We start from the raw sequence: 43,965 nt of genomic DNA, 5'->3' as shown, positions 1-43,965 counted from the left end.
ATTTTTTTTTAATTAACTATTTTTATCGATTTTATCATGATCTTGCCTCTGTCTCACATTTATTTGAAATGACTATATGCCATACTCTACCAGCCTCACAGACGAAGAGTGGAGCATCCTCAAATCCTTGTTTTTTCGGGTTGTGACAAGGTAGGGGAAGAGAAGGGGCAAATGCTTGGATAGAGACGTGCAAAATCCTCGTCAGTAATTTTGAGAGAACTCTGGTTGATGCGAGTGCCAAGGTTAATCTTTGTTTTATTACAAGACTGCGGACACTTTTTGATAACTAACCGTAGAATATGGCTTTCAAGGCGATTCGGCAATCGAACTACCAAGGAAAAATCAAGGGTTTCAGACTAGGAACTAAAAACTCTCATGACTATTGTTATTAGGCTGATGCTGATCAGGCTTGCAGCCGCTTAGCTCTCAAATGGGTTCTAGAAACGTTCGACCGTTGAGTTACAAGGGCTCTTTTTAACGTGCTTAGCTTAAACTCCACTCATGTTTTTTGAGGAGAAAGTTTTATTATAATTTAAGCGTACTCAGCAAAACTTTTATTGTAGGGAGAAGTCTAATGATTATAACAATCATAAATCAAAGATATCAACAGCAACTGTTGACTTGTACTTTGGTTGTATCTTTAGGTTTTTTACTGTTCTCACCTGCTGCTACAGGCCAGCAAATTACTGCGTCTCCCGATGGCACCGGAACTGCTGTTAATGCCTCCGGCAATCAATTTAATATCAACGGGGGACAGCTCTCAAAAGACGGCACTAATCTCTTTCATAGCTTTCAGCAGTTTGGACTCACAGACGGTCAAATTGTTAACTTTATTTCTGAGCCAAATATCCGCAATATTTTAGGGCGAGTTGTGGGTGGCGATGCTTCTTATATTAACGGTTTAATTCAAGTAATAGGCGGTAATTCTAACTTATTTTTGATGAATCCGGCGGGGATGGTTTTTGGTTCCAACGCTCAACTGAACGTGCCTGGTTCATTCTTGGCAACGACAGCAACCGGAATCGGATTCGGCAACAATTGGTTTCAGGCAGTTGGCGTTAATGAATACGCTATGCTGATAGGAACGCCAAGCATTTTAAATTTTGGTACAGCTCAGCCAGGGGCGATCGCAAATTTCGGTCAACTGCGCGTACCGTCCGGGCAAACGCTAGCTTTAATAGGCGGAACAGTTTTCAGCCCCGGTACTTTGTCAGCACCGTCTGGGCAAATTGCGATCGCATCGGTGCCCGGAGAAAACTTAGTCCGCATTTCTCAGGCAGGGCATCTCCTGAGTTTAGAAATTTCCCCCTCTTCTAATCTCAACTCTGCTTCTGTGCCGTTGAGTCCCCTCACCCTGTCCCAACTGCTGACAGGAGGTAGCAGCAACGCTACAGGCGTTACAGTTAACAGCGACGGCAGCGTACAGCTAACGAATTCAGACTTGCGGGTAGAAGCTGGCGATGTGGCAATTGCCGACACTCAGGCAACAGGTGCAAACCAAAATTTAGCAGTGTCTGCTCAAACGGCTACTGTGTCAGCCGCGCGTAACCTAACCCTAGTAAACAGGCAATTACAGACAGCCGGTGACTTGAAATTGCAAGCGGGGGAAGCTGTCCGCATTCGCGACAGCGCGGCTAACTCTTTTGTTACTGATGTGGGTGGAAACCTAACCGTGCAGGGCGATCGCCAAATAGACATCCAGGCTCGCAATCACTCCCAAAGCTTACTGAGCGCTGGCGGCCGCATCACCCTTACCAGTAACGGTACTGTATCCAGCGATGCCTTCTTCAGAGCTGGCAGCGATTTCTCAATTGCCACACTTCAAGGTAGCCCCGGCAACTTCGCAAGTTCAGGCGGTTCTACGATCGTCTCAGGCGGAAACGTCACTTTTGGTAATTACGCAGGCGCTTCTCTGGAAGTGCAAGCCAAAGGGACGATCGCATCCGGTGATATCGCTATCACTTCCGCATCTAGCGATCGACCGCAGTTGGTTTTAACGGCTGGCAACGTACCCACTTCCCTTACTGGAAACAGCACTTTAGCACCCGCCAGTTCTTCACCTGCCAGCATTCAAGTTGGCAATATCGCGATCGCAGGTTCAGTTGTTTTAGGCGCTGCAAACAGCATTCAAGCAGCATCCATTACTTCAAATGGCGGAGATATCGCCCTGGTAGCGTCCGGGGACATCGCAGCGGAAAACCTGGATACTTCAAATTTAACGAGCAATGCTGGCAATATTACCCTCTACAGCACGGGGGGAAGCATCAATACGAGCGCCAGCACCTTGAACGCTTCCTCGATAATCGGTAACGGTGGGTCAATTTTCCTATATGGGACAAACGCGATCGTCACCGGTGGAATTACAACCTCTAGCTTCATTGGAAACGGAGGCAGCGTCACCCTTTATTCAGAAGGCAAAATCAGTACGGGCAACATCAACACTAGCGGAATCAAGGCAGGTGAGATCAGCTTCCTTAGCAATCCACCAAATCCTCCGGTAGAGGTGGCTCCCGCGCTGCCACCAGAACCACCAGCGCTCATACCTTCCCCGGTGCCAGCACCATCACCTGTCCCGCAGCCACCAGAACCACCACCGCTCATACCTCCGCCGGTGCCAGCAACACAACCATCGCTGCCACCAGAACCACCACCGCTCATACCTTCCCCGATGCCACCAGAACCACGAGTGTTCATACCTTCCCCGATGCCACCAGAACCACGAGTGTTCATACCTTCCCCGGTGCCACCAGAATCACCAGCACTACCTCGCTTTCAGTTCCCTGAACTCGCACCTCTAAACAATGGCTTAGTAAGCCTGACACCGAGTGCCCTTCAGTGCTTAACTGAGGAACAATTATTGGAGCAGCAGGCAGGAGTGCCCCTCCAAACTGCGCCGAAAGACTACAGCAAAGCGATCGCCTGCTACCAGCAGAATTTAGAGCTGGCGAGACTCTCCCGCGATGACGCTAGGGAAGGCTATGCGCTCAACAATCTAGGCGCAACTTACTACGCAATCGGAGATTATGAAAAAGCAATTTCTTACCAGCAGCAGCGCTTAGCACAAGCTGAATCCAGGGCCGATTTATTGGGAAAGGGACAAGCTTTTATTGGTTTGGGAGCTGCTTACGGCGCGATTGGCAATTATAAAAAAGCAATTGAATACTACGAGCAAAGTTTGGAAGTAGCGCACTCCCTAAAATCCCTTGATTTAGAAGCGAGTATCCTAAGAAATTTGGGATTAGTTTATTACGCCAAAAAAGAGTATACAAGGGCAGTAGAATATCAAGAGCAAAGTTTAGCGATCGCCTTAGAACTTCGCGATCGCCGAGGCGAAGCCCTTGCTTTGAGTAATTTAGGATTAGTACACTATTCCCTGACTAATTATGCCCAAGCAATTGATGAGCAGAAACAAAGTTTAGCGATCACCAAAGAACTGCGCGATCGTTTCGTTCAAGGTCGTGCTCTAGAAAATTTAGGAATTGCTTACTATGCTGTCAAAAATTATCCTCAAGCGATTGAGTCTTACCAACAGAGTTTAGCCATTGCCATAGAACTGAGCGATCGCCACGCCCAAGGCCGCGTACTCAGCAATTTAGGTGACGCTTTATACAAAGCAAAGCAACCAGCAGAAGCTATCAAAGCTTTATTTTCAACCATTGAAATTTGGGAATCTCTGCGGTCAAATTTAAAAAATAACGACCTCAATTTAATTTCAATTTTTGAAACCCAAGAAACAAGTTATAGTATGTTACAAGAAGTGCTTGCCAATCAAAACCAGCATAACGAAGCGCTAGAAATAGCAGAGCGTGGACGGGCGCAAGCTTTTGTTAGATTATTGACCAGCCGTTTTTCTTCCCAGTCAGCACAGGCTACCCTAAAGTCATCGGAAAATCAAATAAAACCGCTCGATATCCAGGAAATCAAACAAATTGCTAAAGAACACAATTCGACTTTAGTTTCTTACTCGCTTATCAAAGAAGATGTAGAAGCTGAGGGTCAAAGAAAGCTGCAAGATTCAGAACTTTATATCTGGGTGATACAGCCGACCGGGAAAATTGACTTTCGTCGCATCAATTTGAAAGGTTTGGTTGAGGAAAAAACTTCATTAAAAGCCTTGATTACTGAAGGTCGTTGCTTCATTCCCAGTTGCCTGCGAAACAAGCAGCGATCGCAACCAGCTACAAATCCCACCCCAACCCGGCCTATTGTCGAGCAACGATTTTTAAACCCATCATTGCAAGAGCTTTATCAACTACTGATCGCACCAATTGCTGACCTTCTACCTCAAGATCCAGCGTCGCGAATTACCTTTATTCCTCATGAATCTTTGTTCTTAGTTCCCTTTGCCGCGTTGCAAGATACTTCGGGAAACTACTTGATAGAAAAACATACTATTTTAACAGCGCCTTCAATTCAAGTGCTGTCTTTAACCAAGAAACAGCAACAGCTTGCTTCAGGAAAAGGTGCGCTAGTCGTTGGGAATCCTACCATGCCAAGTGTTGCCTTTACGACGAACCAACCTCCTCAACAACTGTCATCACTCCCACACTCTGAAGCCGAAGCGATCGCGATTGCTCAGCTTTTGAATGCTGAACCGCTCACAGGCGACAAAGCGACAAAAGTAGCAGTTTTACAGCAAATAGAGCGATCGCGCATAGTGCATTTAGCAACTCACGGCATCCTGGATGACGTAGAGGAATTGGGGGTACCTGGAGTCATCGCGCTTGCGCCAAGCAAGGGTGACAGTGGTTTACTCACTGCTAGCGAAATTTTCAATTTGAGGTTGAATGCCGAACTCGTCGTTTTGAGTGCTTGCAATACGGGCCGCGGTCGTATTACTGGTGATGGCATCATTGGTTTATCACGCTCGTTTATTGCAGCAGGCGTTCCGAGTGTTGTAGTTTCTCTGTGGTCAGTATCTGACGAATCAACAGCCGAGTTGATGGCGGAATTTTATCGACAGATGCAGCTAACCCCTGATATTGCCCAAGCGCTGCGGAAGGCCATGCTGGTAACACTGGTCAAACATCCTAATCCTGTAGATTGGGCCGCTTTTACTCTCATTGGCGAAGCTGAGAAACGTTAACCGGGAAAAGCTGATTTCTTCCCGTCAAGAGACCTAATACCTTCTCTTCCGTACTTAATGTGCCAAATTATCATTTTTCTCTTGTCCTACACCCCACGTCGGGCCCTTTGATATCAATTCCCGTTAGATCGGAATGTTTAAACCACAGAGAACGCAGAGGATACAGAGGAAGGGAAGAGAGATGGATAATTCCGATGAAGGGCAGATTTGATATAACTCACACACTCAAAGGGCGGAAGGTGGGTTGTAGTTGTTCCACCGCTGCATTGGTTTCAATGTTGTGACTTCGATCACTGGTAACACGGACTTGGTTCACCCAATATTCTCAGTATTATCACGGGAAACAACCAGCACCATCACTTGCTCTTAGGAGAAATCACGAGATGATTAAGGTGTCGAGTTCAAAATAATCCCATGTTTCAAGTTAATCTTCTCCCCGGCGCTATCAACGAATTAATTGCCACTGTCACCGATACTCACCGCGTTACCAAAGCTGACCGCTACGGCATGATGGCCGCTATCCTTGATGAGTCCATCAGTGAAGAAGAACGTGGCTCACTCGATCGTCTGATTCGCTCCCTGGTCAAAGGTCGGATTCAAGTCAGTGATGAACTCTCCATCGTCTCGTAAGCAGAAAGCTCGTTGAGAACTCGACACTCTACAACAGCTTTCGATTGGGAAAGTTTTGACCAGTCACTGATATTGCGATCGCCCTCTACAAGGATAGCTTTTTGTATAATGCACTTTTGACATAGACGATTAGCCTTCGCAACTTTATAAACATTATGACGGATACCATCCAGCATCTCATTGAGCCACACATTCAAGATTTGGGTGGATTCCAAGCCCGCCGCTTGCTTCCCTCAGACGTTTTAGCACTGGTAGGCCCGTTCATCTTTTTTGACCATCTGGGCCCTGCGGTGTTTCCACCCGGCCGGGGCGTGGATGTCAGGCCCCATCCGCACATCAACTTAGCAACCGTCACCTACCTGTTTGAAGGTGTTTTGCTGCATCGTGATAGTGTGGGCAGCGTTCAAGAGATCCGTCCTGGTGCGGTGAACTGGATGACGGCAGGGCGAGGCATTGTCCACTCTGAACGCACCCCTGACGACGATCGCAGCAAAGAAGCCATCCTGCATGGCATTCAAACCTGGATAGCACTTCCCGATGAATACGAAGAAACCGACCCCTGGTTTCGGCATCATCCGGCTTCTGAGTTGCCTGTTTGGGAGGATGCAGGAGTTTCGTTCACCCTAATTGCGGGTGAGGCCTATGGTCGCACTTCCCCAGTTCAAATATTTTCACCCATGATTTATTTGGACGTGGAACTGACTGCTGGAAGAGAATTTACCTTACCGGGCGATTACAGCGAACAGGCGGTTTACAGCGTAACAGAGGGGCTTGTGATCGATGGAGTGCCTCTGGAACAACATCGGTTGGCAGTTCTCACTTCCGGCACTGAAGTAAACATTTCTGCTTCAGGCAAGGCTCGTTGTATTGTGATTGGCGGTGAACCTGTTGGTGAGCGGCATAAGTGGTGGAATTTTGTTTCGAGTCGGCACTCACGCATTGAGCAAGCCAAACTCGATTGGAGAGAGGGACGGTTTGCTCAAGTTCCTCAAGAGACAGAGTTTATTCCGCTGCCAGAAGAGCCACCTTCTCAAGCAGAGCAACCGTTGTGAGAATATTGTAGGGATGATTGATTAATTGGCCCTAGAATTTTAGGATGGTAATTATATCAACTCTGAGCGAGCGATCGCCCTACTGCAGCGTATGGAGGGTTGACGAATATTTGCATGGGGAATCCAAGTTCCGGGTGAACCCGTCCCTAAAGGATTGGAATGCTTTCGTAACTATCGGCCTATATTCCGCTTCATTTGATCGAGTTCTTCGTCTGCTTCCCAGCGTTGAAACTTTTCTTCTAAAGGATCTGCCGCATTAAAACTATTATAATTTGAACTCTGATTCCAACCCTTTGTATCCCAATTTGGCTCTGTTTTAGTGGTAGTTCGAGTTGCAGCTTCTGCCGCTTTTGCTCGAACTTCTTTTCGCCGTACTTGAATTTGGCGGTACAGTTCTTTTGCTTTTTCAATCCGTTCTTTGCAGCCTTGCATTTGACCCCAGCGCTGATTTCCCTGACGCAGCAAAGCGGCTTGCCGCTCTTGGGCGGCTTGAGCTAAATCGAGCCTTTGAGCAGCTTTAGCTTTGTTGATGCGATCGTTCCAGCGCTGAATTTCTTGGGCGGCAGAGAGAATTTCGGCTTGCAGTTTTTTCTCTTGTTTTTGGATATCGAGAATCAGCCGCAGAGTGTCTTCTTCTTGTTCCTTCAGTTGTTCTTCTATTGCCTGCAATTCCAGATGGGGATTGCTACGCAAAAATTCTTCTAATCTGGTTTCTAGAAAGCGGCTGAAATCATCAAATAAGCCCATTTTTTATAATTCCTCAGTCATTAGTCATTAGTCATTAGTCATTAGTCATTAGTCATTAGTCATTAGTCATTAGTCATTAGTCATTAGTCATTAGTTATTAGTCATTGGTTCTTAGTCACTGGAGATCGATTATCTATCCTGAGTTGTTAGTTATAGCAGAAGAAAGTTCGGTAACGAATTGGGAAGCGATTTAACGGATAGAAGGAATAAGCAATAAGAGCAATGGTTTCAGCAATTAAGAACGTCTTGGCGGTTCCTATATTCTAACTGTTGTCACTGCTCGTGAGGTACAGCCCGATCGCTGCCCATTACCAATTACCGATGACCTAAGTCATAACTAATGACTGATGACTAATGACTCATAACTGATGACTAATTAGAACTTTTGGCCGACAAAAACCGATCGCACATCTCCTCCCTTGCGAATCACTGCTTCTTGATTTTTGATTTCTGCCAGCGTCCAACCGCTAGCGCCGATGCTTTCGCCGACATAAATTCTGCGGGCTACGCCGTCTACTTCAAACAAAGCAGCCGATCGATCGCCCAACTCCAAAATCCCTACCAACGTGTGCGCGGAAGTTGGGGCGCTGCTGACGGCTGGTGCCGATTGCTCCGGCGCGGGCGCAGATTGCTGGGCTGGGGGGGCTGGTGCCGGTTCGGTTTCGCGAGCCAAAATCTTTGGCTGGGGAGACTCCGAGGAAGGGGAAGCAGCGAGGGGATCTCGATTGCCCGCAGCGGCGATCGCACGACCGGAGGCTGGAGCCGCCGGCGAGGGCGAAACTGCGCTGGTTTGAGGAGCAGCCGGAGCAGCAGCTACCGGAGCAGCCGGAGCCACAGTCACCTGAGCGGGGGGAGGGATGACTACCACTTGGGGTGCTGGTGCTCCCGGCTGAGCGGCAGCTTGTTCGAGGGCATTAGCAATGCGGTTGACTGCTGTGGAAAGACCTGCCGTTGCCGGGGGCGCGCCGGAAATTGGAATGCTCGGCAGCGTCCCTGGGGTGGGGGCTCCGGGAACTCCTGCAAGTTGGGGGTTAGCTGGGGGTGCTTTTTTTTGTTCGATCGCTTCTAGCGAGCGCTGCACGTATTCCACAAACGGGGTATCTGGTGCTGTTTTGCCACTTGCTGCGGGTGTCTCTGGTGCGGGGGCGGCGGGCAAGCGCACGAGTCCCGATCTGCTTGCGAGCCATAACCCCATGACTAGCAGCAGCGACCCAAATGCTGCTCCCAGCAGCATTCTGTCGAATGATTGTTTGGACTGCTGTTTTTTGGCTGTTTCTAGGGCGACTTGGCGGGCGATCGCTTCTACGTCTTTTTCGTCCCGCTGCGGCTGGGGGGGTGCCAACTGCGACAAAACTATTTGAGGTACTGAGATCGACTTGAGCGCCACGAATTCTGGCTGCACGGGCTCGGATGGCAGTCCGCCGCTACCGTCGAATGCTCGATCGACTCCTTCAAACAGTTCGTCCATCAACTGATCGGCGTAGGACTCTACTGCCACTGCTTCGGCTGGCAGTGTTTCCACCGTCGCCCTCACGGCGATCGGCTCTGACGCTGATTCCAAAGACATCTGTTTGGCGATTACTTTTTGAGGCATAGTTTTCTGTTTGCTCCCGCTCCTCGACAACCCTGAGATTCTCAACTTCAGACTTCTACAGGATACTTGTGATGTTGACCAATTCTTGGCTCAGAACAGGTCAATTGTATCTCACTCATCACCATATTTTTAGTCCTCGGCAAACTTACTTTGCCCGATCGACTTTTGTTTTACCTGTTTTGGGCTTTTTCGCCCCTGTTTTCTGCTGTCAGTCTTATTTGCTTACCCTGACTTTTAGTGCATATTCTACTGCTTTTGTCAACCCCACCCTCCGGGGCTTCGCAGTTTTTTACACACAACTTTACTTCAGGCGATCGCAAAAAAAGCGGGTTTTTTGTCGCTGTTTCCGATCGCATTGCTGTTTTGACAACGATTTCAGACTTTTATCCGTCTTAAGTTTTTGGTCAGTTTGCTTGACAGTAATAACAAGCTGCATATTTTATAACTTTAATAGTACCATAGCTTCATCACAATTAGGTAATCAATTGTCAAAGGTTGCAAAATCGTCGGCTAAATAAGAATTTTTTTAATAAATTTTTTACATTTTTTTACAACATTATTTGTAGTATGAAAATAAGAAAAATTCTTAAGCTTAAACATAACTTTAACTTATGATTGGGAGCTCGCGATCAATTTTTTGCAGAAAATAGCAAACTCTAAATTTGCCTGATTCAGGGCAGCAAGAAAATTGTCATTGCTGGAGCTTGACAAAGGATAAAAGCTGAGGGGAATATCCAGCGAAACTTGTGCAGCATCCCAACGGCGAGTTCCGGCTTTCGCATTAAAAATACAGGTTGGACGATCGCTCCGAATTGAGCGATAATAAAGGTACATACATTAGGTGAGGCAACATCTCATGGTTAACGTTATCCGAGGCGATGTAGATAAACCAGAGTCATCTAGAAGGCTAGCTGAGTTCTTTGAGAAGAGAAGCGATATCGATGGCAGCTTATATCTAGGATACCCAATAATCGGAACCTCTCAGGGGGGCTATCAGATTGATGCTCTTTTGGTATCCAGAGAGCAGGGTGTTGTTATTTTTCACATTGTGGAAGGAACTGATATCAGCCAAAACATAGAAGAAGAACAAGATGAGAGCATAAATAAAATTCAATCTAAACTACTTCAACATAAATCTCTCACGAATAAAAGAAAATTAATGGTAGAACTTGGTGTGGTAACATATGCACCAGCTTGGAGTCATAAACCAGAGCGTTTAGACGATAATTATCGGGTCATAATTAGTGATTCAGAACTTACAAAATACTTGAAACAACAAGAGTGGCGATCGAGTGAATATTTTGAAGAACTTAACTCAGTCATACAAGCTATGACTTCCATAAGAAAAAGAAAGCAGCGCAGCTATGTTCAGCAAGAAAACTCCAGGGGAGCAAAGATCCGTAAACTAGAAGAATCCATCGCCAACTTAGACAGACATCAAAGTGAAGCAGTAATTGAAAGAGTCGAAGGTGTACAGAGAATAAGAGGTCTGGCTGGTTCGGGTAAAACCATAGTTCTCGCCCTTAAAACTGCATATCTACACGCAAAACATCCCGATTGGGATATTGCCGTAACTTTTAATACCCGTTCGTTGAAAGGTCAGTTTAAGCAGCTTATTAATACTTTTACTATTGAGCAGATAAGTGCAGAGCCTGACTGGGACAAAGTTAAAATAATTCATGCTTGGGGAAGTCCTTCAATAGAAGGAATTTATTATGAATTTTGCAAAAGACATAATATTGAATATCGAGATTTAAATGCAGCAAAAAAACTGACTAAATACGGTCAAGAGTTTGATAAAGTTTGTGAAGAGGCTCTCGCTAAAGTTAAAACTTTTGAGCGGTATTATGATGCTATACTTATTGATGAAGCCCAGGATTTTTCTAAACATTTCTTGCGACTTTGCTATGAAATTTTGAAAGCTCCAAAAAGAATGGTTTATGCTTATGATGAGCTTCAAAATCTAAATAAAAAGACAATGGAATCACCGGAAGTCATCTTTGGCAAAGATGCTCATGGTAAACCACTTGTTCAACTTCAGAACAAACGAGGGGAACCGAAACAAGACATTATTTTAGAAAAATGCTACAGAAATTCTCGTCCTATCCTAACTTCTGCACACGCTTTAGGTTTTGGTATATATAGAAATGAAGGATTAATCCAGATGTTTGAAAATGCTGGATTATGGACAGACATTGGTTATGAAGTAGAGGCTGGAAGTCTTGAAGATGGAAAATTTGTCAAGCTTTCTAGGACTAACAATACCAGCCCCAAGTTCCTCGAATCTCATTCATCTATTGAAGACTTAATTATGTTAAAATCTTTTGATAGTAACCAAACACAAATTGAATGGTTAACAAATGAAATTGAGAAGAATCTGAAGGAAGATGAGTTGAAATGTGACGATATAATGGTTATCCACTCTAATCCACTGACAACTAGACAGGCTGTTGGAGATGCTAGAGCTTTACTATTTGAAAAGGGAATTAACTCTAACCTCGCTGGAGTAACAACTTCACCTGATGATTTTTTTCGGGAAGAAACTATTATTTTTACGAGTATCAATAGAGCCAAAGGAAATGAAGCTGCAATGATCTATGTAATCAATGCTCAAGAATGCTTCTCAGGCGTAGAGCTTGCTAGGAAAAGGAATATCTTATTTACTGCGATGACAAGAAGCAAAGCTTGGATAAGAGTATTAGGTTATGGTGAAAATATGATAGGTTTAGTAGAAGAATTTGAGAAGATTAAGGGGAGAAACTTTGTTCTTGAATTTACTTATCCTACAGAAGAAGAACGCAAAAAAATGAACCTTATTAATAGAGAGATCAACCCAAAGGGACGCGGTCTTATAGCTAAGTCACGTAGTAGCATAAAAGAGTTAATTGAAGCTCTTGAGAAAGGTGACATCCAGAAAGAAGACTTACCCCCAGAGTTAGTAAATCAACTCAAAGAAAAGCTGTAAGAATCTTGAACATACCCAGCAACTAATCTAAAACTCTTAACCTGCATAAAGTAAAATCTGATTTATGAATAAGTTTAATGACTAGCCATCAAGAGATTTTCAAAGAAATTAAGGAAATCACTCAAAAATTAATATTAATTGGTTTATCGGATAAACAAAATTTTCCTTCATCTACACAGACTGGTAAAGGTAGTTATCAAATCGCATATTCTGGAATGCAGGATCTCTCAATAGTATTAAAAAATGTTGATTACAAAGAGATGTATGAGGAATTAGATAGAAATGACAACTATAATATCAAAATGATTGATGGTGCGTTAATCCAGTTGATGTATACTTATGAAAATTCTAGTTTAATTTCACATAGATTAGCCTTCTTTCCATCACCATTTTTGGAAAACTTTCAGAACGATCCGGAGATTTATGAAAATGACGAAATATATGCAGACATAATAGCAAAAAATATATTGCCAGTACCAATTAGATTTGATTACGATCCAGACAACCATCAGGAATTAGATCACCCAAAATCCCATCTAACTTTGGGACAATTCAAAAATTGTAGAATACCTGTTTGTTCTCCCATAACACCCAGTACATTCATATCTTTTATTCTTCGTAGTTTTTACAACACCGCATTTAAAAAATTCACAGCTCAACTTACATTTTCCAGTAAGCTTTTTCAGAAAACTATAACTTCCGGAGAAAAAAAGATATTGCACATAGCTATTGAATGACCAAATAAATTAGCATACTTAACTGTAAGTAAGTGGGTACAAATAAACATCACGTGGGGAGGGCGAGTTTTACCACAGTAAACTCGATTCTAGTTTAGAAGCTAGCCTAAACCAGGCCCTACAAGACCCTACAATCTATTATTGTTTTTTCGTGATGTTCTACAGCACAACCCAAATTAACCCACCCGTTCGGCCAATTCCAACCAGCGCTCAGTCGCCCGATCGATCTCCTGCGTCAACTGAGCCAAACGATCCGATAACTTCTTCATCTCTGCAAACCCGCTGGGAGCATTGTGAGACAAAATCTTCTCAATGTCTTCTTTTTCAGCTTCCATTTTCGGGATTTGACTTTCTAATTGTTCGTATTCCCGCTTCTCATTGAAGGAAAATTTGGTAGTTTTTTGAGTGGGATTTGTGGGTTTTGAATTGTTAGATTCAACAGTGCGCGTAACTTTTTCTTTTTCTTTTTGCCCTTTAATTTCCTTGGCTTCTTCCGCTTTTTTGTAATCTAAATACACCGAATAATTACCGGGATACAAGCGCAAATTGCCCCCAGGCTCCAAGGCGAAAACCATGTCGATCGTGCGATCAAGAAAATAGCGATCGTGGGACACCACAATCACGCAGCCGTTAAAATCTTCGAGATAATCCTCCAAAACCGCCAAAGTCTGCACGTCCAGGTCGTTTGTCGGTTCGTCCAAAATCAGCACGTTTGGCGCACTCATCAGCACTTTTAACAGAAATAACCGGCGCTTTTCCCCGCCCGAAAGTTTGTTAATCGGTGCATACTGTTGGTTCGGTGGAAACAGAAACTTTTCCAACATTTGAGAAGCGGTAATGATTTCCCCATCCGCCGTTTGCACCAACTCCGCCACACTTTTCAAGTATTCAATAACTCGCTGGTCTTCGTTCGGCGTCAAATCCTCTGAATGCTGGTCAAAATAACCGATATGAATGGTTGTGCCAATTTCGACAGTACCCGAATCCGGCTGAATGCGTCCGGTGATGATATCCATCAGCGTCGATTTTCCCGCACCGTTGCAGCCAATAATTCCTATCCGGTCTTCGGGAGTGAAATTGTAGGTAAAATCTTTAATTAAAGTGCGATCGCCGTAAGCTTTACAGATATTCAGTAACTCAATCACCTTCTTACCAATCCGGCGGCCGGCTGTGGCAATTTCGACTTTGCCGTTGGCTGTTTTGAATTCCTGGGCTCGCATATCTTTAATGCGATCGATCCGAGCTTTTTGCTTGGTACTCCGCGCTTTCGGCCCGCGTTTGAGCCATTCCAATTCGCGCCGCAATACACCCGCGTGTTTGCGAACACTGCTGGCGGCGGATTCTTCAGCTAGGGCTTTTTTCTCCAAGTAATAAGCGTAATTGCCAGCATAATTGTAAAGGTCGCCGCGATCGATCTCCAGGATGCGATTGGTAACGCGATCGAGAAAATAGCGATCGTGCGTAATCAGCAGCAAAGCACCGCGATAGCCGTTCAAATAGTTCTGCAACCACTCAACTGACAGCGCATCCAAGTGGTTTGTCGGTTCATCCATCAGCAACACATCGGGCTCGGACAACAAGGCTGTTGCTAAGGCAATTCGCTTGCGGTAGCCGCCGGACAAATCGGCAATTTTCGCATCAAAATCCTCAATCCCCAACTTGGTCAAAATCAATTTCGCCTTGGTTTCCAAATCCCACGCATCCACCTCATCAATGCGTTCAGACACCGCAGACAGACGCGCCATCAACTTGTCTGTATCGCCTTTGCCGTGGGACAATTGAGCGGAAATTTCCTCGTATTCGCGCACTAAAGCCATTTGTTCGCCACTGTCGGCAAATACTTGCTCTAAGACAGTGTGATTTTCGTCTAAATCCGGCTGTTGGGGGAGATAAACAATTGTAGACCCTGGATTGACCCAGCGATCGCCAGAGTCGATCGACTCCATACCGGCAATCATTTTCAGCAGCGTTGATTTGCCGGAACCGTTTGTGCCGATGAGTCCGACTTTATCGCCTTCATCCAGGCTGAAACTGGCATCTGTCAATAGTTCCTTGATGCCGAAGTCTTTTTTGATCGATCGCAGAGTAAAAATAGTCATCTGTATAGAAAGTCATTTACCTGACTTAGTTTAACTTAGTTCGATCGACTCCGGCTGCATCGATATGGTCTGTAGTTCCGATCAAACTTTTTCAAGACAAGGGCGAACTCGATTTTTATGACTATGTAAATTTCGATCGATGTTCCGAATAATCGCTTATTAAAACAGTGACTTCTCCACTTTAAGAGGATAAGTGATCCAGATCTAGCTGATCACTCTCCACATACTCCTTTGCTGTCATGTCTTCCAAAGCTACTACCGAACCCTCCACATTTTGGAATCGTCCAGATTCAGGGATTAATTTCAACCACTGTTTTAGAAACTGATCCCATCCTATTCCCTTAAACTGATTCTGTTCCTCGTCCCGGATAAACCAAAATATTAATCGGATTTCACAGCTATTCCATGAAGGTTCTGCGCGCACTCTAATCTCACGTAAAGCGCGAAGAGCTTCTCCTTCAGGGGAGGATTTATTATGCTTATCGCGTAGCCGATTTTGGAGATTTTCAGCAAAGTCAGTGAAGTCGTCAGGGAAAGCAAATCGAGCACGCTTTCGTTTCAGTGCTTGCCCAAGTTGCCTAATCTCCTCATCGTTAAGACATCCTGGTTTGCGTTCCCATTCTGCCACAACAGCCTTTTCTACTGTCATTACACGATCGAGATCAGCGACAAGATTAAGTTCTGCAATTCCAGGAATATAAGCATATCGAGGCCGTCTACTTCGTTGAATGTCATGCAAATCTCTTCCATCGACCTCCATAAGAGGTACGACCTCAACAAATGGACGCTCGTCACAACTGCGAACAATATCGCAGGTTTGTGTAACTACGGCAAAACCCTTGACCTCAGATTCTGCAAGATCAGTTTCTGCTTGTGCAACATCAGCAGAGTCAGATGTCAAAGGGCGTTGAGGATTAAAGCGATAAACAAACCAATGTTCTCCAAGCACACAATCACCCTGACACCACTCTTTTAGAGCAGTGTCTACCGTCTGAATCCAAACATCACGATGATCATTGACCACTATTATTCTTTCGGCTCCTTGCTACTCTAGCAGGTCTTGATCGTCCACCTTCCCGATGGATAGGCTCTTGGAGAGCGTCAACCAGATCCGCTGGATTCTGAGGCCTACGTGCCACAAGCGCATCTTCAGACAAAGAACCTAATTTTGGCTTTTGAGGCGCATTACCAAAGCCAACAATCTTCTTGAATTCCTCGTATTTACCTGCGACGAGTAGGTCAAAAAATTGATTGCCATTACTGCCTTTCAGTAACAGACTGCGATTGAGATTTGCACTTCCTCTATCGATGTATTTAATAGCCTCTAACAGTTGATTAAGCTGTTCTTCATTAAAGCTAGACAATGGTTGCCCACTTGCCCAATAATGAAGGCTTCTGCGTGAAACATTGAATAATTTAGCAAGCTGATCCCAGGTTAACCCGCTTAATCTTCTCAATTCGCTAATAGATTTCTGCGTTGCTTCTGGAGAGCTAGTCGCTCGCAAAGTAATCCCACTGGTCGTCCTGTCTACAGCAGCTAACAACCCTCGATGGTCACTTACTCTAGAAGCAGTTGTCCCCGAACTAACTAGGGAAATTATAGAACCCATAAATGAATGAGTATCTGAATCTTTCATAGCTCCCAGGGCAGAGGTACTCCGCTCATTAGGGTTTCTACTCAACCGAGTGCTCATAATTCACCTCCAAAACGCCGCAAAAAGTCATCTTTTACTGCCCACCGGAAGAAAGTATAAATCCTTTCAGCAAAACACCGTCCTTCACTCATCAACTCTTCAATACTGAATTCTCGATTTTTTGAAAGGGACATATCTAGATCGAGTATCCAGCTAGATTCAGCCACAGGTTCAATTGCATCTGGATCGAAAGTTGCACCAGGAGGCATAAGTCCCCATCTTGCAATAATTTGCTCACCTCCATTTGGAATTACAAACAAATATTCATTAACGGTTTGATGAATATATTCTCTAAATTCAGCAGCCATAAGTCCCGCCATCTCAGGTTTTACCAGTGATGATATGTCTTGCAAATCTTCACCAATAAGCCGATCGATATATCGCAATCCAAATCTTTCAATAATTTGGGGTTTAAAACTTTTATCAAATGCGATGAGCAAATGTTCTAAACGTTCCAAAAAATCACGACGGCTGGAGTAAGCTGTTGTCTCAAGCGCCATAAAATTAGGTGCTAAAGATACGCGCCAGCTATGTGCTGTATCTATGAACCGCCAGGTTACCTGAACAGTCGGTTGTACACCACCTGGAGGTCCAAAGACTAAAATTTGAGTTTGTTCGGGTTGTAGGATAGGATATTTTTCTCTAATTGCCTCTTGAAATGAACCCACAAAATCTTTCTTCTCGATCGAGAGAATAGGTGGAAAGCGCACCTGTGCAATCACTCGAATCAGAGGGGCATCCTTCAACGGTACCTCTTCAGGTGGCTGTGCGGTGAGTGGATTGTCATTAACCACTTTCTACATCCTTTTTGGAGCTTTCAGAGAAATTAAGCATAGCTAGAGTCTAGAGATGGGACTATCGTTCCCTATAACTATGATATAACAACATTGTGAAGTAAAGTGTGAAGTAAAAAAAATTCCCGTAAAACACTTAGAAATAGAGATAAAATCGACTAGACCTTTATACTGCGTAATGTTTGCTCAAACCGATCGCCCTGCCAATTGACGAAATAACCAAATTCTGCCAACAGTGGCAAATCATCGAACTCTCCCTCTTTGGTTCGATTCTTCGTGACGACTTTCATGCAGACAGCGACATCGATATCCTAGTTGCTTTTGCCCCCACAGCCAACGGGGGTCTACTCGATCGCGCCCAAATGCAGGAAAAACTCGAAGCAATCCTCAGCAGACGAGTCGATCTAATCAGTAAACGGGCGATTGATCGCACTTCCAACCCGATTCGCCGTCAAGAAATTCTCTCTACTGCTCAAACTATTTATGTCAAATAACCGCGATCGCGCTTCCTTAATCGATCGCTCTTTTTATTCTAACAACTGCTTCTCCCGTTTTACCCGTTGCGCGATCGGGTATTGATAAGAAATCGTGCCGATCGACTGCTTAAACATATCAGCGAAAAGTCCGTTAAGATTATCTGTTTTCAGCCGAGATTAGGCAAGCAAAATCGTTGGCTTTGTGGGTAAGTGCAAGCGATCGGCGATCGGTATAACACATCACTGCAACCGACCTTATGCTAAGTTATTTTTGGAATTAGGAGCGATCGACCGCGCCAGCAAAAAAGGAGGATCTACAAAAATGGGTAAAGGCAGGTTAGAAGCATTCAGCGATGGTGTAATCGCCATTCTCATCACCATTATGGTGCTGGAATTGAAAGTGCCCCATGAAGCTGATTTAGCTGCGCTGCGTCCGCTAATCCCAGTATTTCTGAGCTATGTACTCAGTTTTATTTATCTTGGTATCTACTGGAACAACCACCATCACTTGTTACAAGCGGCTCGGCACGTCAATGGTAATGTGTTGTGGGCTAATTTGCATCTGCTGTTCTGGTTGTCACTGATTCCCTTTGTCACTGCCTGGACAGGCGAGAATCACTTCGCTGCGTGGCCAGTTGCGCTTTATGGCACAGTGCTGTTGTTGGCTGCGATCGCTTATTTCATTCTTACTCGTGTCCTTATTTCTTACCACGGTAAAGATTCCACTCTGGCAATTGCACTTGGGCGAGACTTTAAGGGGAAGGTATCAGTGGTGATTTATGCCGTAGCAATCCTGCTTTCCTTTGTGAACTCATGGTTTGCTTTCATGCTGTATGTTTTAGTTGCAATCATGTGGCTGATCCCCGATCGGCGTATTGAGAAAACTCTGAATTCGTGAAGAATATTCCGCGAAAAGCCATCGCCAGCCAGCTAACACTTCGCTTTAGGAATTAACAAATGACAATTCATCAAAACGGACTTTTTGTTGAACCTGGTCAAGGTCGTTCTTACTACTTTGGTCAAGACCTCTATACCTTCAAGGCAGTTGGTGAAGAGACAGGGGAAGCCTATGCGCTTTGTGAGGTAATTGTTGCACCTGGTGGCGGTACGCCAACCCATCGCCACAACCGAGAAAATGAATCATTTTATGTTCAAGACGGAGAGATTGAATTCCAGCTTGACGATCGTACTTTCGTTGTGACGGCTGGAACCTTCCTTCATTCACCGAAAGGCCAGCTTCACCGATTTACGAATACCACCGCTACACCCGCTAAAATGCTGGTTTGGGTCACTCCTGCTGGCTTTGAGAAATTTATTTCCGAAGTTGGAAAGGCTGTGAATGGTGAGATTACCCTTGGAGCATCCTTGAGCCCTGAAGACCTTGACAAAATTCTTACTACTGCTCCCAAGTACGGTATCGAGATCGTACCTCCACCCTCTGAGGAGTGTGCCTAGATAGCAATCACTCTTGAAGTCATGGTAGAAATATTGGGACTAAAAATATTTTAAAGTAGTTTGTACGATTCTGAATTGTCTATTAATTCACTTTGTTCACCAGGATAAAAGCGATCGTCTCAAATCTCGGTCAAGTCGTAAAGACAACTGATATCGTTTCCGGTTGCATCGGTATTTTTCAGATGTCCAAACTGTCATTTGTCCCAAAATCATAATTTTAGTCCACACTCAAAAATCATGAGGAGTGCAATCCGAATTGATATTACTTGACTTATATCTAGAGACGGGTTGTTTCAACAAACGCTTCTCTACCTTTCGGAAGAGATAAACGCGCCCTGAACTAACGCCACCAAAATAAGGTTTTGAGTAAGAAAGCAGGGGGGGAAAGTACGAATGCAGATTGTAGGGTTTCCTTGCCTGTCATTCCCAAGTGCGATCGCCGAAGATAAGGGTATAGAAATTAAACGGCTGGTTTTCACCCGCCCTTACACAAAATGAACTCACAACTAGAACAACAAGTAACAATTCTACAAGACGAAACAGCAGCGGCAGGAAATTCAGCCAACCCAACAGTTGAAACTCATGTATTCGCCTCAGAATTTGCAACCGAGGAAAAAGTCAGAGTGGAAGAATTTAAGATTAGCGGCGACAGCCTAATTGGCAAAGTCAAAGAACTAATTCAGCAAGGAAAACTCCGCCGCCTCGTCATCAAAAACTCGCAAGGGCGGACTTTGGCAGACATTCCGCTGATGGCGGGATTGGTAGGCGGCGTTGCAGGATCAGTAGTCTTTCCAATTGCTGCTGTACTTGCTACAGTTGGGGCAGTTGCGGCTCATTTGACTGTAGCAATCGAGCGCAAAGAATAGTCCTTAGTAATTAACAATCTTCTCTTCAAGTCCGCGAAGGCGGACTTTGTTTGTTTAGTAGCGATTTCAATCGCCGAATTGTCTGATCAACGTAAATTATCCGGTACTCTTGCCGCAGGTTGGTCTAAATAATTGTAAACAATCCGCGAAATTCGACGGACAAAATCTCTCACAATCGGGTCATTGTAAGGACGTTTGACAAAGATTGCGGCTAAATAACGCTTACCGTTGGGCATATCAATAATTCCCGCATCGCCCACTACAAAGCCGATATCTCCAGTTTTGTCCGCAATAACTGCACCGGGACCCAAACCGGAGGGCAACAGCGTTCTAGTTGTAGTGTGCCGCAGTAATTCTAAAGCTTGTTCCCGGCTCGATTCAGAAACTAATTTATCGCGAGACAGCATCGCCAGCAACTTTACCATATCCACAGAACTTGTGGTATTTGTTCCTTGAAAATCGCCGAGCCAATTGCGAATTCTGGTATCAGTTAATCCCCAACTGCGAAAACGCTCATTGAGTTTAGCAATTCCCCCCAAACGTTCAATAATCATATTGGTGGCTGTATTGTCGCTGATGGTAATCATTTTATCTACGGTTTCTTTGATGCTAAACCGAGTTCCATCAGGTTCGTCTTGCATAGTTCCAGAACCGCTGGCTACTAAGTCGGACTTCATAACTAATGTTTCGTCGAGGCTAACTTTGCCTGCGTCTACATCTTGATAAAAAGCAATCAGAATTGGTAATTTGATGGTACTCGCGGCCGGAAATACTCGATCGCCCTTGATATCCAAATAGTTTCCTGTATCTAAATCCAGAAAAAACATTCCGGCGCTGAGGGATCTATACTGTTCGATCGCACTTTCGATTTGAGGCTTGATGGCTGTCATTTCCAAGCCTGTTGACATCCCCAAATCAGCGGAATAGTTTCTCTGATTTCCCGGCGGAACAGTGGGCGTAACTTGACCTGCTGCTTGTTCTATGCGGGTAATAGCTGTTGGGATCAAAGACTCGTTTCCCGCTATTTGCTCTGGATTTGGCAACTGAAACGACCAGCGCGTGGCAGATTCTCTAATGACTCGGACTTTTTGCGGGTCTAACTTATAACCGGGAGTTAATTGTATCACTAACCTGGTAGTTCCGGTGTCAAACTGCCCGACTCTAATTTGTTGAATAGCGGAGTTGTAGCTTTGAGGACTTTCGGGATACTCCAAGACTATTCCCGGTAAGTCAATTACTAAGCGGGTGGGATTGGCGATTAGTTTGACTTCCGGCTGAACTCCTGAATCTGTGGTTAAATTGAGTTGGTTTTCGCGGGCATCGAAGTGCCAAGATGTTAGTGTATCAGCTTTTGCGGGCAGGGCGATCGAGAAAAGACTAAGGGCGGCCGGCAACAGCCATCGAAGTTTTAGAGTCATGTTTGAAGAGAAAGAGTTTAACGGGTGCAACGAGAAAGCGGCTGGAAAAACGTTATCAACCGCTTTCGAGACGAAGCACCTAGAATCATACAGTCAACTCTTGCCCGCAGCCGTATTTTTTTTATTCTCTTTGAGAGTATTTTGTTTCCGGGACTGATCTCAAACCCGCTTCTATTACCCCTTCTTCTTTCTGTCTCGCGCAGGCGGACGAAAGTGTGTACAGTCGTTGACTCTCTTGGCAGAATTCTTGTTTTGTCTGCACAAATTTTATTCACCTGAGATGAATTCAAGTTAGGCGACTTCCCGATTTCTAGCATCTTCGAGGGAGTCGATCGCGGCTTTAAGAAACACTTTTCCTTTAGCAACAAATCGGCGATCGCTCAAAGGATCGTAAGCTTCCCAATTACCGCTAACTTCGCGATCGCGCCACAAAAACCAGCAGCGGTAGATTTCTCCGCTATCTATATCATCGCACAAAGCCAGCCAATCATCCCCCGTGAGAGCGCTGGCATCTAATGCTACCAATTCCACCCACGCAAGTGCAGTGCAGGCATCGATCGCCTCAGCGTCAACCGAGTCAGATTTGGTAGCTATAGGTTGTGGCGAACACAGTGTAGACTTCATAATTTCTCCTTAATTAAATGAATGAATTTGCTTATTTATGGAACTGACCCGGTACGCCAAGTGGAAAAACTGTCTTTTGATAAATTTCTGGTTGGTCAAATTTACCAGCGGCTGATGCTTCTGTTAAATTATTAAGTGTATTAATTGTGAAAATGGCGGCGGTTCCCAAAGCGGCCATTGCCAGTCTGTGTAAGATTTTGCTCATTTGGCTGCTCCTTTTTTGCTTGGTGTATCTACTCTAAAAAGTTAAGTGGTGAGTAGCGGCGGAGATTGGGGAGTTAAGAAAAACTTTTTCTCCTCAAATATATTCAACTGTTGAAGCCGTTATCAGGACAGAGTTTGAGGAGTCGATCGCCCAAAAAATCTCTCCAAGTAAAATTCCTTAAATTCCGGCTGGCTGATTATCTTCCTTAAAATCGCCCAAAATAGGAACTTAAGGCGTTAAAATTTCTAGATTCGTTCCCCTTTCAGTGCAAGCGAAGTGCTCAAGTCAAAACGCGATCGTGGTCGCATTCTCACTGCCTCTGGCTTAAAGAAACTTAACGAGGCGCTCCAAGAATGGTCTGACCAAAATAACATTAGAGGTACTCTGACGGAAATCGAGGCTGAATCTGGCGTCGGTGCCGATACAGTCAGCAAAATTAAGCAGGGTAGAGAAGGTGCGGATTTGAGTAAAATTCGACAGTTGTTCGCGGCTTTTGAAATGACTCTGGCTGCTAGCGACCATCGATCGGCTAAACTTGAGGAACCGACAAGTTTAGACGAGCTGGACAATTCGCCGGCAGCGGAAGATACAGCCAGCAACAGAATTGTTAAAGTATTTGTGAGTTATCGCAGCGCCGAACCCGATCGCGAGTTAGGAAAACAGTTAGAAACGGCCTTAAGCGCGATCGGTCATACAGTTTTTACAGCAGAAAATAACATTAGATTAGGAGATAATTGGTTCGATCGCATTAATTTCTTTCTCCAAGAATGCGATTATTTGTTGTTGCTGCTGCCGCCAACGGGAAACCAAAGCGAACTACTAACATATCAAGTTCAGCAAGCAAAAGAGCTGCAAGACTCTCGCCCTGACAGAAAACCAATAATTCTCCCCATCCGCGTCGGTTTTCCCCTGAACGCCCCTCTAAATCACGACTTGCGGGGCTATCTGTACCGGATCAAACAGAGGGAATGGAAAACCACCGCCGACACTCCAATTATTATCGAAGAAGTTCTGAACTTGCTAGCAGAAACTCCCGCACCAGTCACAGAAGAAACAGAAGATTTAACACAAAACCAGGTATTAGAAATTAGCAGCGACGAAATACCTCTACCCGCCGCCGAACCGGAATTACCGGGAGGACAAGTCGATGTCGCTTCTCAATTTTATGTAGAACGCCCGCCCATCGAAGAACGCTGCTATCAAACTATTGTGCAGCCCAGCGCCTTAATTAGAATTAAAGCACCGAGACAAATGGGCAAAACTTCCTTGATGGCAAGAATTTTGCATCACGGAGCCCGTCAAGGCTATTGCACCGTGCCGCTAACTTTTCAGTTAGTAGATAAAGCCGTATTCGCCAACTTAGATAAATTCTTAAAGTGGTTTTGCGCTTACGTCGGCCGCGAGTTGCACTTACCAAATCAATTAGACGATTATTGGGACGAGATTTTTGGCAGCAAAGTCAACTGCAAAGATTACTTTGAAAAATACATTTTGCCGCAAATCGACAGTCCTTTAATTTTAGGATTAGACGAGATCGATCGCGTTTTCCAATATCCCGACATTGCCGAAGACTTCTTAGGACTGCTGCGGGCGTGGCACGAAGAATCAAAGCGGCGCGACATCTGGAAAAAACTGCGATTAATTGTAGTTCACTCCACCGAAGTTTACATCCCGATGAACATCAATCAATCACCTTTTAACGTCGGGCTGCCCGTCGATTTACCGGAATTTAACCACCAGCAAATACAAGATTTAGCAGCGCGCCACAACTTGAATTGGTCGGAAGCCCAAGTTGAGGAATTGATGGCAATTGTCGGCGGACATCCGTATTTAGTGCGAGTTGCATTATATCACATTTCGCGATCGGATTTGACACTAGATGAATTAAAAGAAACTGCGATCGCAGATACGGGAATTTACAGCGACCATTTGCGCCGGCAGTTGTGGAATTTGGAAGAATATCCTGAGTTAGCGGAGGGGATGAGAGAGATTGTGGGGGCGGACTCTCCGGTGCAGTTAAAGGCTATGCAGGCGTTTAAATTAGACAGTTTGGGGTTGGTTAAGTTGCAGGGGAACGAGTGCGTGCCGAGGTGTGAACTGTACCGGCAATATTTTCGATCGCACTTAAGCGCGATCGTGTAAAATTTTGTGCGTAAGTGCGGCAAGTAATAATCAGGTGAATGATACCCATGAACGATATTTTTTTGATAACATCCGATAATTGGCTAGACTGGATCACCGTGTTTGGTTATCTAGCCTTTACAGCTTTCATTGCATGGCGCGTATTCACCACAAAGTAGATAGATTATGAAATCACCTTCTTCTTATTCTTTCTTACTTCGCGTTCTTTGCGCCTTCGCGGTTCGTTAAATAAACAGTAAAATAAGAAAAGAATCAACTCGCCCATACAGTTATGCCGCCCGTCGAAAGTGTTGCAGCAATTCCGAACGATCTGATTTTACGCTTGAGCATCGAGCAGTATCATGCGATAATTCAAGCTGGCATTCTCACGGATGATGACTCTGTAGAATTGCTGGAAGGTTGGCTGGTTTTCAAAATGCCCAAAAATCCACCGCATCGAGTCACAACTCGTCTTGTCAGAACAGCTTTAGAGAATATTTTACCTGCGGGGTGGTATGTTGATTCCCAAGAACCGATAACGCTCTCCAACAGCGAACCCGAACCTGATATAGTGGTTGTTCGAGGGGATACGCGACAGTATCTCGATCGCCATCCTGGTGCTGAAGATATTGCGCTGATTATTGAAGTATCAGATACGACGCTTCAGCGCGATCGCACTGTTAAAAAACAGATTTATGCCCGCGCTGGAATTTCCATTTATTGGATTGTGAATCTTGTGGAAGAACAGGTTGAGGTGTACTCTCAACCTCTTGTGGAAGTTGAGCAGCCAGATTACAGTCAAAGGTTGGATTTCGGGCGCTCGGCTGTTATACCGATTATTATTGAAGGGATAGAAATTGGGGCGATCGCTGTAGATGCTCTTTTGCCTTGATTTTGATTGAAAGCTATTTTTTATTGGTTAATTGCTCTCTCAACTTTCGCAAAATTGGAATTTTTTCCAACTGTTCCGGCCGTATACTATCCCAGTTTAACCCAATTGGACGCGGATAACTTGTATTAGTTTCAATTACCTCCTGGGCAGTAACAATCCAATTCAGCGCCCAATCGTGAGCTTGCATTGGTAAACGCGAATCTTCGACTATTTGCAAAGGATGCACTGTTGTTACAATTGGCGTATCGATTTGTACTAACCCGAATTCCTGCAACATAGCCAATTCCAAATCGGCAAAACCTGCACCTTTCCCGGTTCTTCCCCCGTTGCGCGCCACCCCTACACAACCGACTATTACTAAATCGATCGGCTCCATTTCTGCAAAACTTACCAATTTTCCGCAACTCAGTGCTTTGCGGGCGATCGCACTTTCGGCAATAGATATATTTTGTTTCTGCAAATCCTCAGCAGTCAACTCAACAAAACAGCGATCGTCTGTCAATCGCGGTACTGCCATATACAGGCGTTTTCCATCTTGCAAAGCTCGCATCCGCACCGGAATTTGCGCCGAATCTGGATTGCACTTAATCGTTTTTGCTTGTTGCCATATTGGTAAAGTTGCCAATTTTTCGGCCGCAAAATCAGCACCGACAAAGTTGGGAATATGACCGAACGGATTGCCAATAGATGCGACTTGGTGCTTCAGCAAAGACCAAATTTCCGCCCTTAAGTAGTCTTTGTCTTGGTGATATCCACTCCAATCAGTTTTCATACTGTATTGTGCTACAATTTATCATACAGAATTATGCTTTAATACCGCCTCACTTCTTCAGTCCGCGAAAGCGGATTTTGTTTGTGTAGTAGCGGTTTCAACCGCCAATAACTTATATGAATTTTACCACAAAGCCCAGTTACTATCAAGTCGGCGGCAGTCTCACCAATAACGCTCCCAATTATGTGAAGCGGCAAGCCGACGACGACCTTTATAACGGATTAAAAGCCGGAGAATTTTGCTATGTTTTGAATTCCCGGCAAATGGGCAAATCTAGCTTGCAGGTGCGGACAATTCAACGGCTGAGAAATGAAGGAATTGCTTGTGCTGCGATCGACATTTCGGAAATTGGCAACCGCGGCGTCACTCCCGAACAGTGGTATGCTGGTTTGCTACGCATTCTCGAAAATAACTTTAACCTGTCGGATATTGTCAACGTGCGGACTTGGTGGCGCGATCGCAATTTTTTAACTCCAGTTCAAAGATTGAGCGAATTCATCGAAACCGTACTTTTACCCAACATTACCAGCAATATTGTCATTTTTATTGACGAAATCGACAGCATTCTCGCCCTAGATTTTCCCGCCGACGATTTTTTAGCCTTAATTCGATCGTGCTACAACAAGCGCGCCAACCATTCAGAGTTCGATCGCCTAACTTGGGCCCTTTTAGGTGTAGCATCCCCGACGGATTTGTGCCGCGAGCAAAATGCCAGCAGCAATACCCCTTTTAATATTGGCAAGGCGATCGAATTAACTGGTTTTGACGAAACAGAAGCTCAACCGCTAGCAGCGGGGTTGGCAGAGCTTACAGACAGCCCTAATGAAGTTTTGAGAGAGGTTTTGTATTGGACGGGCGGGCAGCCTTTTTTGACTCAAAAGCTGTGCAAACTATTGTTGGAAAACCCACAATTAATCCCGAATTTACCCCCCCCAACCCCCCCTTGCCAAGAGGGGGAGGAAGATGCAGCCGCCCGTTGTCAAGAGGGGGAGAAAGATAACATTCACCCTTCTAAAGAGTGGGTGGAGAAAGTAGTGCGCTTGAAAATAGTGGAGAATTGGGAATCTCAGGATGTCCCAGAACATTTGTCCACAATTCGCGATCGGCTTTTCAAAGAAAACCAGCGCATTGTCAGGAGACTGGGATTGTATCAGCAAATTTTAGAACAAACTGAAATTGTCCCCGATGGTAGTGCCGAACAAATGGAGTTGCGATTAAGCGGATTAATCGTTAAGCGCGGGGAGAAATTAACAATTTCTAATCCTATTTATGAAGCTGTATTTAACAAAGAGTTAATTGAAGAAAAATTAGAAAAACTCTCGCCTTACTCGGAAGCTATCAAACTCTGGCTAAATTCTAGCTGTGAAGATGATTCCCAACTCTTGCGAGGAGATGATTTGCAGTCAGCATTAGTTTGGGCGGCCGGAAAAAGTTTGAGAAACGAAGATTTTCAGTTTTTGACGGCTAGTCAGAAAGTCATTTTGAGCGACCAAAATCAACTGCTGCATTCAGCTACACTCGAAACCAAAAAAGCTGTATGTGATGCCGAAAAAGCTTTGAGTGAAGCTGACTCTGCCAAACAAAAAGCCAAACAGTGGATCGGCATCGGTTCTGCGGTACTGGCAGCATCGTTACTGACGGCGATCGGCTTTTCAACTCTCGCTTACCAGCGGTTTAAACTAGCACAAGCAAGTATTGAAATCGAACAAAATGGCAGCGATGCTTTATTGTTGGCTGTTTCTCAAAAAACCGAAAACACAGAAGCTTTATCAGAAGCTTTACTGAGGGCGATAGCCTCGGGTAAAAAGTTAAAAACCTTGGTGAAAAACAAACTGCGCCTAGAACAATATCCGGCAACTATACCGCTGTTAGCCTTACAAGTAATTCTCGATCGAATTAGCGAAAAAGAGCAGATTAAAGCCTCATCACTTTCACAAAGAAAGATAAAGTGGCAAGCTCATACCGGTGCAGTTACCAGTGTCAATTTTAGCCCAAATCGCCCAATTTTAGTAACCGCAGGAGTAGACGATAGAGTTCGGATTTGGAACGTGTTCGGACAAAAACTTGTTGAATGGAAAGCTGGGCAGCAGTCAGTTAATATGGTAAACTTTAGCCCAAACGGTAATTTTTTAGCAACTGCAGGAAGGGACAGCACAGTTAAAATATGGAATTTATCAGGAAAAAATATTTCTACATTCAAAGGGATTCAAGGCTCAGTTACCAGCATCAGTTTTAGTCCCGACGGACAGTTGTTGGCGGCCGCAGGAATAGACAGCAATGCTGCAATTTGGAAATTAGTTTCAAAACTGCCAAAATCAATATCGTCTAGCGTCGTGAAACTTCCCGGCCACAACGGCTTAGTGAGAAGCGTAAATTTTAGCCCAAACGGAGATTTTATAACGACTTTAGATGGCAAATCTACAGTGCGAATTTGGAATTTGTCGGGAAAACTGAAAAAAACACTTCCCCTTCAGGCAATTGGGCTCAGTTTCACTGCGGCTCCCCACCAGTATCGATTTGCGACAGTAACATTGAATGGTAAAGTTGGGCTGTGGAATCTGTCAGAAAAAGAATTAGTTAAGGAATTTCAAACATTGCATTTAGATGCGAAATCAATTAGCTTTAGTCCCGACGGAGAACGGCTTGCTACAGTGGGAATTGATAAGACTGTACGGCTGTGGAATTTAGCGGGGCGGCAGGTGGCTCAATTTGAGTTCGAGGAGAATGTTGTTAGTGTTAGTTGGAGTCGAGACGGAAAGCAAATTGCTGTAGCTGGAAGCAACGGCACTGTCTGGCTGAGGCAGGTTGAAGGGTTAGAAGAATTGCTGAAGCAAAGCTGCAATTTTTTCACCACTCAACCGAAGTATTTTACAAGAGTTTCAACTATCTGCAAATAGGGTGTACGCATCACTTTAGCAAGTAGGACACAGCATTGCCCATAGGTGTCAACTTCCAACTTCCAACTTCACGTTAAACCGACAGTCCGACAGATGTTGAAACCCCTGCCTCCAAGCTAAAATCCTCTCAAGAGGACTAATGAGTTCTTCAGTCCTCTTTGAGATGACTTTAGCTATTAGATAGACAGGGAATTCATTCCCTGGCGGACTGCCGGGTGAGCGGGAGGACTGGCAGACGAAAAGCTTAAGTTGACACCAATTGACATTGCCGTGTCTCTACCCGTAGCTAATGAGTTATGACTATCAATTTACTTTAACAGGCGAAACACTTACATTAGGATTTGTAACTCTTTTTAAGAGTTCTTGTCGGGCTTGTTCTGGATTTTGGCCTTTGGGTACTTGATATAATAATCTACAGGAACCGTCTTGAGGATTAGCTGCACAAATAATTAGTTGACCGGTGGTCGATGCACCTGCTGTGACAACATTCTCCCAGCTTCCTTGCGGTTGCGAGTTGTTGAGAATTCCTGAGACTCTGGTGCACCGAGTAATCGCATCTTCTCCTGATTCATTAAAATAGTTATCAGCTAGCCACAAAATAACGGGAATATTTTTGCCTTGTTGAACAGCAATTGTAGCTGGGCGGCCGCCAGCAGCGCCGCAGAAGAATGAAGGCGTTTGGGCCAAGGCTGGACTGTTTGCTAAAATCGGAGCAGCAAGAGCAATAATTGACGCGCTAAAAGCAGACTTGAAGAGCCGAAATTTCATGAGCAGTAATAAGCTGTTTCATTTAAGGTTACTAATAGTCTAAAAAGTTAAACTGTTTGCTGCCGGGAAGATTAGGCATTTAGAGAAAAAAATAAAATTTATTCTGCAAATTTTTGCGATCGCACACACTGGCCTCATCTAAGCCAAAACTCCGGGAAAAAAGCTCGCTGACAAACACCAAAGGCAGAAAATAGATGCAGCCCTAGGGGCCGAGGCGCGAAGGTATAGGGTAAAGGTGCGGTTTTTCACCGTTTTTTGCGATCGCCTCGCTCTTCCTGATGCCACCCCACCTAAAGGGGAACCTGTGTTAATATCGAAAAAAATATTCTCTTTAATAATCAACAATGGGCAATGTTCTGGTGCTGAACGCCTCCTACGAACCCCTTAACATCACCAATTGGCGAAGGGCGGTAGTTTTGTTGCTGAAAGGAAAAGCAGAACAGGTAGAACACAACGGGAAATTTATTGCGCCAAACTTCCCGCTACCAACTGTGATCCGACTGCGGCATTACGTCCGAGTTCCCTATAAGGATATTCCGCTAACCCGCCGGAACATCTTGCACCGGGATGCACACTCTTGTCAATACTGTAGTTATACGGGGGACGATTTAACCCTCGATCATGTAATTCCCCGATCGCGCGGAGGAGGCGACACTTGGGAAAATCTCGTCACCGCCTGCGTGCGCTGCAATGTCAATAAAGGCAGCCGCACGCCAAAAGAAGCGGGAATGCCGCTGCGCTATCCGCCGAGGAAACCTCACAGTGGTCTTTATTTTGAAGTCACTAAACACGTTAAGAGCGGTATGCACAAAGAATGGCAAAAATATGTAATAGGCCTTTAAAACCCCTGTCAGCGCAAGCGCGGGGGTTTTTTGCGGAAGTTCTGAGTCCTGAGATTGCTTCTTCGTTCCTCGCAACGCATACGCCGTGCATCAGTTAAAAAGTTAAAGATAGAATTTACGCTCTTAAATTCGGTTTCTCGTAAGAAGTATTGGCTTCGACAACGAGGCATCTACACAGAAACCGGGTTTAAGAGCGAATGTCGCGCCAATCCTGAATAGTTAAATTGTTAATTTTTAATGATGAAAGATCACGCCCTTACCAATTCCGATGGAACATCTGGCAACCGCCAAGTTGAGCTTGAACCCAGCAGCGAGGTTGTAGCCGGAGTGACTGCGCCTGCGAAACGGCGCAGCAAAGCCGAAGTTGCTTCCGAAGAGAATCGCGGCCGTCTCCGCGAGGAATTGCACGATCGCAAAGTCGAGCAATTGCGCCAAATGTTCGATCGGCACAAAGGCACTCGCCAGTTAATCTTGCTACAAGATTTTCCAGATCCCGACGCACTATCAAGCGCTTGGACTTACAAATTAATCGCCGAACAGTACGATATCCAATGCGAGATTATCTACGCCGGCGCCCTCAGCCACCAAGAAAATATTGCTTTAGTTAAATTGACAGGGTTGCCGTTGCAGCGCTGGACTTTGGAAACACTAAAAACTAAGGATTTGTCGGTGTTTCAGGGCTGCGCTTTCATTGACAATCAAGGGACGACTTGTAACTTAACCGAGTATATTTTAGCGGCTGGAGTTTCGATCGCTGCCGTCATTGATCATCACAATTTGCAGGGGGAAATGAATGCAGAATTTACCGATTTGCGCCCTCAAATCCGCGCTACAGCCACGATTTTTGCCGAGTATTTACAGTCTGGACTTTTAGCTCTCGACGCCAGCGTCAGTCTGCACATCAAGTGCGCTACAGCTTTGATGCACGGTTTGCGATCGGATACGATCGCCCTCAGACAAGCTCAGGAGGAAGACTTTTTAGCGGCGGCTTATTTGAGCCGATTTTACGACCCGCAGTTGCTGAATGCCGTGTTACAGTCGTCTCGTTCTAAGTGGGTGATGGACGCGATCGAGCGATCGCTCAAACACCGCACTGTCCAGAACAATTTCTCGATCGCCGGCATCGGCTACCTCCGCTATGACGATCGGGATTCTATTCCCCAAGCGGCGGACTTTTTAGTAACAGAAGAGAACGTACATACAGCCGTTGTTTACGCAATTGTTCACGACAAGGACGAAGAAATTGAAGTAGTAATTGGCTCGCTGCGAACTAATAAACTTACTCTCGACCCCGACGAATTCATTAAAGAAGCCTTCGGTCAAGATGCTCAAGGACGCTTTTTTGGCGGCGGTAGAAGTCAAGCTGGAGGTTTTGAAATTCCGGTGGGATTTCTTTCTGGCGGCAATGAGAACAGCGATTATGCAAGGCAGAAATGGGAAGTATTCGATGATCAGATCAAGCAAAAGTTGCTGCATTTAATTAGTCCTAAAGACAATCCTGTTTACGACCATTAACTCTGAACTTTCTAGGTGCGGTATTAATTCCAGCAACAGCCTGGGAATGCGAGCTTTTCGACCTCCGGTTGCTACCAGGTTTTGCCGTGTTTTTTTCTCATTCCGGGCCAGATATTAACTTGACAATCATTCATGCCCGCACTCCAACTCTCATCAACTGGGTTTTTTAACTCTTATTGAGTGTTTTAATTCATGCCTAGTCTAACTCTGCCAGGAACAGGCTTTCCGGCCTGTTCCACAAAAATTAAATTTTCTTGTGGGTAGTACGGATAGGGCAGGAGAATCCGCCCAGAAAAAGTTTATTTAAAATCGTGCAATATGTCAGTTTTAACGAAGTAAGGAGGTTGAAAAACCCGGTTGAGTTCTCCAGGGCTAACAGTAATAAATTTTCTACCAATTTTCCCAAATCATACACTAAATAAACCGGGTTTTTTAACAATTGTCAAGGGATACCACGAAGTATTTTGATCAAAAAACCAGGTTGGGGGCAAATTTAGTGTGATCTAGTTTCCTAAGATCCACAAGAATTCTTAGGTTTTAACAATTATACAGGGTTGATTTTTTGAAATTTTATTATTTATTCGCTAAATCAATCACAAGTTGTTATACTTGGTGCAGTAGCTTTTCGATAATAATTAGCAAAAAAACGCTTGAGAAGAAGCAAGATAGATACCAAACCACCTAAATCCTTGGCTAAATGACATAGAAAAAGGAATTGTAGCAGTCAAAAAAAGTTTGGCTCGCAACATGAATATTGTTTTTTTTCTAAGCCCAGCTAGCGATTCCTACGAGTTAAAACAAATTATTATATTTATTTGTGGCGGGTTAGAATAGTAGAAAATAGGTTAAAAAAATAAGGAACACGGAGATGTCTACAAAAAAGACTTTCTCTTGGTCGTTAGAGAAAAGCATAGAAAAAGTTTCAGAAATTGCACTTAAAATCAACGAGTTCGTGGATCTGAAGACAATTTTGCAATGTGCGCTAGAAGAAACCAGGGTGCTGCTGCAAACAGATCGCGTGATTATTTATCGCTTCCTACCGCATAGAGATAGGGTAGTATTTGCTGAATCTGTTGGTGATCAGTGGCTGTCAATCCAGGGGCAACTGATTCATGACCCTTGCCTTGAAGCAACCTGGGTAGAGCGTTACAGCCAGGGAAAAACGAGTGCCATTTCTGATATTCACGCTGGTGATCTGCAAGCTTTTGATGTCGAATTGCTCGATCGCATCCAAGTTCAGGCAAATTTAGTGGCGCCAATCTTGCTAGATTGCCAACAGCAGCAATCTCCGAAGCTTTGGGGACTGTTAATTGCTCATCACTGCCAAAGTCCTCGTCAGTGGGAACCTATCGACCTTGAGATCCTGCAACAGGTTGCAATGCACATCGGGTTGAGGATGTGGCACTTGGAATCTCACCGCCCGGCGATCGGGCCAAATCAACCACCGGAACTCGAAACAGAACCAAATCAAACTGATCCAAATACAGAAAGCGCGCCAAGAGTCAATCATCAAAATTGTCTACAACCAGAGTTTGCCTGTTCCCTAAGTGGCGATATTGTCCACCTCAAAGCCTTTGACTTGTTGCAAAACCCGATCTGGATATTTGATATTGAGGATTGGCAAATGCGGTGGGCAAACCAAGCCTCCTTGTACCTGTGGGATGCTTCGACGCGGCAACAACTGGCGAGCCACAACTTTTTTAGAGATATGTTGTCAGAGTCTACTCGGATTCGCTTGCAGACCTATCGACCGCAGTTTGAACAAGGCCAAACCTTGTCCAAGCAGTGGACGTTTTATCCGGGCGGTGAGCCTGTTTCTGTCGGCTGTAGGTGTTCTGGCATCAGGATTGATAGTGGGCGTTTGGCAATCCTGGTCGAGGGTAAGGTCGAAACCGCTCCTCAAATCGAACCGGAGACCCTGCGATCGATCGAGGCAATCCGACACACCACGCTGATGGTTTCGCTGTACACCCTCGAAGGTGTGCCGCTGCTGCAAAACCCGGCGGCCTTGCGCTGTTATGGGGATATGCAGCCGCCTGACTCTGCGACAGATAATGCTTTTGTGAGTCGCTTTGTTGACTCTCAGGTAGCAGAGCGAGCAATGGCAGTTCTTAAGTCCGGTGAGGTATTTAGCACGGAGGCTCAAGTGATTACTCTGGCGGGAATTCGCTGGCATGGGATGGACGTGCGATGTACCAACGACCCGGTAACAGGCAACCCGATGTTGCTCGTGAACGAAAAGGACATTACCGACCGCCAGCAGGTAGAAACAGCGCTGCAAAAGAGTGAAACTCGGTTGTCAGAAGCCCAGCGGGTTGCCCACATCGGTAGCTGGGAATTTGACGTGATTGCCGGTAAAATTACCTGGTCTCCCGAACTATTCGAGATTTTGGGACGATCCAGGGCACTGGGCGAACCTACCTATGAAGAAAACCTGCGGATTTACCATCCCGAAAGTGCCAGACAGCTACACCGGGTAGTTCAACGAGCGCTCACTCACGGAGAGCCTTATCTATTGCGCCTCAGAATCGTGCGCCCGAATGGTTCTATCCGCCATACCGAAGCCAGAGGACAGGTCCAACTCAATGCAGAGGGAAAAGTCATTCGGTTGTTTGGTACATCCCAAGACATTACGGATCTTGTCCAGGCAGAAACAGAACTCAGAGAATTGAGTACAGCCCTTGCTAATGCCGTTGAGGGCATCTCGCGGCTGGATATTTTCGGACGGTACATCACCGTTAATCAAGCCTACGCGAATATAGCAGGTTATCAGCCTGAAGAAATGGTTGGTATGAGTTGGCAGAAAACAGTTCATCCCGAAGACTGCGACAGGATGATGGCCGCTTATCAAAAAATGCTAGCGGAGGGCCGAGTGGAGGTTGAGGCCCGGGGTATCCGGAAAGATGGCTCGATTTTTTACCAGCAATGGGTGATGTTGGCAGCCTACGACTCGCAGGAGCGATTGATCGGGCATCACTGCTTTATGAAAAATATCACCGATCGCAAGCAAGCAGAAGCAGCATTGCAACAAGAGTTCAAGCGTCTGGCGGTGGTGATTGCCACGCAACAGGAAATCGCCACCCCCAATCCTAACCTGGATACAGTGATGGCTGTGATTACCGATCGAACTCAAAAATCGCTCGGTGCCGATGGGGCCGTGATTGAAATGCTGGAAGGGGATGAGTTGGTGTATCGGGCAGCCAGCGGTATCGCCAGCGCCTATGTGGGATTACGGATCAAAGTAGGGGCAAGTTTATCGGGAAAATGTATTGCGACCGGCCAAATCATGCTTTGCGATGATTCACAAACCGATGCACGGGTGGATCAGTCTGCCTGCCAGCGCATTGGTATCCGGTCACTGGTGGTTGTTCCCTTGTTCTATCAGGACGATCGGGTTGGCGTCTTAAAAGTTGTTTCAGCTACACCCTGTGCCTTTACAGAGTCAGATATTCATACCTTACAACTGATGGCGGGGTTTTTGGCGGGTAGCCTGCATCTGGCTTCAGAGTTTGATGCTAAAAACATTCTCCTGAGTCAATTGCTCGAAAGCGAGGAACGGTATCGTTCTGTGATTACAAGCATGACTGAAGGCGTCGTACTTCAGCTAGCAGACGGACAAATTACTACCTGTAATGCTAGTGCCGGAAGGATTCTCGGACTGACCCCCGAACAAATGATGGGGCGTACATCCATAGATTTAGACTGGCGAACCGTTCAGGAAGATGGCTCTCACTTCCCCTGCCAACAGCATCCGGCAATGATTACCCTACGGACGGGAAAACCCGTATCAAATGTGGTGATGGGCATTCACAAATCGGATAAAACGCTGACTTGGATTTCGATTAATTCGCAACCGCTGTTCCAAATGAATCAGTCTCAACCCTATGGGGTAGTAACAACTTTTGCTGATATTACAGAACGCAAACAGGCGGAGGAGATGCTCAGAAATCAGGCTCAGCGAGACAGATTAATCGCCGCGACAGATGGGTTAACCCAAGTAGCAAACCGCCGCTGTTTCGATGAGCAATTGCAGTCGGAATGGCAGCGATTGAACCAGGGACAAAACCTGCTGTCCCTGATCATGTTGGATGTAGATTATTTCAAGCGATATAACGATTGCTACGGACATCAAGCTGGGGATATTTGTTTAGTAAAAGTGGCTTCATCGGCGGCACAAGCGGTTAAACGTTCATCGGATCTGTTTGCACGTTACGGGGGCGAAGAATTCGCTGCTATCCTACCGAATACGGATGCGGATGGCGCGATCGCCGTTGCTGAGTCGATCCGAGAGGCAATCCGAGATTTGGGAATTCCTCACGAGCAATCTGATGTGAGCGCGATCGTGACCGTTAGCATGGGAATTGCAACTGTGATTCCCACTGCGGAAATATCACCAGATGAACTCATTGCCCTCGCCGATCAAGCATTATATGATGCGAAACGACAAGGGCGCGATCGCTACAAAAGCGCCAACCAGATGACGGCGCCAGATTTCAATGCAGTTGTAGAATAGGCAAAATATGTCGATCGCGCCCAACTTCACGCATAAGTTCGTAGGCGTAAGCCGGGGCGTAGCCATCGCACAGCTATCAAAAGGACATCGACAGTGCATTTATATCTGATCCGCCACGGTATCGCAGCCGCACCCGAAGAATATGATACAGACTCAGAACGCCCGCTGACTAAAGAGGGCGAGCGTAAAACCCGGAAAATTGCCCAGCGGCTGTACGAACTCGAAATTCAGTTTGACTTGATTCTCACCAGTCCCCTACTGCGCGCCCAGCAAACCGCCCAAATCCTGCAAACCGTCGGTTTGAGTTCCAAAATAGAAGAATCCGCCACCCTCGCACCTTCAGGAGACATTGGGAAGTGGCTGGAGTGGTACAAACAGTGGCAGGAAATAGGTAGTGGCAGCTTGGCCCTGGTGGGCCACCAACCAGACTTAGGCCACTGGGCAGAAACTTTGCTTTGGGCTCGATCGCAAGATGCCCTGATTCTCAAAAAAGCAGGTATCATCGGCTTAATCCTCCCGGAGACCGGCTCCCCAGTGGGCCGCAGCCAAATGTTTTGGCTAACTGCGCCCAAGTTTTTGCTGCGCTAGAAACAGCGAACCGCCCCGACAGTAACAGGACGCGCCAGCCCTCTTAAACCCGCATTATCGGACGCGGAAACCTGGTTTGAGGGGCGACAATACGCAGCGGTGCGATCGGGCTGTCTATTGAAAAACCAGATTTCTGAACCCACATTAAACGATTATTTGTCAAGACTGCGACACTATCTTGGTTTCTGGTAATGTACTTTTATGTAGATTGAACTCACACAAAACGGTATCGCAATGGTCGTCGGCGAATTCAAACCAGGTTTAGAAGGTGTTCCCGCCACCTTGTCCAGCATTAGCTACGTCGATGGACAAAAAGGGTTGCTGGAATATCGCGGGATTAGCATCGAGGAACTGGCACTGAAAAGTTCCTTTCTCGAAACTTCATATTTATTAATCTGGGGGGTACTTCCGACAAAGGAAGAACTAGAAGCTTTCGAGCATGAAATTCGCTATCACCGCCGGATCAAATATCGCATCCGGGACATGATGAAATGCTTTCCAGAAAGAGGACATCCCATGGATGCCCTGCAAGCTTCAGCGGCCGCCCTGGGCTTGTTCTACTCCCGCAGAGCCCTGGCTAACCCAGCATACATTCGAGAAGCTGTAGTACGACTGCTAGCTAAGATTCCCACAATGGTAGCAGCGTTCCAGCAAATGCGACGGGGAAATGACCCGGTGCGGCCGAGGGATGACTTGAACTACTCGGCTAACTTTCTTTATATGCTCAACGAGCAAGAACCCGATCCGCTGTTAGCTAGCATTTTTGACACTTGTCTGACTCTCCACGCTGAACATACAATTAATGCCTCTACATTTTCGGCAATGGTAACAGCTTCGACGCTGACAGACCCTTACGGAGTGATTGCTTCAGCAGTTGGCACTTTGGCGGGGCCGCTGCACGGGGGAGCTAATGAAGAAGTGATTGATATGTTGGAGCAAATTGGTTCGGTAGAAAACGTGCGGGCTTTTGTGGAGAAAAGCGTTGCAAATAAGGACAAAATCATGGGTTTCGGTCACCGAGTTTACAAGGTGAAAGATCCGAGAGCAACTATTCTTCAGAGGTTAGCGGAACAGTTGTTTGAGAACTTCGGCCGCGACGATTATTACGACATTGCTGTCAAGTTGGAAGAAGTGGTTGAAGAGAAATTGGGCCAGAAAGGAATTTATGCAAATGTAGATTTCTATTCTGGTTTGGTTTACCGAAAAATGGGAATTCCGCTGGACTTGTTTACGCCGGTTTTTGCGATCGCCCGTGTTGCTGGCTGGTTGGCCCACTGGAAGGAACAGCTAGAGGCAAACCGCATTTACCGCCCGACTCAAATATATACGGGGACTCACGGTGCTCCTTATATTGCGATCGAGGACAGGTCCCCATCCTACAGCACAATTATCAACCCAGATAGGTAAATGGCGAGAGGAATTGTTTTGCTTTCGTGAAGTGTTGAATTAAAAATTGCTTTCGCCTTCCGAGTCAGGAAGCAATCTCTGTCTGCCACAAGCTGCCGTGCTGGGTTATACCCCTCTTGTATGTTGTGCTATTTGTTGGCGACAATAGTAAGAAGTGACGATTTTCAGGAACTCCGGTCCTCAGACTTGCGGGTCTGAGGCTTTTTATTGCAATATTACGAATATCTTTTGGTAGGTTGCTGCGCGCGCACCCTACTTGTATTTACGCTTGGCTTGTATAGTATTAGGTAGAAAGTGAAGATGCGCGATCGCATTTAAATTCCTCCCGCTTTTAGTCGTCAGAACATCTATGGCTTACAGCAACAACGAACTTGATGGCAAGTCTTTCTACCAATCCGAACCCTTAATCGCCCGCTTGAGAGGGATTATCCGAGATTATCCCGAAGGCGTTGGCATTATCAAGGAGTTGATCCAAAATGCTGACGACGCTAAAGCAACGCGGGTAGAAATTACTCTTGATTGGCGCCACCATCCGGTCAAACAATTGCCTGACGATCGTATGGTAGTGCTAATGGGGCCGGCGATGTTAGTCTACAACGATCGCGTGTTCGCAGACAAAGATTTTGAGAGCATTCGCAGTCTGGGACAAAGCGAAAAAGCGCGAGATTTGCAGAAAACTGGTAGATTTGGCGTGGGGTTTAATGCAATATATCATGTTACAGATTATCCGAGTTTCGTATCGCGCGATCGCATCATCTTTTTTGACCCTCACGGCGCGGCGATTCCCGGCACTTCCCGACAAGAACCGGGACGCGAATGGAATTTGGCAGACGCTAAATGGTACGAAAAATATCCCGATTTTATGCAAGTCTACGCAGCGGGAGGATTGCCATTTGGAGATACAAATTTTCAAGGCACTTTGTTTCGCCTGCCTTTAAGAAGTGCAGAACACGCGGAAAATAGCGAAATTCGCAAACAAGCTTTCACCGAATCAAACGTTAAGGAACTGCTAGACGAACTGAGGTATTCCGGTGAAGAACTTTTGCTATTTTTGAAATCGGTTCAGGAAATTAGAGTTTACGAAATTCCGGCAAACAGTCAAGAAACCAGGCAAGAAATTCTGGCGATTGTCACCAAAAATCCGCAAGAAGTCCGAGAAGCGCGGCAAAAACTCCTCAATGCAATTCCAGAGACTCCCGATAAACTGCTGGAATTGTGCCGCCGCAATCCTGACGGTTTGGTATCGGTTTCTTACCGTCACGAGATAGAAACGATTAGCTGCGATCGCACAATCAAGTCTACTTGGAGAATAGTCAGTTTAATTCGCACAGACGAAGGCGGCAATTTGGCAAAAGTCATAAAAGCAATGTACGAAAGCCAAGAAAAAGTCTTGCCTTGGGCGGGCGCTGCTGCTAGAATTAATGCTGTTAGTACCCAGGGAAATCCTCAACCTGTTTCCGGCAAAGTTTACTGTTTTTTGCCGCTTCCCCTGGAAACCGGGCTGCCGGTTCACATCAACGGTTTTTTCAACTTAAATAGTTCGCGGGACAACCTCAGCAGCGACAGCGGACAAACTGGAAAAGACAGGCCGAGAGCTATTTGGAACGGGCTACTCGCGCAGCACGTTTTGTCCCGCGCTTGTGCTAACTTAATTGTCGATTTAGTGCAAGATATCGGACGGTTTAAGCCAGAAGAATTTTACCAACTTTGGCCGGTTAGCAAAATTACTACTAGCAAAGCTCTGGAAGAACTGTACTGCTTTGTAATCCAGTTATTGTATCAAAGAGAAGTTGTGCGATCGGCTGTAGAACATACTGTAACTGAGGAGCAAATTAACGGGGCAGTCATGTCACCGACAAGATGGGTGACACCTCCGACAGTCAAAAATATACCCTCGAAAAAGTGGTGGGACGACTTATTAGAACCGCTGCGTGCCGATAATATCGATGTTCCAGATCCGCCATTGCCAGAGTCGATTTTGGCAGCTTTTAAAGATGCAAATTTGCCCTTGTCAACATTCACTGCTGCCAACTTGCGAAAGCATTTAACCGAAAATAAACCGCTAGGCGTTTCGTTGCTGGATGCACCGAAAGCCAGTCTGCAAAATCGGCAGTGGATTGGGAATCTGCTGCGTTATTGTCTCAGCGATAATTGCCAAGATTTGCGCGGTTTGCCGCTAGCTATTCTCGCTGACAATACTTTGCAAGTATTTGGGTATAATGCGATCGGAACCATCTACATTGCAGATGAGGCGCAGAGGGAAATATTTGCCAATTATCCAAAATGGTTTCTGCACCTAGATTTAACTAAATTATTGCCTGCATACAATCTAAATGGCATCTTTAACATGACTGCTGCGGAAGTAGCGAAAAAATTGGTTAATGTCATTGGTTCAACTGCGTCAGAAATTGATTGGAATCCAGATGCACCGCATCCCCCAAATGCAGAATGGTTGACTTTAGTTTATAATTATTTTTACAATATCAGTCCCAGATATTTGTCGCAAGAAACAGTCGAGCAATTGAAAAAAGTACCGCTGGTTCCGGGAAATCATGGTAAGCTTTATAAAGTGGGAACTGTTGACACTCCTTTGTTGCGGGGCGATAAAATTGAGGCGGAAACAATTGCAGCAGTGCAGTATTTTGGGGCGACACTTGTCAAGGCACCAGCAAAACTTGAGGCGGCGATTGAACAATTTGCCGATCGGCATAAAAATCAATTAGTCTATTTTATCACCGGCCCGGATATCCTAGACACAGTATATTCGCGGTGCGATCGAGGTTTGCCACCCTACCACCAACAGCATTATACCTCTCTCCTCAATTTCCTGGCAGCTTCAGAACCAACAAATTACGACCAAGATAGCCTCAACAAGCTGCGTCAACTACCAATTTACCCCACAACTTCCCACGAAATAGTTTCCCTCAACGATGAAAATGTCTACCTTCCGGGCGGTGGATACGAACCGCCGGAAATTGCAGGTACGTTGAGGCTTTTACGCATAGAAAAAAACAGGCAATGGCTGCGAATGTTTCAAGTTTTGCAAGTTCCGGTACTGAATCGCGCTAGACTGATTCGCGAGTGCTTGTTGCCTGAGTATGCCTCTTTTGCCCCTGAAGAACAATTAATCGCGCTGGCGTGGATTCGAGAGCATCTGAGTGAAGCTTGCAAAGAACTAGACAAAGCAGGAGAGAATGCTTTTTCATTCCAGGAAGAGCTGAAAAAGGCGCGTTTGGTACGCTGTAGCGATCGCAGGTTACGCTCTGCCGAATTAATTTATCATCCCGAAAGTCAAGTAGTCCGCCACATTCTAGGAAATTTAGCAGCTATTCCCGATATGGAATTTTACTTGCAAGATTATCCACTATGGCTCGAATTTTTCGATACTTTGGGTATGCGAAAAACCTTGAGTGCAGATGACATTTTAGTTTGTGTTGACAATCTAATTCAAACCGCCAATCGTTCAGGTGCAGGCACAGTAACCGATGCTTGTATTGCCGTTTTTAACTACATAGTTGATAATTGGGAGGCACTAAAATATACCAAAATTTGGAAGACCAACAAAACACTGGCTGAAACACTCGCAGATAAGCCTTGGGTTCCTGTCGAGCAAAATCCTCAAAAGTTAAGCCAATATCCCGGCGCTGCGATACCTGAACCCAGGCTGTATCGCGCTAAAGATGTCTGTTTCATTCAAGATGTTCGCTTAGTTGCTAGCCAAAAATTTTTATTTGCACGCCCTGAGTGCGACTTGCTGAAGCCCGAAATTAGAACTGCACTTGGTTTTGAGCCTGTAGATACCACTACAGTTATCGACCACTTTGATACACTCATCAAAACTTGGGAAAATGACAGTTGAAATCACGACATCCGACGATATAAACGCGCAGTTACAATCAGTAAAGGCAATTTACAAATATCTCGATGATACTTTCATCAAAGGCAGTATTTCCAGCGAACAACGCCAGCAAATTCAAAAGCGCTTTGCTCACCGTCAATGTCTGTGGGATGAGTCTAGGGGTAAGTTTTGGCGGCCAAAATACGCTTTTTTGGATGACGTGCCTTTTTTCGGCAACCGCCGCACAACTATAGCGGTTTCTCATCCATTTTCCGAAGTCTATCAGCTTTTGGGACAAGGGCGATCGCCTGTTGTACAAGATTACCTAGATTTTCTCGAAGAATTAGCAGCAGAGTACAGCAACACACCTTTAAACGCAGGAGATAAAAACTCTGCGATCGAGGTCATCGGCCGTCTAGAATCTCAACAGTCATTAGAAGGCTGCACAGTTAAAAACCCACCGATACTTACTGCTAACATCACACTTGCTCCCGCCTCTGAAGTTCTCATCCCGGACGCACCTTGGCGCAAAGATTACATTGATCCCAACCAGATACTGCACCAGCAAATCTCCCCAAACTTTGCCAAAGCTGCGGGAAGTCTTTCTTTATTAAAAGATGTGATTGAACGTCCGACGACGGTCAAAAATACCCTAAATACTAAAAGTAATGATTGGTGTCGAGAATGGCAAAATACGCTAAATTCCCCAGAATTTATATCGGGTTTAAAGCGGCTGATTTTCCACGAGCGCGACTCTGAACCAATCCTCGATATCATCTGGATTGCAAAGGCTAAAGTTTCGCCAGCTAGTCAAATTCATGTAGATTTATTCTGGAAGGGTGAAACCCAAATCGCGGCATCTATACCGGGGACCCAATACTTTGATGAGTTGAATAAAGTATTTCATATTATCAGTAGCAGTAGCAGATACATTATGCTCTGCTATTTAGCAGAGAGTATTAATGCTCGACTCGGCGAATATGCAGTGCAAAATCTGCTGCCACTGGCAAGCATTTTGGATGCTGAGCCGAACAATATTAATGCTTTGCTAAATGAGTTGCGAATTAGGTCTTTACCGGGGGATTTGTCTCCCGTCACCGCTCCTAATTTAGAAATTACATCCTCTGCAGGAGAAAAGGGCGATCGAAAGGGCGATCGCTCAATTTATTGGGGCGCATTTTGAGCGATTATAATGAGCATTATTATCGGCTCTGTAAGGTACGCAATGCGTACCCTACCAGCCTCTATTCTTCAGTCCGCGCAAGCTGACTTCGTTTGTGTAGACGCGGTTGAAAGAGACTGTTGGCGAATTAAAAAAGGGTGAAACCAAACATCCCATAATCATGGAAAAAAAACTACAATGAGGCAGA

General features: G+C 45.4%; 30 protein-coding genes. 19 read left to right on the top strand and 11 right to left on the bottom strand.

What is annotated here, in order from left to right:
- The first annotated feature begins 574 nt into the window (after nt 1-574).
- The 3 genes from QUA36_RS23800 (at nt 575) to QUA36_RS23790 (ending at nt 6,768) form a co-directional block, all read left to right on the top strand.
- Nucleotides 575-5,086, top strand: a complete 4,512-nt coding sequence (locus QUA36_RS23800; RefSeq protein WP_333459314.1) for a CHAT domain-containing protein — start codon at nt 575-577, stop codon at nt 5,084-5,086.
- 414 nt (nt 5,087-5,500) lie between these two features.
- Nucleotides 5,501-5,716, top strand: coding sequence for a hypothetical protein (locus QUA36_RS23795; protein WP_190659239.1), 216 nt, complete (start codon nt 5,501-5,503; stop codon nt 5,714-5,716).
- 155 nt (nt 5,717-5,871) lie between these two features.
- A complete protein-coding gene (locus QUA36_RS23790) occupies nt 5,872-6,768 on the top strand; it encodes a pirin family protein (RefSeq protein WP_333459313.1) in 897 nt (298 codons plus the stop codon).
- 171 nt (nt 6,769-6,939) lie between these two features.
- Here the strand turns inward: QUA36_RS23790 and QUA36_RS23785 are convergent, their stop codons facing one another.
- Complete coding sequence (locus QUA36_RS23785) at nt 6,940-7,515, bottom strand: TIGR04376 family protein (protein WP_333167405.1); 576 nt, start codon at nt 7,513-7,515, stop codon at nt 6,940-6,942.
- Between the two features lie 376 nt (nt 7,516-7,891).
- Nucleotides 7,892-9,109 carry a hypothetical protein gene (locus tag QUA36_RS23780; protein WP_333459312.1) on the bottom strand — a complete coding sequence of 406 codons (1,218 nt, stop codon included), beginning with the start codon at nt 9,107-9,109 and terminating at the stop codon, nt 7,892-7,894.
- A gap of 856 nt (nt 9,110-9,965) precedes the next feature.
- On the opposite strand from QUA36_RS23780, the gene QUA36_RS23775 reads away from it, so the two are divergent.
- Together QUA36_RS23775 and QUA36_RS23770 are read left to right on the top strand one after the other, a co-directional pair.
- Nucleotides 9,966-12,074: an ATP-binding domain-containing protein gene (locus tag QUA36_RS23775; protein ID WP_333459311.1), complete on the top strand. Its 2,109-nt coding sequence runs from the start codon at nt 9,966-9,968 to the stop codon at nt 12,072-12,074.
- A gap of 77 nt (nt 12,075-12,151) precedes the next feature.
- Nucleotides 12,152-12,811 (top strand): DUF2290 domain-containing protein, encoded by a 660-nt coding sequence (locus QUA36_RS23770; protein WP_333459310.1) that lies wholly within the window; start codon nt 12,152-12,154, stop codon nt 12,809-12,811.
- Nucleotides 12,812-12,987: 176 nt separating this feature from the next.
- Here the strand turns inward: QUA36_RS23770 and QUA36_RS23765 are convergent, their stop codons facing one another.
- From QUA36_RS23765 to QUA36_RS23750, 4 genes are all read right to left on the bottom strand, one after another.
- On the bottom strand, nt 12,988-14,910 hold the full coding sequence (locus QUA36_RS23765) for an ABC-F family ATP-binding cassette domain-containing protein (protein ID WP_333459309.1): 1,923 nt from the start codon (nt 14,908-14,910) through the stop codon (nt 12,988-12,990).
- Nucleotides 14,911-15,091: 181 nt separating this feature from the next.
- Nucleotides 15,092-15,934: a hypothetical protein gene (locus QUA36_RS23760; RefSeq protein ID WP_333459308.1), complete on the bottom strand. Its 843-nt coding sequence runs from the start codon at nt 15,932-15,934 to the stop codon at nt 15,092-15,094.
- A complete protein-coding gene (locus tag QUA36_RS23755; protein ID WP_333166927.1) occupies nt 15,924-16,547 on the bottom strand; it encodes a hypothetical protein in 624 nt (207 codons plus the stop codon). Before QUA36_RS23755 ends, QUA36_RS23760 begins: the two co-directional genes overlap by 11 nt.
- A 53-nt stretch (nt 16,548-16,600) precedes the next feature.
- Nucleotides 16,601-17,398: a TIGR04255 family protein gene (locus QUA36_RS23750; protein ID WP_333166925.1), complete on the bottom strand. Its 798-nt coding sequence runs from the start codon at nt 17,396-17,398 to the stop codon at nt 16,601-16,603.
- A 182-nt stretch (nt 17,399-17,580) separates the two neighbouring features.
- Between QUA36_RS23750 and QUA36_RS23745 the strand changes: the two genes are divergently transcribed.
- The 4 genes from QUA36_RS23745 to QUA36_RS23730 all read left to right on the top strand — a co-directional run bounded on the left by QUA36_RS23745 (nt 17,581) and on the right by QUA36_RS23730 (nt 20,195).
- Entirely contained in the window at nt 17,581-17,892 is a 312-nt protein-coding gene (locus QUA36_RS23745) for a nucleotidyltransferase family protein (protein ID WP_333459307.1), read from the top strand.
- 184 nt (nt 17,893-18,076) lie between these two features.
- The gene (locus QUA36_RS23740) at nt 18,077-18,772 is read left to right on the top strand and encodes a TMEM175 family protein (RefSeq protein WP_333459306.1); all 696 of its coding nucleotides are present in this window, start codon (nt 18,077-18,079) and stop codon (nt 18,770-18,772) included.
- A gap of 59 nt (nt 18,773-18,831) precedes the next feature.
- Nucleotides 18,832-19,329 carry a cupin domain-containing protein gene (locus QUA36_RS23735; protein WP_333459305.1) on the top strand — a complete coding sequence of 166 codons (498 nt, stop codon included), beginning with the start codon at nt 18,832-18,834 and terminating at the stop codon, nt 19,327-19,329.
- A gap of 494 nt (nt 19,330-19,823) precedes the next feature.
- Nucleotides 19,824-20,195 carry a DUF4342 domain-containing protein gene (locus QUA36_RS23730; protein WP_333166918.1) on the top strand — a complete coding sequence of 124 codons (372 nt, stop codon included), beginning with the start codon at nt 19,824-19,826 and terminating at the stop codon, nt 20,193-20,195.
- Between the two features lie 86 nt (nt 20,196-20,281).
- Here QUA36_RS23730 and QUA36_RS23725 read toward each other — a convergent pair whose 3' ends face one another.
- The 3 genes from QUA36_RS23725 to QUA36_RS23715 all read right to left on the bottom strand — a co-directional run bounded on the left by QUA36_RS23725 (nt 20,282) and on the right by QUA36_RS23715 (nt 22,442).
- Nucleotides 20,282-21,613 (bottom strand): serine hydrolase, encoded by a 1,332-nt coding sequence (locus QUA36_RS23725; RefSeq protein WP_333459304.1) that lies wholly within the window; start codon nt 21,611-21,613, stop codon nt 20,282-20,284.
- A gap of 291 nt (nt 21,614-21,904) precedes the next feature.
- A complete protein-coding gene (locus QUA36_RS23720; protein ID WP_006633666.1) occupies nt 21,905-22,237 on the bottom strand; it encodes a hypothetical protein in 333 nt (110 codons plus the stop codon).
- 31 nt (nt 22,238-22,268) lie between these two features.
- Nucleotides 22,269-22,442: a hypothetical protein gene (locus QUA36_RS23715; protein WP_333166914.1), complete on the bottom strand. Its 174-nt coding sequence runs from the start codon at nt 22,440-22,442 to the stop codon at nt 22,269-22,271.
- Between the two features lie 276 nt (nt 22,443-22,718).
- Between QUA36_RS23715 and QUA36_RS23710 the strand changes: the two genes are divergently transcribed.
- Both QUA36_RS23710 and QUA36_RS23705 read left to right on the top strand, forming a co-directional pair.
- Nucleotides 22,719-24,584, top strand: a complete 1,866-nt coding sequence (locus tag QUA36_RS23710) for an AAA-like domain-containing protein (protein WP_333459303.1) — start codon at nt 22,719-22,721, stop codon at nt 24,582-24,584.
- Nucleotides 24,585-24,855: 271 nt separating this feature from the next.
- On the top strand, nt 24,856-25,455 hold the full coding sequence (locus QUA36_RS23705) for a Uma2 family endonuclease (RefSeq protein WP_333166910.1): 600 nt from the start codon (nt 24,856-24,858) through the stop codon (nt 25,453-25,455).
- Between the two features lie 13 nt (nt 25,456-25,468).
- Here QUA36_RS23705 and QUA36_RS23700 read toward each other — a convergent pair whose 3' ends face one another.
- Nucleotides 25,469-26,227, bottom strand: a complete 759-nt coding sequence (locus QUA36_RS23700) for a 5-formyltetrahydrofolate cyclo-ligase (RefSeq protein WP_333459302.1) — start codon at nt 26,225-26,227, stop codon at nt 25,469-25,471.
- A 116-nt stretch (nt 26,228-26,343) separates the two neighbouring features.
- On the opposite strand from QUA36_RS23700, the gene QUA36_RS23695 reads away from it, so the two are divergent.
- Nucleotides 26,344-29,124, top strand: a complete 2,781-nt coding sequence (locus tag QUA36_RS23695; RefSeq protein WP_333459301.1) for an AAA-like domain-containing protein — start codon at nt 26,344-26,346, stop codon at nt 29,122-29,124.
- Nucleotides 29,125-29,427: 303 nt separating this feature from the next.
- On the opposite strand, the gene QUA36_RS23690 is transcribed toward QUA36_RS23695, so the two are convergent.
- Nucleotides 29,428-29,892, bottom strand: a complete 465-nt coding sequence (locus QUA36_RS23690) for a COP23 domain-containing protein (RefSeq protein ID WP_333166903.1) — start codon at nt 29,890-29,892, stop codon at nt 29,428-29,430.
- A 344-nt stretch (nt 29,893-30,236) separates the two neighbouring features.
- On the opposite strand from QUA36_RS23690, the gene QUA36_RS23685 reads away from it, so the two are divergent.
- From QUA36_RS23685 to QUA36_RS23655, 7 genes are all read left to right on the top strand, one after another.
- Nucleotides 30,237-30,734, top strand: coding sequence for an HNH endonuclease (locus tag QUA36_RS23685; protein WP_333132866.1), 498 nt, complete (start codon nt 30,237-30,239; stop codon nt 30,732-30,734).
- Between the two features lie 237 nt (nt 30,735-30,971).
- On the top strand, nt 30,972-32,249 hold the full coding sequence (locus QUA36_RS23680; RefSeq protein WP_333459300.1) for a bifunctional oligoribonuclease/PAP phosphatase NrnA: 1,278 nt from the start codon (nt 30,972-30,974) through the stop codon (nt 32,247-32,249).
- 868 nt (nt 32,250-33,117) lie between these two features.
- Nucleotides 33,118-36,762 carry a diguanylate cyclase domain-containing protein gene (locus QUA36_RS23675; protein ID WP_333459299.1) on the top strand — a complete coding sequence of 1,215 codons (3,645 nt, stop codon included), beginning with the start codon at nt 33,118-33,120 and terminating at the stop codon, nt 36,760-36,762.
- A gap of 93 nt (nt 36,763-36,855) precedes the next feature.
- Complete coding sequence (gene sixA / locus QUA36_RS23670) at nt 36,856-37,350, top strand: phosphohistidine phosphatase SixA (RefSeq protein ID WP_333459298.1); 495 nt, start codon at nt 36,856-36,858, stop codon at nt 37,348-37,350.
- Nucleotides 37,351-37,584: 234 nt separating this feature from the next.
- Nucleotides 37,585-38,757 (top strand): citrate synthase, encoded by a 1,173-nt coding sequence (locus QUA36_RS23665; RefSeq protein WP_333453081.1) that lies wholly within the window; start codon nt 37,585-37,587, stop codon nt 38,755-38,757.
- Nucleotides 38,758-39,106: 349 nt separating this feature from the next.
- Entirely contained in the window at nt 39,107-42,616 is a 3,510-nt protein-coding gene (locus tag QUA36_RS23660; RefSeq protein WP_333459297.1) for a sacsin N-terminal ATP-binding-like domain-containing protein, read from the top strand.
- Nucleotides 42,606-43,778: a hypothetical protein gene (locus tag QUA36_RS23655; RefSeq protein ID WP_333459296.1), complete on the top strand. Its 1,173-nt coding sequence runs from the start codon at nt 42,606-42,608 to the stop codon at nt 43,776-43,778. The genes QUA36_RS23660 and QUA36_RS23655 overlap by 11 nt, the downstream gene beginning before the upstream one ends.
- Nucleotides 43,779-43,965: the final 187 nt, after the last annotated feature.

The organism is Microcoleus sp. Pol10D4, assembly GCF_036701555.1.
Lineage (GTDB): Bacteria > Cyanobacteriota > Cyanobacteriia > Cyanobacteriales > Microcoleaceae > Microcoleus.
Note: the sequence above shows the minus strand (reverse complement) of the source record. Positions and strands in the feature narration are given on the sequence as shown.

Coding starts and splice junctions, on each gene's coding strand:
- QUA36_RS23800 (WP_333459314.1), top strand. CDS start 575: ATGATTATAACAATCATAAATCAAAGATATCAACAGCAACTGTTGACT.
- QUA36_RS23795 (WP_190659239.1), top strand. CDS start 5,501: ATGTTTCAAGTTAATCTTCTCCCCGGCGCTATCAACGAATTAATTGCC.
- QUA36_RS23790 (WP_333459313.1), top strand. CDS start 5,872: ATGACGGATACCATCCAGCATCTCATTGAGCCACACATTCAAGATTTG.
- QUA36_RS23785 (WP_333167405.1), bottom strand. CDS start 7,515: ATGGGCTTATTTGATGATTTCAGCCGCTTTCTAGAAACCAGATTAGAA.
- QUA36_RS23780 (WP_333459312.1), bottom strand. CDS start 9,109: ATGCCTCAAAAAGTAATCGCCAAACAGATGTCTTTGGAATCAGCGTCA.
- QUA36_RS23775 (WP_333459311.1), top strand. CDS start 9,966: ATGGTTAACGTTATCCGAGGCGATGTAGATAAACCAGAGTCATCTAGA.
- QUA36_RS23770 (WP_333459310.1), top strand. CDS start 12,152: ATGACTAGCCATCAAGAGATTTTCAAAGAAATTAAGGAAATCACTCAA.
- QUA36_RS23765 (WP_333459309.1), bottom strand. CDS start 14,910: ATGACTATTTTTACTCTGCGATCGATCAAAAAAGACTTCGGCATCAAG.
- QUA36_RS23755 (WP_333166927.1), bottom strand. CDS start 16,547: ATGAAAGATTCAGATACTCATTCATTTATGGGTTCTATAATTTCCCTA.
- QUA36_RS23735 (WP_333459305.1), top strand. CDS start 18,832: ATGACAATTCATCAAAACGGACTTTTTGTTGAACCTGGTCAAGGTCGT.
- QUA36_RS23730 (WP_333166918.1), top strand. CDS start 19,824: ATGAACTCACAACTAGAACAACAAGTAACAATTCTACAAGACGAAACA.
- QUA36_RS23725 (WP_333459304.1), bottom strand. CDS start 21,613: ATGACTCTAAAACTTCGATGGCTGTTGCCGGCCGCCCTTAGTCTTTTC.
- QUA36_RS23720 (WP_006633666.1), bottom strand. CDS start 22,237: ATGAAGTCTACACTGTGTTCGCCACAACCTATAGCTACCAAATCTGAC.
- QUA36_RS23715 (WP_333166914.1), bottom strand. CDS start 22,442: ATGAGCAAAATCTTACACAGACTGGCAATGGCCGCTTTGGGAACCGCC.
- QUA36_RS23705 (WP_333166910.1), top strand. CDS start 24,856: ATGCCGCCCGTCGAAAGTGTTGCAGCAATTCCGAACGATCTGATTTTA.
- QUA36_RS23700 (WP_333459302.1), bottom strand. CDS start 26,227: ATGAAAACTGATTGGAGTGGATATCACCAAGACAAAGACTACTTAAGG.
- QUA36_RS23695 (WP_333459301.1), top strand. CDS start 26,344: ATGAATTTTACCACAAAGCCCAGTTACTATCAAGTCGGCGGCAGTCTC.
- QUA36_RS23690 (WP_333166903.1), bottom strand. CDS start 29,892: ATGAAATTTCGGCTCTTCAAGTCTGCTTTTAGCGCGTCAATTATTGCT.
- QUA36_RS23685 (WP_333132866.1), top strand. CDS start 30,237: ATGGGCAATGTTCTGGTGCTGAACGCCTCCTACGAACCCCTTAACATC.
- QUA36_RS23680 (WP_333459300.1), top strand. CDS start 30,972: ATGATGAAAGATCACGCCCTTACCAATTCCGATGGAACATCTGGCAAC.
- QUA36_RS23675 (WP_333459299.1), top strand. CDS start 33,118: ATGTCTACAAAAAAGACTTTCTCTTGGTCGTTAGAGAAAAGCATAGAA.
- QUA36_RS23665 (WP_333453081.1), top strand. CDS start 37,585: ATGGTCGTCGGCGAATTCAAACCAGGTTTAGAAGGTGTTCCCGCCACC.
- QUA36_RS23660 (WP_333459297.1), top strand. CDS start 39,107: ATGGCTTACAGCAACAACGAACTTGATGGCAAGTCTTTCTACCAATCC.
- QUA36_RS23655 (WP_333459296.1), top strand. CDS start 42,606: ATGACAGTTGAAATCACGACATCCGACGATATAAACGCGCAGTTACAA.